General features: G+C 59.4%; 46 protein-coding genes (1 of these 46 running past the window's edge). 26 read left to right on the forward strand and 20 right to left on the reverse strand.

Annotation, left to right across the window (positions count from 1 at the left end; translation table 11 throughout):
* Positions 1–155: 155 nt before the first annotated feature.
* The 4 genes from ACUNV4_RS13575 to ACUNV4_RS13590 form a co-directional block, all read right to left on the reverse strand.
* Complete coding sequence (locus ACUNV4_RS13575) at positions 156–584, reverse strand: VOC family protein (RefSeq protein ID WP_430879103.1); 429 nt, start codon at positions 582–584, stop codon at positions 156–158.
* Positions 585–640: 56 nt separating this feature from the next.
* On the reverse strand, positions 641–1,705 hold the full coding sequence (ltaE, locus tag ACUNV4_RS13580; RefSeq protein ID WP_430879104.1) for a low-specificity L-threonine aldolase: 1,065 nt from the start codon (positions 1,703–1,705) through the stop codon (positions 641–643).
* A 75-nt stretch (positions 1,706–1,780) separates the two neighbouring features.
* Positions 1,781–2,503 carry a thiamine diphosphokinase gene (locus ACUNV4_RS13585; RefSeq protein ID WP_430879105.1) on the reverse strand — a complete coding sequence of 241 codons (723 nt, stop codon included), beginning with the start codon at positions 2,501–2,503 and terminating at the stop codon, positions 1,781–1,783.
* A 2-nt stretch (positions 2,504–2,505) separates the two neighbouring features.
* Positions 2,506–3,765 (reverse strand): lysozyme inhibitor LprI family protein, encoded by a 1,260-nt coding sequence (locus ACUNV4_RS13590; RefSeq protein ID WP_430879106.1) that lies wholly within the window; start codon positions 3,763–3,765, stop codon positions 2,506–2,508.
* A 168-nt stretch (positions 3,766–3,933) separates the two neighbouring features.
* Here ACUNV4_RS13590 and ACUNV4_RS13595 point away from each other — a divergent pair, with 168 nt between their 5' ends.
* The 6 genes from ACUNV4_RS13595 (at position 3,934) to ACUNV4_RS13620 (ending at position 12,268) form a co-directional block, all read left to right on the forward strand.
* Positions 3,934–5,988, forward strand: a complete 2,055-nt coding sequence (locus tag ACUNV4_RS13595) for an OmpA family protein (RefSeq protein WP_430879107.1) — start codon at positions 3,934–3,936, stop codon at positions 5,986–5,988.
* 20 nt (positions 5,989–6,008) lie between these two features.
* Positions 6,009–6,725 carry a hypothetical protein gene (locus ACUNV4_RS13600; RefSeq protein ID WP_430879108.1) on the forward strand — a complete coding sequence of 239 codons (717 nt, stop codon included), beginning with the start codon at positions 6,009–6,011 and terminating at the stop codon, positions 6,723–6,725.
* A 25-nt stretch (positions 6,726–6,750) separates the two neighbouring features.
* Positions 6,751–7,377: a DsbA family protein gene (locus tag ACUNV4_RS13605; protein ID WP_430879109.1), complete on the forward strand. Its 627-nt coding sequence runs from the start codon at positions 6,751–6,753 to the stop codon at positions 7,375–7,377.
* A 110-nt stretch (positions 7,378–7,487) separates the two neighbouring features.
* Complete coding sequence (locus tag ACUNV4_RS13610) at positions 7,488–9,161, forward strand: DUF1800 domain-containing protein (protein WP_430879110.1); 1,674 nt, start codon at positions 7,488–7,490, stop codon at positions 9,159–9,161.
* Between the two features lie 55 nt (positions 9,162–9,216).
* Complete coding sequence (locus ACUNV4_RS13615) at positions 9,217–10,578, forward strand: DUF1501 domain-containing protein (RefSeq protein ID WP_430879111.1); 1,362 nt, start codon at positions 9,217–9,219, stop codon at positions 10,576–10,578.
* A gap of 901 nt (positions 10,579–11,479) precedes the next feature.
* Positions 11,480–12,268 (forward strand): hypothetical protein, encoded by a 789-nt coding sequence (locus tag ACUNV4_RS13620; RefSeq protein WP_430879112.1) that lies wholly within the window; start codon positions 11,480–11,482, stop codon positions 12,266–12,268.
* Positions 12,269–12,288: 20 nt separating this feature from the next.
* Here ACUNV4_RS13620 and ACUNV4_RS13625 read toward each other — a convergent pair whose 3' ends face one another.
* Positions 12,289–12,627 (reverse strand): tRNA-binding protein, encoded by a 339-nt coding sequence (locus ACUNV4_RS13625; RefSeq protein WP_430879113.1) that lies wholly within the window; start codon positions 12,625–12,627, stop codon positions 12,289–12,291.
* A gap of 316 nt (positions 12,628–12,943) precedes the next feature.
* On the opposite strand from ACUNV4_RS13625, the gene ACUNV4_RS13630 reads away from it, so the two are divergent.
* Complete coding sequence (locus ACUNV4_RS13630; protein WP_430879114.1) at positions 12,944–13,630, forward strand: OmpA family protein; 687 nt, start codon at positions 12,944–12,946, stop codon at positions 13,628–13,630.
* Between the two features lie 325 nt (positions 13,631–13,955).
* Here the strand turns inward: ACUNV4_RS13630 and ACUNV4_RS13635 are convergent, their stop codons facing one another.
* Positions 13,956–15,740 carry an SLC13 family permease gene (locus tag ACUNV4_RS13635; RefSeq protein WP_430879115.1) on the reverse strand — a complete coding sequence of 595 codons (1,785 nt, stop codon included), beginning with the start codon at positions 15,738–15,740 and terminating at the stop codon, positions 13,956–13,958.
* Between the two features lie 109 nt (positions 15,741–15,849).
* Between ACUNV4_RS13635 and ACUNV4_RS13640 the strand changes: the two genes are divergently transcribed.
* From ACUNV4_RS13640 to ACUNV4_RS13660, 5 genes are all read left to right on the forward strand, one after another.
* The gene (locus tag ACUNV4_RS13640) at positions 15,850–16,935 is read left to right on the forward strand and encodes a hypothetical protein (RefSeq protein ID WP_430879116.1); all 1,086 of its coding nucleotides are present in this window, start codon (positions 15,850–15,852) and stop codon (positions 16,933–16,935) included.
* Positions 16,936–17,040: 105 nt separating this feature from the next.
* Positions 17,041–17,907: a glycosyltransferase family 2 protein gene (locus ACUNV4_RS13645; RefSeq protein ID WP_430879117.1), complete on the forward strand. Its 867-nt coding sequence runs from the start codon at positions 17,041–17,043 to the stop codon at positions 17,905–17,907.
* A 74-nt stretch (positions 17,908–17,981) separates the two neighbouring features.
* Positions 17,982–18,356: a DUF6164 family protein gene (locus ACUNV4_RS13650; protein ID WP_430879118.1), complete on the forward strand. Its 375-nt coding sequence runs from the start codon at positions 17,982–17,984 to the stop codon at positions 18,354–18,356.
* 431 nt (positions 18,357–18,787) lie between these two features.
* Entirely contained in the window at positions 18,788–20,236 is a 1,449-nt protein-coding gene (locus tag ACUNV4_RS13655) for a family 16 glycosylhydrolase (RefSeq protein ID WP_430879119.1), read from the forward strand.
* A gap of 342 nt (positions 20,237–20,578) precedes the next feature.
* On the forward strand, positions 20,579–22,126 hold the full coding sequence (locus tag ACUNV4_RS13660) for a hypothetical protein (RefSeq protein ID WP_430879120.1): 1,548 nt from the start codon (positions 20,579–20,581) through the stop codon (positions 22,124–22,126).
* An 18-nt stretch (positions 22,127–22,144) separates the two neighbouring features.
* Here ACUNV4_RS13660 and ACUNV4_RS13665 read toward each other — a convergent pair whose 3' ends face one another.
* Together ACUNV4_RS13665 and ACUNV4_RS13670 are read right to left on the reverse strand one after the other, a co-directional pair.
* On the reverse strand, positions 22,145–22,735 hold the full coding sequence (locus tag ACUNV4_RS13665; protein WP_430879121.1) for an HNH endonuclease: 591 nt from the start codon (positions 22,733–22,735) through the stop codon (positions 22,145–22,147).
* Between the two features lie 272 nt (positions 22,736–23,007).
* Entirely contained in the window at positions 23,008–24,846 is a 1,839-nt protein-coding gene (locus tag ACUNV4_RS13670) for an ABC transporter ATP-binding protein (protein ID WP_430879122.1), read from the reverse strand.
* A 248-nt stretch (positions 24,847–25,094) separates the two neighbouring features.
* On the opposite strand from ACUNV4_RS13670, the gene ACUNV4_RS13675 reads away from it, so the two are divergent.
* A complete protein-coding gene (locus tag ACUNV4_RS13675; protein ID WP_430879123.1) occupies positions 25,095–26,000 on the forward strand; it encodes a LysR family transcriptional regulator in 906 nt (301 codons plus the stop codon).
* Positions 26,001–26,132: 132 nt separating this feature from the next.
* Here ACUNV4_RS13675 and ACUNV4_RS13680 read toward each other — a convergent pair whose 3' ends face one another.
* The 3 genes from ACUNV4_RS13680 to ACUNV4_RS13690 all read right to left on the reverse strand — a co-directional run bounded on the left by ACUNV4_RS13680 (position 26,133) and on the right by ACUNV4_RS13690 (position 30,839).
* Positions 26,133–26,471 (reverse strand): P-II family nitrogen regulator, encoded by a 339-nt coding sequence (locus ACUNV4_RS13680; RefSeq protein ID WP_430879124.1) that lies wholly within the window; start codon positions 26,469–26,471, stop codon positions 26,133–26,135.
* 216 nt (positions 26,472–26,687) lie between these two features.
* Positions 26,688–27,899 (reverse strand): EAL domain-containing protein, encoded by a 1,212-nt coding sequence (locus ACUNV4_RS13685; RefSeq protein ID WP_430879125.1) that lies wholly within the window; start codon positions 27,897–27,899, stop codon positions 26,688–26,690.
* Positions 27,900–27,947: 48 nt separating this feature from the next.
* The gene (locus ACUNV4_RS13690) at positions 27,948–30,839 is read right to left on the reverse strand and encodes a DUF349 domain-containing protein (protein WP_430879126.1); all 2,892 of its coding nucleotides are present in this window, start codon (positions 30,837–30,839) and stop codon (positions 27,948–27,950) included.
* A gap of 389 nt (positions 30,840–31,228) precedes the next feature.
* Between ACUNV4_RS13690 and ACUNV4_RS13695 the strand changes: the two genes are divergently transcribed.
* The 3 genes from ACUNV4_RS13695 to ACUNV4_RS13705 are packed head-to-tail and all read left to right on the forward strand — an operon-like array spanning position 31,229 to position 35,341.
* A complete protein-coding gene (locus tag ACUNV4_RS13695; protein WP_430879224.1) occupies positions 31,229–32,122 on the forward strand; it encodes an AAA family ATPase in 894 nt (297 codons plus the stop codon).
* Between the two features lie 13 nt (positions 32,123–32,135).
* Positions 32,136–33,107 carry a DUF58 domain-containing protein gene (locus ACUNV4_RS13700; RefSeq protein WP_430879127.1) on the forward strand — a complete coding sequence of 324 codons (972 nt, stop codon included), beginning with the start codon at positions 32,136–32,138 and terminating at the stop codon, positions 33,105–33,107.
* The gene (locus tag ACUNV4_RS13705) at positions 33,104–35,341 is read left to right on the forward strand and encodes a transglutaminase TgpA family protein (RefSeq protein WP_430879128.1); all 2,238 of its coding nucleotides are present in this window, start codon (positions 33,104–33,106) and stop codon (positions 35,339–35,341) included. The genes ACUNV4_RS13700 and ACUNV4_RS13705 overlap by 4 nt, the downstream gene beginning before the upstream one ends.
* Before the next feature lie 156 nt (positions 35,342–35,497).
* On the opposite strand, the gene ACUNV4_RS13710 is transcribed toward ACUNV4_RS13705, so the two are convergent.
* The 5 genes from ACUNV4_RS13710 to ACUNV4_RS13730 all read right to left on the reverse strand — a co-directional run bounded on the left by ACUNV4_RS13710 (position 35,498) and on the right by ACUNV4_RS13730 (position 41,913).
* Positions 35,498–36,727: a DUF1513 domain-containing protein gene (locus tag ACUNV4_RS13710; protein ID WP_430879129.1), complete on the reverse strand. Its 1,230-nt coding sequence runs from the start codon at positions 36,725–36,727 to the stop codon at positions 35,498–35,500.
* Between the two features lie 2 nt (positions 36,728–36,729).
* Entirely contained in the window at positions 36,730–37,860 is a 1,131-nt protein-coding gene (locus tag ACUNV4_RS13715) for an imelysin family protein (RefSeq protein WP_430879225.1), read from the reverse strand.
* A gap of 14 nt (positions 37,861–37,874) precedes the next feature.
* Positions 37,875–39,449, reverse strand: a complete 1,575-nt coding sequence (locus ACUNV4_RS13720; RefSeq protein WP_430879130.1) for a di-heme oxidoreductase family protein — start codon at positions 39,447–39,449, stop codon at positions 37,875–37,877.
* Positions 39,450–39,472: 23 nt separating this feature from the next.
* The gene (locus tag ACUNV4_RS13725) at positions 39,473–40,741 is read right to left on the reverse strand and encodes an imelysin family protein (RefSeq protein WP_430879132.1); all 1,269 of its coding nucleotides are present in this window, start codon (positions 40,739–40,741) and stop codon (positions 39,473–39,475) included.
* 173 nt (positions 40,742–40,914) lie between these two features.
* Positions 40,915–41,913 (reverse strand): threonine ammonia-lyase, encoded by a 999-nt coding sequence (locus ACUNV4_RS13730; protein ID WP_430879133.1) that lies wholly within the window; start codon positions 41,911–41,913, stop codon positions 40,915–40,917.
* 158 nt (positions 41,914–42,071) lie between these two features.
* On the opposite strand from ACUNV4_RS13730, the gene ACUNV4_RS13735 reads away from it, so the two are divergent.
* The 4 genes from ACUNV4_RS13735 (at position 42,072) to ACUNV4_RS13750 (ending at position 46,930) form a co-directional block, all read left to right on the forward strand.
* Entirely contained in the window at positions 42,072–43,967 is a 1,896-nt protein-coding gene (locus tag ACUNV4_RS13735; RefSeq protein WP_430879134.1) for a CHASE domain-containing protein, read from the forward strand.
* 7 nt (positions 43,968–43,974) lie between these two features.
* On the forward strand, positions 43,975–44,382 hold the full coding sequence (locus tag ACUNV4_RS13740) for a response regulator (RefSeq protein ID WP_430879135.1): 408 nt from the start codon (positions 43,975–43,977) through the stop codon (positions 44,380–44,382).
* A 156-nt stretch (positions 44,383–44,538) separates the two neighbouring features.
* Positions 44,539–45,798, forward strand: coding sequence for a hypothetical protein (locus ACUNV4_RS13745; RefSeq protein WP_430879136.1), 1,260 nt, complete (start codon positions 44,539–44,541; stop codon positions 45,796–45,798).
* 55 nt (positions 45,799–45,853) lie between these two features.
* Positions 45,854–46,930 (forward strand): endonuclease/exonuclease/phosphatase family protein, encoded by a 1,077-nt coding sequence (locus ACUNV4_RS13750; protein ID WP_430879137.1) that lies wholly within the window; start codon positions 45,854–45,856, stop codon positions 46,928–46,930.
* 53 nt (positions 46,931–46,983) lie between these two features.
* On the opposite strand, the gene ACUNV4_RS13755 is transcribed toward ACUNV4_RS13750, so the two are convergent.
* Positions 46,984–47,961 (reverse strand): MipA/OmpV family protein, encoded by a 978-nt coding sequence (locus ACUNV4_RS13755; protein WP_430879139.1) that lies wholly within the window; start codon positions 47,959–47,961, stop codon positions 46,984–46,986.
* Positions 47,962–48,112: 151 nt separating this feature from the next.
* Here ACUNV4_RS13755 and nudC point away from each other — a divergent pair, with 151 nt between their 5' ends.
* Entirely contained in the window at positions 48,113–49,075 is a 963-nt protein-coding gene (gene nudC / locus ACUNV4_RS13760; RefSeq protein ID WP_430879140.1) for an NAD(+) diphosphatase, read from the forward strand.
* 25 nt (positions 49,076–49,100) lie between these two features.
* Here nudC and ACUNV4_RS13765 read toward each other — a convergent pair whose 3' ends face one another.
* From ACUNV4_RS13765 to ACUNV4_RS13775, 3 genes are read right to left on the reverse strand one after another with little or no spacing between them, the layout of a single operon-like run.
* On the reverse strand, positions 49,101–49,967 hold the full coding sequence (locus ACUNV4_RS13765) for a M48 family metalloprotease (RefSeq protein ID WP_430879141.1): 867 nt from the start codon (positions 49,965–49,967) through the stop codon (positions 49,101–49,103).
* On the reverse strand, positions 49,957–50,433 hold the full coding sequence (locus ACUNV4_RS13770; protein ID WP_430879142.1) for a YbjQ family protein: 477 nt from the start codon (positions 50,431–50,433) through the stop codon (positions 49,957–49,959). The genes ACUNV4_RS13765 and ACUNV4_RS13770 overlap by 11 nt, the downstream gene beginning before the upstream one ends.
* Positions 50,426–50,746, reverse strand: coding sequence for a YbjQ family protein (locus ACUNV4_RS13775; RefSeq protein ID WP_430879143.1), 321 nt, complete (start codon positions 50,744–50,746; stop codon positions 50,426–50,428). Before ACUNV4_RS13775 ends, ACUNV4_RS13770 begins: the two co-directional genes overlap by 8 nt.
* A gap of 174 nt (positions 50,747–50,920) precedes the next feature.
* Between ACUNV4_RS13775 and ACUNV4_RS13780 the strand changes: the two genes are divergently transcribed.
* The 5 genes from ACUNV4_RS13780 to ACUNV4_RS13800 form a co-directional block, all read left to right on the forward strand.
* Positions 50,921–51,739: a 5'-methylthioadenosine/S-adenosylhomocysteine nucleosidase family protein gene (locus ACUNV4_RS13780; protein WP_430879144.1), complete on the forward strand. Its 819-nt coding sequence runs from the start codon at positions 50,921–50,923 to the stop codon at positions 51,737–51,739.
* Between the two features lie 7 nt (positions 51,740–51,746).
* Entirely contained in the window at positions 51,747–52,730 is a 984-nt protein-coding gene (locus tag ACUNV4_RS13785; protein ID WP_430879145.1) for an SPL family radical SAM protein, read from the forward strand.
* A 126-nt stretch (positions 52,731–52,856) separates the two neighbouring features.
* Positions 52,857–53,561, forward strand: a complete 705-nt coding sequence (locus tag ACUNV4_RS13790) for an SDR family oxidoreductase (protein WP_430879146.1) — start codon at positions 52,857–52,859, stop codon at positions 53,559–53,561.
* Positions 53,562–53,905: 344 nt separating this feature from the next.
* Positions 53,906–56,548 carry a glycosyltransferase gene (locus ACUNV4_RS13795; protein WP_430879147.1) on the forward strand — a complete coding sequence of 881 codons (2,643 nt, stop codon included), beginning with the start codon at positions 53,906–53,908 and terminating at the stop codon, positions 56,546–56,548.
* 17 nt (positions 56,549–56,565) lie between these two features.
* Positions 56,566–57,671, forward strand: the 5' portion of a protein-coding gene (locus tag ACUNV4_RS13800; RefSeq protein WP_430879148.1) for an LTA synthase family protein. It continues 808 nt past the right edge of the window; only the first 1,106 of its 1,914 coding nucleotides appear in the window; the start codon lies at positions 56,566–56,568; the stop codon falls past the right edge of the window.

A 57,671-nucleotide genomic window follows, 5' to 3' on the forward strand; every position in this document is an offset into this window, starting at 1 on the left:
CCTCACGCCTCACGCCTCACGCCTCACGCCTCACGCCTCACGCCTCACGCCTCACGCCTCACGCCTCACGCCTCACGCCTCACGCTTCACGCTTCACGCTTCACGCTTCACGCGCCTGCAGATCATTCATTGCAACGCAACGTCAACACAAGAGATCAGGCAGCAAACAACTGCGAGTCATCTGCAAATGCCTTGAACTCCAGTGCATTTCCGGACGGGTCGAGCAAAAACATCGTGCGTTGCTCACCGACCTCTCCTGCAAACCGGACCCGAGGCTTGATGACCCAGCGTGTGTCCTCTCTGGATTCCAGCCGAGCCCGCAATTCATCAAACTGTTGCAAGGTCAGTACGACGCCGAAATGCGGTACCGGCACGGCATCTCCATCGACTGCATTGTTGATCCTGCCACCGGCAGCACGGGACTCATCCAGGTGTGCCACGATCTGATGGCCGTAAAGGTTGTAGTCGATCCAGTGGGTGTCTTCTCGCCCTTGTGGACACGCCAGAACCTCGCCGTAGAAAGCGCGGGCGGCTTCCAGATCATGCACGGGAAAAGCCAGGTGAAACGGTCTGATTGCACTCATCGATTGTTACCTCTCATCAAATGCCAATGATACTGCATCGCTGAAGAAAGCAGCCTTCAATCCACTGCCTTGGCACGAGGATGAGCCACACTCTCCCGCGCAGGGAATTGTCGGATGACTTCCACCACCCGATCAAGATCTTCTCGGTCGACATCACAATGAGTCACCAGGCGACAGACGCGTCCGTAGGCGGACAGGCGAACACCAGAATCCCTGGCCCAGGCGGTCAAGTCCGCACCGCAATCCTGATCGAAGTCCAGCCAGACCATATTGGTCTGAGTCCAACCTTCCCTGATCGTGATGCCCGAGAGCCCGGTCAGACGTGCAGCCAGGTACTGTGCATTGTCATGATCCTCGTGCAGCCTGGCCAGCCCGTCGGTGAGGGCTATCTGCCCGGCAGCCGCCAGCATTCCGACCTGGCGCATACCACCGCCGGTGACCTTGCGCCAACGCCGAGCCTCTTCAATGAAAGCCTGATCACCCAGCAACAGGGACCCGACTGGCGCACCCAGCCCCTTGGACAGACACAGGGAAACGCTGTCAAAGCACTGCGCAATCTCTCTCAGCGAGACCCCGAGACGCACCGCGGCATTTCCTATCCTGGCACCGTCCAGGTGCAACTTCAATCCATGCTCCCTGGCGAAGCTTGCAGCGGCACGCATACTGTCCACCGTCTGCACACGTCCGTGCTGCGTGTTCTCCAGGCACAGCAAACGACTTCTTGCAAAGTGAATATCGTTCTCTTTCAGTACCGACGCCACATCATCCAGATCGATACCACCGTTCTCGCCGAAGGGCACAGTCTGCGGTTGTATGCCACCCAGCGCCGCTGCACCACCACCTTCATACTTGTAGGTATGAGCATCCGCGCCAACGATGTACTCATCGCCTCGCTGACAATGAGTCAACAAGGCGACCAGATTGGACTGCGTACCGGTTGGCATGAACAGGGCAGCCTCGTGACCGAGCAGCTCCGCGGCAAATTCCTGCAAGGCATTGACAGTCGGATCATCCCCGTAAACATCGTCACCGACCTCCGCATTGGCAATGGCCGCCCGCATCCTTGCACCGGGCCTTGTCACAGTATCGCTTCGCACATCGATCATCTTGCTGGCGTTCATTCTCGGTCTCTGGTTTTCTGTCTCGACACAAATGCGCTTGCGCACGACTCATGGATTGTCACTCACCGCGACCTGTCAGTCTTCGATGAACGCCGAATCCCTGTTGATCAAGACCAGCAAGGTACCACTGGAAATACTGACTCGCACCTGCTCGCCATCAATCTCATTGCTCAAACCCAGCGTACTGCCGATCTCCAGTGTCGCATCTTCCAGTGCATATCGAAGGCCCTGCGTAGTAACTCCGGTGGAACGCGCCTTGGCCAGCAGGCTGAGAGTCTGGCCTCGACGGGTCTCCAGCTGGCATTCATCCCGCCCCTGAAGTACATGACAGCAAGTCGTGCCATCGAGAAGCACCAGCCTGAACGGCCATTGACGTAATGCCGGTAACGACCAGTTGAACAGCATGTGATCAGTCCGCCCACCCGAGACTCCGAGAATGTTCACCTCCGACAGCGACTCTTCCGCCAGCAACTGCAGAGCAAGCTCCAGATCACTGGCAGCCTTGCTCGCTGGATAGACGTGTCGTGGAATATCTGCAAGCCTGGATTGGTTCAGCGTTTTTTCGTCGACACTATCGAAATCACCGATCAGCAGTGAAGGCTCCAGACCGGCGGCCAGACAATGCTCCAACCCGCGATCGACACAGATGATGCGGTCATGAGCACCGGGGGCAAATACCGGCAAATGCTCTGTTGAAAATTCACCACCGGCGAACACCCAGGCACGTGCCACATCGCGGGCCTGTTCCTCGATGACCCTGTCGCAATCGTTGTACTCCGGCATTGCATTATCAGACAAGATCACAGCCCGCCATTGCGAATGAAATCATCGGCAAAGGTAATGGCCTTGGTTACGCCAAGCAGCGAACCGCTATAGCGATCACCCACTTCATCGTCCAGTGACGCCAGCACTTCCACGCTCAGCTCCGTCCCCTTGATCATCGTCGGCAATATCTGCTCATCGAGAAAGGGGCTGGCCGGCACCAGCTGACGTGTACCGGTCTGATCAACCCGAATCTCCGAGCCGACGATATCACCGAACTTCATGCTGTCAACCGACCAGAGAATACGTGCGGGCTGATCGATCTCGCGTTCGCTGAAGAATACCTCAAGCGTCGTTGCCTGTTCTTTCTGTCGAATCATGGACAATGATGCAACAGGCAACGCCTGTCCACCATCGAGGTCCACCTTCAGACGACATCCACGGATGCCGCCCGAATCAGCGCAGTCGACCAGCCAGTCACCAAAATAGGCAATCAACTGCTCCTCGGTATCGTCGGGTGCTGCCGGGGGCAACTGCACCGGCAGATCACTGGCTGTCGACACGGTTGCAGCGGGGGCAGGCTCCGCTGCAGTCTGCCGCAGAGCCTCGCCAGGCAGCTGGCAATCGGACTCGGTAGGAACACGCAGATCGACAACCGCCTCGAGCTCGAACACGCCCTGATGACCTTCAGGGCCCTGAGCCTCTTCATCCATGGTTCCTGCAAACGTGGCATACAACACCTGCAAGTCACTACTGGCAACCGACAGGTATTGTTGCTGTGCCAGCCCCACCTGATTGTCATCACCTTCCAACCAGTATCGACTGGCTGACCCACAAGGCTGAAAGGAGTTGCGCTCGGCCCCGTAAACATAGAATCCGTTGACGATCGGCTGCTGCCCATCATTGCTTCGCAGCAGCGCCTGCAGCTCCGACAATCGCTGCTGAGACATGTTGGACAGGCAGTTCTTTGCGATCTGTTCCGCCTCGGCACGAGGCGAGGAGAACTCCAGATACCACAGACAATTCTGCCGCCGGTATTCAACGAAGGCTGCCTGCGAAGTCTCCAGTCCGGCTCGTGCCTCCCCATCCAGCGAGCTGGCAACATACTCCGTTATGTTTCTCAGACTGCTGTCCATCAGGTCGAGGTAATTGTCCATGCAATTGTGGATGTCGTCATAACGGGGCGACAGGGCAATGCACTCTTCCAAGGCATTGTATTCCTGTGCCCGCGATTCACTGCCACCAGCGAGCACCAGCAGGGGGATGCTCAGAGCGACAAACAGTCCTCGGTAAAGCATGGGCGTCTCGACTATGGCCTGTGAAAGGTTCGATCCTACCGAATCGCAAGACGGAATGCCTCACCGGCACACGGGTGTGACGAAAAACAGGCACTGTCATGCCATATGCAGTCTGTATAATCATTTGTCTCGATAACCTGATACTCGACCTGGATCGGCTCTGAACTCGTGATCAACCGGACACATCTGAGAGCCCAGCACGGCTCGACAATCGCCTGGGTCATATTCTGGCTGGCAGGAATGTCCGCTATTGTCTGGGGCAGTGCAACCATCGCCTTGCCGCGCTTCGAGCACAAGGTTCAGGGCAATGTGGAGCGCTCCATCGCCGCATTGGATGCCTCCGCGGTCTCGGTCAAGGTTACCGGACGGCAAGCCAGCCTGAGCGGGACGGTGAACGATGCCGAAACCAGAGAAGCCCTGCTGCACGCGGCCGCTGAATCCCCTGGCGTCAACTCGGTCAATGATCTGCTGACCGCGCCTGCCGACAACGGATCGTCGCAGCCTGCAACCAAGCCTCTCGCCCCCGATGCAGACAGACTGGCGCTCATGCTGCCACCGGAAGATGTGGGTGATGATTCAGACAACGTACAGCATGAGCGGGCTGATCTGCCAGGTGAAGAACCAGAGAACCTGAGCAGCGACACCTCTGCCCCAGTGGAAGTCATCGCAATGAATGCCAGTGACGACGCAGCAACTCCGGACTTGCTGTCACCATCCTCGGCGGAACCCGACAGCCTGCCTTCCATGACCCTGCGAGTCGCCGGGAACATCCTGGCGGTCAATGGCACCATGTCGACCAGTGACAACCTCACGGAGCTGGTACGCCAGGCCATGGACGCCTTCGATCTGGATGTTGTCAGCAACAGCATAGAAACCAGTCCATCGGTCGGCAAGGCCGAATGGGTCGATTCCATCTTGCGTGTTGCCCCACTGATGCGGGTGGTGGACAATCCGCAGATCGAGGTGCTGGAACGACAGATCACGCTCTCCGGCACGGCCCATAACCGTCAGGATCACGACGCCATCATCAGTGAAGCGCTGGCATCACTGGGACAGTTTTCGTTGGTTGAACGAATTCGTATCGATGAAAGCAAAAGCACGGAAACAGTAGCATCCGCGGAAACGTCGCCAATCGACCCACCTGCTGCGTCAAATCCGGTAGAACCCGAAGTCCCCGCTGAGCCTGAAGCCCCACCGGTGCCTGAAGCCCCACCGGTGCCTGAAGCCCCGGCAGAGCCCGACGCCCCGCCAACGCCTGACGCCCCGGCAGCGCCTGAAGCCCCGGCAGCGCCTGAAGCCCCGGCAGCGCCTGAAGCCCCGGCAGCGCCTGAAGCCCCGGCAGAGCCTGAAGCCCCGGCAGAGCCTGAAGCCCCGGCAGAGCCTGAAGCCCCGGCAGAGCCTGAAGCCCCGCCAGCGCCTGAAGCCCCGGCAGCGCCTGAAGCCCCGGCAGAGCCTGAAGCCCCGGCAGAGCCTGAAGCCCCGGCAGAGCCTGAAGCCCCGGCAGAGCCTGAAACCCCGCCAGCGCCTGAAGCCCCGGCAGAGCCTGAAGCCCCGGCAGCGCCTGAAGCCCCGGCAGCGCCTGAAGCCCCGCCAGTGCCTGAAGCTCCGCCAGTGCCTGAAGCTCCGCCAGTGCCTGAAGCTCCGCCAGTGCCAGAAACCCCGGCTGAGCCAGAAACCCCGCCAGCGCCTGACGCCCCGGCAGCGCCTGAAACCCCGGCTGAGCCTGAAACCCCGGCTGAGCCTGAAGCCCCGGCTGAGCCTGAAGTCCCGGCAGAGCCTGAAGCCCCGGCAGCGCCTGAAGCCCCGGCAGCGCCTGAAACCCCGACAGAGCCTGACGCCCCGGCAGAGCCTGATCCCGCCAGTTCCGATGACAACTTGCAGCAGGCTATGGCGGCCTTGCCCAGCCTGCGCATCCTGTTCGAGTCACAATCCAATATCCTGACACCAGACAGCCGCGTGGTGCTGGATCAGATTGCGGCCACTCTCATCCGCTTCCCCGACAGCCAGGTGACCATCGAAGGACATACGGACGCCACCGGCGACAACGAAGACAATCTTCGCCTGAGTCTGCTTCGCGCCACCACGGTTCGCGACTATCTTATCGATAGAGGCGTCTCGGTCTACAATCTGCGCGCAATGGGCTTCGGAGAAGAACTTCCGATTGCTGACAACAGTACAGCCGAAGGTCGAGCCGCCAACCGCCGAATCGACTTTACCTTCTGATGCAACCGATATCGATACTCATGAATCAGATCCTGCCCCTGCTCAACCTGTATTCGGAATTCATCGCTTGTCTGGTTGCAGCTGGCGTATTGAGTCTGTTCAGCGGCTGGATGATGCACAGATCGCGAGCCTCGAAGAAGCTTGCATCCACAAACGACTCCTGGGAAAAGCGCTATCGTGCGCTGGAAGAAGTCTCGCGGGTGGATTCGGAGAATCTGGAAGAACAGCTGCAGAGCCTCGCCGGTGAGACTCGTACCCTGCAGGCGGACAAGAAGCTGCTTGCGGAATCGCTGAAGAAGAATGAAAGCAGCATTCAGAAATTTCGCGCTGAAACCATCGAATTGAATCGGCAACATGCAGAAACACAGGAACGTCTGCAGCGAATCATTCAACAGAAGGATCGTGAACTTCTGGAACTGGGGAACCGCCTCAATCAGTCGCGGACCACAAGCAGTCGGCAGCAAGGCAGAACCCCGGATAGCGGTGAACTGACTTACGCCGATACGGTTGCCATCAACAGTATCGACATGTTCGATGCCACCGTGCAGATACCGGCAGAGGACATGCTGGGAAAACGCGACAAGCCCACCTCCAGCTGGAAACCCGGCCGCGGACGCCTTGCGGAATTCGAGCACGAGTCCGACGCCACCCAGTCGCTTGACATGGAAGAGTCCACCGTCGCCCTCGATGAGGAGGCATTGGCGTTCGCCCGACGATCAAGCAAATCCGGTCACTGAAGCAACAACAACCATCAAGCAGACCATGAGCAGCACTCTATATTATGTTCACGATCCCATGTGCAGCTGGTGCTGGGGCTTCAAACCTGCGCTGGATGAACTGTTGAAGGGCCTGCCCGACTCGGTACGGGTGCAACGCATACTCGGTGGACTTGCCCCGGATAGCGACCAGCCAATGCCGGAAGCCATGCAGCAGATGCTGCAACAGACCTGGCAGCAGATTCAGTCGGTGATTCCGGGAACGTCATTCAACTACGACTTCTGGACCAGAAACCAGCCACGACGTTCAACCTGGCCCTCTTGCCGAGCCGTACTGGCAGCACGTCGGCAGAATGAGGCATTCGAAGTGCCAATGATCCTTGCGATACAGCGCGCTTACTATCTGGATGCACGCAACCCCTCGGACACGCAGACACTGATCGACATTGCCACTGAAATCGGTTGTGACGCTGATGGTTTCTCCGAGTATCTGCACAGCGAAGCAGCTCACCGGGAACTGGAAACCGAGCGGAACATGGCTCAGCAACTGCAGGTCCAGGGATTTCCCAGCCTGATCTACAGGAATGATCGCAATCAGTTGTACCGCATCCCGGTAAACTACAACCAGGCAGCCCAGATGCTGGAACAGATCACACAGGCAAACGCTGCCTGAGTCACATCACGGCTGCAACTTGGCCAAACACTTCACAGCGCTGCCATACATGATCAGCGATTTCCTCTGCCCTGCCGCTAGTAACATCGTAACTGGTGTAGACCGCGGGCATGAGAATAACAAGAAAAGGCGTCCTACTCGTCAGCAGCCTGTTTCTGCTGACTGGCTGCGGAGGTGGCAGCGGTACTGAGGCACTGTACAGCAAGGAGCCGGCGAGCGCGCCAGCACTTCCTGCCAGTGAAGTGGCCAATGCCGTGGCAGATGGCCCGCTGAGTCCCACCGAAGCCTTTCGTTTGCTGGAACAAGGCACATTCGGGCCACAGCTGGATGACATCATGACAGCCGGTGAAGAAGGTCCGGAATCGTGGATCAACCGACAGATGCAGATGCCCGCCACCTTTCTCGGCGACGGACTGCGCAAGGCCAATAGCGACCGCTGGAACGAATACGTCAACGTCTGGTGGCGACATGCGATCCAGGCCGACGATCAATTGCGGCAACGAGTTGCATTTGCACTGAGTCAGATACTGGTGGTATCAGCCCACGATGGCCTCAGTGAAGAGCAGTTCGGACTGGCGAACTATTACGACATTCTGCTGCGACATGCCTTTGGCAACTACCGTGACCTGCTCGAGGAAGTCACCTTGAACCCCGTCATGGGTGAGTATCTGAGCATGAAGGGAAATCGCAAGCCCGACACTGCCGAGAATATTCATCCTGACGAAAACTACGCCAGGGAGCTACTACAGCTGTTCAGTATCGGGCAGGTGCTGCTGAACAACGATGGCAGCGCACAACTCGATGCCGATGGCGTCCCCTTGCCAGCCTATGACCAGCACACCATCGAGGAATTCGCGCGAGTCTTCACTGGCTGGCATTTCGCCAATGCGGAAGACTTCCGCTGGCCGAAGAACAAGGACTATCTCTCTCCCATGGTGGCCTGGCCCGACTACCACGACACCGACCCCAAGACTCTGCTCAACGGCGTCACCCTGCCAGCTGGCCAGAGTGCACGGCAGGATCTCGACGGCGCGCTGGACAATATCTTCAGTCATCCCAATGTTGCCCCCTTCATTTCTCGTCAACTGATACAACGCCTTGTCACCAGTAACCCCAGTCCCGGCTACGTCCGGGATGTCGCCGCGGTATTCAACCGTAATGCAGCCGGGGAACGCGGGTCGCTTGGCAGTGTCGTCAAGGCCATCCTGATGCACAGGGAAGCCAGAGAAGGGCATCTGGACAACCCTGCGACCTTCGGCAAGCTCAAGGAGCCGCTGCTGCGCGTAACACAATTGTGGAGAGCATTCGAACCCGACACCATTCACTATGACTTCAACTACGGGTGGGTCGGCAATGAACTGGGGCAGTCTCCACTGAATTCCCCGTCGGTCTTCAATTTCTTCCGGCCGGATTTCAGCCAACCGGGGGAGATCAGGAATCTGGGCATGGTATCTCCCGAATTCGAGATACTGGATGAATCCTCGATCATCACGGCAACCAATCGCCTGCTGGCCAACACGCTCTGGTCACACAACTACAAGAACGATGCTGATGCAACCCGTATCGCCATCGACATCAGTCGGGAAATGGTTCTGGAAGTGGACTTCGACCTGCTGTTGGACCATCTGGATCTGCTGTTGCTCGGCGGCAGAATGACTGACGAGCTACGCTCGGAAACCGTGCAACTGATGAATCAGCGGAATTACAACGGCGCTGCATCGCAACGCGTTGTGGAGGCCATTTTCCTGATTGCCTCATCACCGGAAGCGGCCATCCAGCAATGAGACAACAAGACAAGGCGTACACCCTGCCAACTACTCGGGAGCTTTTCCAGCAGCCATGAACCACTATTCTCGCAGACGATTTCTCAAGCTGGGCTCGCAGACACTGGCTGGGGCCGGCCTGGCTCTGGGTGCTCATCCGGCCCTGACACTGGCCAAGGCTGCCGATTCCGGTGCGCAACCATACGAGGATTATCGCGCACTGGTCTGCGTCTATCTGGAAGGGGGCTGCGACGGCTTCAGTCTCATGGTTCCAACGGGCTCCCATGAACATCAGGAGTATGCGGCATCACGCGGTCAGCTTGCCATACCTCGCAACCAGCTTCTCGAGCTGCAGGGTGGTCAATCCGCTCTCGGCCTGCATCCGGCTGCCGAACGACTGCAAGCATTATTCGACGATGAGAAGCTGGCAATGATTGCCAATGTTGGCACTCTGGTTGAACCGACATCCAGAGAACAGTATATGAACAATGAAGTCGATGTGCCGGCCCAGTTGTTTTCTCACAGTGATCAATCCATACAGTGGCAACAACTGCAAGGCCGTGACCGATCCACCGAAGGCTGGGGTGCAAAGTCTGCGGAGTACCTGTCCGGTTCGCAAGAACGCGACTATCTGACCTCGATCTCTCTGGCAGGGTCGAACTACTGGCAATCCGGCGCTGGCCAGCGCCCCTTTTCGCTCACCGAATCCGGCGTGCTGCAATACCAGGGCATGGACGGCAGCAACGACTGGCAGCAACCTCGACGCGACGCGTTCGAGCGAGTGATGAACATTCCAAGGCATCATGTCTTCACGAAAGCCTACGCGGACTTGCAGAAACGCGCGATGAGTATCACGACCGAACTTGGCCAGGTGCTGGACGGAAATGCCGGTCTTTTCAGTGATCAGCCTGCAGACAACACACTGGCACAGAAGCTGAACATGGTGGCACAGCTGATTGCGGCACAAGACCAGCTTGGCCTGCGACGGCAGATATTCTATGTCAGCATGCGTGGCTTTGATGTTCACGATAATCAGAGTCTCGAGCAGCCCAGGCTGTTCTCGGAGCTGACTGAGGCTTTGTCATTTTTCCAGAACAAGATCGACATGCTCGGCATGGGCCAGCACGTCACTACATTCACGGCTTCGGATTTCGGCAGATCACTGCTGTCCAATGGCGATGGTACAGACCATGGTTGGGGTAACCATCTGATGGTCATGGGAGGTGCCGTGAAGGGCGGTTCCATCTACGGTCAACTGCCCAGCCTGGAACTTAACGGTCCCGACACAGTGCATAATGGCCGTATTCTGCCCTCCACCTCGGCAACTCAGTATGCAGCCACGCTGCTCCGCTGGATCGGCCTCGATGATGCCGCCAGGCATGAAGTGTTGCCCACACTGAGAAATTTCTCCGAACACGATCTGGGGTTCTTCGCCTGACGTCTGACAGGCTGTGTGACGTCGACAACCGACAGCCCTTTCGCCGACCAGTCGTGATTCGAGAGTCATGCCGTAATGGCGTCGATCTGCATTCACGGGTTTGCTGGTGTCGGCTGATGTGTTCTTTCTGACCTGCACTTTCTATCCTGCACTGTCTAACCTGCACTGTCCGACCTGCACTGTCCGACCTGCACAGTCCGACCTGCGCTGTCCGACCTGCACTGTCTGACCTGCACTGTCTGACCTGTTCTGTCTGACCTGTTCTGTCTGACCTGTTCTGTCCAACCTGCACTGTCCAACCTGCACTGTCCAACCTGCACTGTCCAACCTGTTCTATCTGACGTGTTCAGGCTGACCATGCCTGGCGACCGCCCTGCACTCGACAACTCTGCGCTCCAGCCAGCAGTGCTGAATCGCCCGCCGGAGTTGCAATGTCAAGATCAGGCAGGCCGGCCTTGACTCTGTCTGCCAAACATTTGACTCCCGTTGGGTTCGCCAGTCCGTTTGATCCAATCTTCGCCATTTGAATCGGTTTTCCCAGCCAGACAGTGCGAAGGAGCTTTGCCTGTGTGGATACGTTACATCGCATGGCATCCCGGACAGTGACGTGACAGAGTGTTACATGGAACCGACTGTACCCTTGGATGTCAAAGGTCATGCTGTCGGCGAAAATCGGTAACATGATCTGGCTGCAGGATAACGCGCGAGCCTGACCTTAGGAACAGGAATGCCCGGAAGTTCCACATCCCCGGACGACTGGATTTACAATACAGAGGGTCCGCAAGCGTTTCCGCACCTCACCGGGTTCGGATGCACCAGGATCGGATCCCGGCTTCGGCAAGTCAATCGGAAGAACAAACCTGACAATTCAGACGCAATGACGAACACAACCAGGCAGACAATGAAACGACCAATGCGCCAGACCTGGCATGCAATGGCCGTAGTCTGTCTGCTGGTATCCAGCCTTGTTCCGGCAAGCGTTCATGCTCTGGAATTCCAGTGCGAACTCAATGGCGACATCCGCTACCTGAGGGTCGACATCCCCGGCGAAAATCACCTGTGCGAAGTCAGCGTCAAATACGAATACACCGGCGAACGCAAGGTGATGTGGAACGCCCAGAACGACTCTCTCTTCTGTTCGGCCAGAGCCTATGAACTGAGTGAGAAGTACCAGAATCAGTGGGGTTTCAATTGCGCGAAGTGGCCGGACCATGACGGTATCGACAACCTCTCTCCCTCGCAGCGGGCCATTGTCGACGTTCAGTTGAAACAGCTCATCAGTGAAGGCGAGAATGCCGAGGAGCCCTTCACGGTAACGGCGGTCAAGGCTGTAACCAGCACACTGCTGGATCAGGTACCGGGCACTCTGGCGCTGCAGTACTTCCTGTCCGATGGCAGTGACAGGACTCAGGTAATCGCCGATGACAAGAGCCAATGGACCGTGTTCGCCACCATCGACGATCTGGCTGCACACATTACAGGGAGTGCGACAATCGACAATGCGCTGATTTCATCCATCAGCGATAGCGGGGCGCTGGAAGTCCTGACCACAGTCGCCACCAGCACACCGGGTCAGACTTGTCATGGCAAGCAGATTCTGATGACCAGCAACACGGGCACACTGGAGCCTCGTTCAACTCACCGGTTTGTCTGCAAGGCAGATACAGTGAGCCTCAACCAGAACGACTGACACCTTCGCACACGACAGACTCAGCTGAGTCGCGTGCCATTGGGGACTGCCTGCTCAGGTGAAACCAGAACAATGGCTCCATCTTCTCGTGCCATGCCGGTCACCAGACATTCCGACATGAAGGGGCCGATCTGCTTTACCGGAAAATTGACGACTGCCATGATCTGCTTGCCAAGCAGAGATTCGCGATCGTAAAGCTCGGTGATCTGTGCACTCGAACGCCGAGTGCCGATCTCGTCACCGAAGTCGATTGTCAGCTTCCACGCAGGGCGCCGTGCTTCCGGAAACGCCTGTACGTCGATGATGGTGCCGGCACACAGCTGCACCCGTTCAAAATCACCCCACTGAATCTGTTCCATCTCTCCATCAATCTCATTGCCGTGCGCAACGCACATCACAAGACAGATGATAGCAAGCGCACGCTGTGCTCACGTAGTGCAGAGCAGCTCAAGTTTTCCTTCAACAGCCGGGCTGCAGGGCTCGACTTCACCTTCCCTGTGCCGACATAACCCCTGTACACCGAAGAACAGCGCCCTCTCTCCAGGCACCGCGATCTGGTAGATCCGGACGGACTCCGAACTGGAAGTTCCGAGGCTACCCGGCCCGCCTGGCAGGCTCCAGCGCATGCTCGATTGTCGATCTCCACAAGAACACGAATATCACGAGATAACGCACATGAAACCATTCAACGCCACACTTGTCGCAGCGACAGCATCCATCCTGTTGATCAGCGGCTGCGCTACCGATGATCCAAATCGCCGTGCCAAGGCAGGTGCAGCCATAGGTGCTGTTGCGGGTGGTGTACTGGGCCACCAGGTCAATGACAAGAATGGACGCTACGCCGGAGCCGTCGTTGGCGCGCTCACCGGGGCTGCAGTAGGCAACTACATGGACAAGCAACAGCGCAAGCTGGAAGAGAGCCTGGAACAGGAGCGTCGCAACAAGCAGATCGAAGTCACTCGCATCGACGAAGACACACTCAAGCTGGAAGTACGTAGCGAAGCCTCGTTCGACGTCAACAGTGCCCGGGTCAACGACAAGTTCCGCAGCAGCCTGGAGGCCATGGCCGATGTCATCGGCGAGTATGACAAGACAGCCGTCCACGTCATTGGCCACACCGACAGCACAGGAACCGAAAGCTACAACCAGTCGCTGTCGGAAAAGCGCGCAACATCGGTCAGCCGCCTGTTCAGCGCCAACGGTGTGGATCGTTCGCGAATGCGCTTTTCCGGTCGTGGGGAAACCCTGCCTGTGGCAACCAACAGCACCAGCTCGGGCCGCAGCATGAATCGCCGGGTCGAGGTCTACCTGAAGCCGATCGTCGAAGGTCGGGAAGACGACGCGTTTCGTTCCCCCATCTGAGTCTCCACAGTGATCTGATTATCCCGACGCGTCGTCTGTCGGGTCGACGGGATGAATCACGGTGACCGGCATTCGCTGATGAGTCAGTCAGTGAATGCCGGTCATCGGCCTGCTCGTTCCTTGGCGAATCATTCGGCGAATACCGGTGATCGATCTACTCATTTCCTGAAGAAACACTCGGCGAATGCCGGTGATCGCTCTACTCATGTCCTGACAAATCGGTCAACGAATAGCGATCATCGGCTCGAAACCCGGCTGTCAGGACGGACACCGATGAGATTCCGGATTCCAACCTGGCACGCGAGGAATGCGCTGTGCAGTCTGCTCAACCGTGCAAGGGCCAGGCCCACAGAATGGCAGGCACGCTGATGACGGTGATCAGAATTTCCAGCGGTAGCCCCATGCGCCAGTAATCACTGAACTTGTAGCCACCGGGCCCCATCACGAGCGTATTGCATTGATGCCCGATGGGGGTCAGAAAAGCGCAGGAAGCCCCCACGGCCACGGCCATCAGAAAAGGGTCGGCATTGACACCCAGCGTGTTGGCCATGGCAATACCCAGCGGCGCCATGACAAGTGCCGTAGCTGCATTGTTGATGACATCCGACAACAACATGGTGACTACCAGTAGCAAGGTCAGAATCAACGGGATCGACAAGCCTTCGGTTACCTGGATGAGACTGTCCGCAACCAGCTGTGTCGTTCCCGACGTGGTCAGCGCATTGCCAACCGGAATCATGGCGGCAAGCAGAACGATGACAGGCCAGTCGATGTCATCATAGATCTGACGAGTCGTGAGAATACCGGTCAGCACATAGGCGCCGACGGCGAGTATGAAGGCGATCGGCAGCGTCACCACGCCGGCGATGCCCAGACCAATCGCCAGGGCGAAAATGCCACTGGCCAGGGCTATCTTGCGAGTACGATTCAGGTTGATCGGTCGTCGCATCAGCGGCCAGAGCCCGAGGCTGCCGAATTGCTGATCAACCGACTCACTATCGCCATGCAGCAGCAATACATCACCGGCCCGAAAGATCTGCTGCCGCAGCCGCTGTGTGACCGGACGACCTTGCCGGGCCAGCCCCACCAGAGCCAGCGTCCGCCCCGTCTGACGACGAATGAATTCCACACCCCGTCCGATCAGTGGCGAGTCATTGCGTACGACCCCTTCAGCCATGATCTCGTTATCCGGACTGGGCTGGATGAATGTCGGGGTTGCCGTGCTGCGAAGTTCCAGCCCATGCTGGTCCAGAAAGGCCTTGAGGTCGTCCGATCGGGCTCTCAGGATCAGGATGTCCTCTTCGGCTATCTGGTAACCGGCACGCACGGCTCGGGCAAAACGACGCTTGCCGGCAACCCCAATGACCTCCACATTGTCCTCATCCAGGCCGTCGACCTCTCCCAGCGTCTTGCCCAGCAAGGGCGAGCTGGCCGGCACCTGGGCCTCGGTGAGATAGACTCCGGCTGCCAGAGCACTGGCATCCTCCTTGTATTCCAGCCGCGCACGGGGGATGAGTCGCCAGCCCAGCAAGGTGATGAAGGCAAAACCGATGATGGCCACTGGCAGTCCGACCGGCGAAAAATCGAACATGCTGAAAGGTTCGCCGGACTCCTGAGCCCGGATACTGGCCACGATGATATTCGGGGGCGTACCAATCAGCGTCATCATCCCGCCGAGCAGACTGCCGAAGGCGAGCGGCATCAGTATCAGCGCCGGGGAGCGCTCGCGTTCCTGAGCCGTGGACAGGGCAATGGGCAGCATCAACGCCAACGCACCGACATTGTTCATGAACGCAGAGGCCACCGTCACAACCCCGGTCAAGGCGGCAATGTGCAGCACTGGCGTTTCGGTCAAATGGCTGATGCGGCTTGCCACCTCATCCACCACACCGGCGTTGCGCAATGCGCTACTGATGATCAGGACCGCCGCTACGGTCACGACGGCCGGATGACCGAACCCCTGAAAGGCCTCATCGGGCGACACGATGCCTGCCAGCACGGATGACATCAGGGCGAACATGGCAACAAGATCATAGCGCCAGCGGCCCCAGACAAAGGCCAGAAGCGTTACCAGCAGAATGCCGCTGATCAGGTATTGCTGACTGCTCATACGAAGAACTCGTTATTCAAGAAGATCAGATAGCACAGCTTTTGCATCATTCACTAATCGCGCCGGTTACTTGCGATTTGTTCCATAGAGTAAACCAGGTTCACACCCAATGACCCAAACAAACACGACCCTGCACGCCAGCGAGCTCGATGTAGATCTTTCAGACACCCATATCTTCGCCGGCCCCGCCCTCCTCGGGGTATTGGACACCCATATGACGCTCGACCCGAGCCAGCCGGGCAAACAGCATGGCCATCTGGTGCTGCCGTACTCCGTTGGCGCGGGGCTCGATCACCTGCGCCTGCCGGTGTGTTCGATTCGTGGCACGCGGCCAGGTCCGACCATCACGCTCATCGGCGGTGTGCACGGCGACGAATATGAAGGTGCACTGACACTGCAGCGTCTGGCGCGGGATCTGACGCCGGAATCGGTACATGGGTGTCTGCTGATCGTACCGGCACTCAATGGCGCTGGAATGGCAAGCGCTACGCGCTCGCTGCCCCAGACGGGGGAGGATCTGGATCTGTGTTTCCCCGGCGATCACCAAGGCACGTTGGGCGAGCGTCTGGCCAGGGAGGTCTTCGAGCGACTGATCCGGCCCGCCGAACTGGTCCTGGATCTGAGATCCGGCGGTCAGCGCCTGCAATTCGCGGCCTCTGCCGCAGTACGATCCATGGGTGTCCCAAACGGCAGCGGTGACGGGATCGGCGAAGCTGCCATGATTGCCTTCGGCGCCCCCAACAGCGTGAGGCTGCCAGCCAGCGCCGGGCGTGGCTGCCTTCAGGCCACGGTGGAAGCGGCTGGCAAGGCCTATGTGCAGAGCGAGCTCGGTGGTGGTGGTGGCTGCACTCGGCAGGCGCTGGAGATTGCCAGTGTCGGTTGCCGGAATGTGCTCCGCCATATGGGTGTCTTGAATGAAGAGGTGCAGCTGCGGGCCTCTCGCATGCTGGAGGTGCGTGATCATTCATTTTTCGTACATGCGCCGGTGGGTGGCCTGCTGGAGCCATTCACCCAGCCGGGCGGTGATGTCTGGCAGGGTGATACCCTGGCCTGCCTGGTGAATCTGGAGCAGTCAGCCGACGAACCCTGCCGCATTGCAGTTCCTCGAAACGGTGTCTTGCTGGCACTGCACCACGGCGGTCCAGTCCGGGCCGGCGAATTGATCGGCATTCTGGCTGACGAAGTCCAGCGCTGAACCGCCCCTGCTCGACCGGCATTCCACCCACGACCGGTCAGAATTGGCGGCAGATCCGCAGGAGGCCGTACACTAGCCCCCTTCCGCCATAACCCCGTTCTCCTCATGCCATCAGTCGCGACTACGCCCTCTTCGCGAAGCGTTTCGGTCATCATCCCTACCCACAATCGCTGGGAAAGCTTGCCGACGGCCATCGACTCTGTGCTGGCGCAGAGTGATCCGGTGCATGAACTGTTCGTGGTCGATGACGGTTCCACCGATGGCACCGCCGACAAGGTGAGGCAACACTACCCGACCGTGAAATTGATCTGTCAGCGCAATCACGGTGTGTCGCATGCGCGTAACCGGGCCATCGAACAGGCCAGCGGAGCCTGGATCGCATTGCTCGACTCGGATGATCGCTGGTACGCCGACAAGATAGCGCGTCAGCTGGATGCCTTGCAGGACTCTCCCCAACTGCGCCTGTGTCATTGTGACGAACACTGGTTGCGCAATGGCAAGCGAATCAATCCACGCCACAAACATCGCAAGCGCGGTGGTGAGATATTCGAACATTGCCTGCCTCTGTGCTGCATTTCGCCCTCGGCGGTACTGATTCATCGTAGCCTGTTTGCCGAGGTCGGGCTGTTCGATGAGGACTTGCCGGCGTGTGAGGACTATGATCTGTGGCTGCGCATCTGTGCCCGCGAGCCCGTACTCTACGTGGATGAGGCGCTGCTGGAGAAGACCGGTGGTCATGCCGACCAGCTGTCACAGCGCTACCCTGCAATGGACCAATACCGTCTGCAAGCACTGGCCAGTCTGCTTCGCAGTGCCCCACTGACACAGAATCAGAGACAGCAGGCGCAAGACATGTTCGAGCAGAAGCTGCGAATATTCTGCAACGGGGCACGCAAGCGTGGACGCGATGAAGCGGTCGCGTCCATGCTGCACATCTATACCGATCTGCTGGACCCAGCGCAGTTATACTGACCCCTGGTGAGCACCGTATTCGCCACAGGACTCATTGCAACCCTCCACGCTTCCATCAATCCACCCCATCGCCCATGTCAGCTCTTGTATTCCGTCTGCGCAATGTCCCCGAAGATGAAGCCGATGAGGTGCGCGCGCTTCTCAGTGAGCACGCTATCGACTGGTACGAAACCTCGGCGGGAAACTGGGGCATTGCCATGCCGGGTCTGTGGGTCAATGATGATTCGGACCTGCCTCGTGCCCGAGAGCTGATCAGTACCTATCAACGCGAACGCACTGAAACGCAGCGCCGCAACCATGAACTGGCAAAGCGCAATGGCGATGAGACCACACTGATACAACGCATCACCGAGCAACCGTTGAAGGTCGCCGGCATCGTTCTGTTCTGCCTGTTCATTCTGTACATCTCGATCAATCCGTTCCTGCGACTGATCGGCTACGGACTGTAGTTTCACTTTAATGAGCGCCCAGGCTTCGCCACACTCGGTACTTCCGACGGTCCCCGTGTAACCTCCGGGCGGCGCCCTTTCGGCGCTGTAATACAGGTCGACAACACCTTATCGCAAGTCCTGCTCTGCATTGATGAATGCCCCACACCGTATGGCTCCCGGCCCGGTGGAGCAAGGATGGAGGGTACCCACTGACAATCCCGATGAACGACGGCGAGCAGCCTCAGCGCATCCGGATGCGCGGTTTTTTAAGGTTCGATTCAGCTTTCCCCGACTAGTCTGGCCCCGCTTCTGCAACGCGCAGCTGCAGCTCCGGCCATCGGGAATCCTCTCTGATTGTTCCACCTGTCCGGAGACAGGGACGACGCAGCGGTGCCAGGACAGCCCCTCCTCGCCATCATCACGTTCACCAGCAACCATCAAGAATGCCCATGAGAATTCCGTCCCTGGCTCTAGCGCTTCTCGGAGCGCTCAGCACGTTTGCCCATGCCGACAATCAGCGCCCCTCGACGGTCAGTAACGTCCAGGCCGGTGCAGTATCGACAACAGCCATCAGACTCACCTGGAACACTCCCTGGGACAACGTGGGCGTTGACGGATTCAACATCTATCGCAACGGCGACTACTACAACACGATATTCAACGCGACCAATTTCATCGATACGAATCTGTCGCCAGGCACCCGTTACGAATACTCCGTGGTGGCCTTCGACAAGGCCAGAAACTATTCCACCCTGTCCTTGCCTTCCGCGGCAACCACCAGCAGCACCGGCAGCAATACCAGTCTGGCCACTGGCGCAGCGCCCCCTGCCAGCGCACGGGAAACCGGGAATGGTACACCTGCTGCACCTGCCAACCTGCGGGCCGAGGTGCAGGGCTCTGACAGCGTCAGACTGGAATGGAGCGCCCCTGGGGGCAGCGTTTCCGGATACAACCTCTACCGTGACGGGCGCTACCACAAGACTGTCAGAGGACGTACCGACTATGTGGATTCCGCGCTGAGCCCGGGGCGTGAATATCGTTGGCGGGTGGTGGCATTCCTGGGGCAACGCTTTTCCCTGAAGTCGAATGAAGTGCGGGCCAGCACCGAGAGTGAATCCGCCGTCGTGGCGGTCGCAGCCACGGCAGCCGAAGCCCATTCCGGCGTGCCTGCCGGTTATCAGCTGGTGTTCAATGACGAGTTTCGTGGTAACAAGCTGGACGACTCGAAGTGGTCAAGTCGTTATCGATGGGGACCGTCGCACACCATCAACAACGAGCTGCAGTACTACGTCGACTCACAGAGTGACTCGGGTTTCGGGTACTCGCCCTTCACCTTCGATGGCGAGAACCTCATCATCAGCGCCATACGAACTCCGTCCCATCTGAAGAGCAAGGCCAACAACAAGAGCTACCTGTCCGGCGCCATGACAACCTACGGCAAATTCAGGATGCGTTATGGCTACGTCGAAATGCGCGCCCGTCTGCCAAGGGGCCAGGGTCTGTGGCCTGCCTTCTGGCTGCTGCACAACCATGACAACGGCATTCGTCCCGAGATTGATGTCGTCGAGATGCTGGGAGATCAACCGGCTGTCGTGTACCAGACTTACCATCACTACAACAATCGCAACCTGCGATCCACACCCAGCCATGAGGTCTGGGGTACGGATTTTTCCGCCGGCTTTCATACTTATGGCATGCGCTGGGAGCCGGGACGCATCACCTGGTATGTCGACGGTGAAGCCCGTAATGCCTATGCCAACAACAACGTCTCGGCCGAGGACATGTACCTGCTGGTCAATCTGGCCATCGGTGGAGCCTGGGCAGGCAGCCCGGATGCCAATACGCCTTTTCCTGCCAGGCTCACCATCGACTACATTCGGGCCTACAGTGGCGACTGAGCTCCTGTAGCCAGACGGACCGGGGGGAAGCTGAAACAACCGAGGGACTGACGCAGGCCCGGCGAGCGGTCACAACCGAAGGACTGGGGGCTCGAAAATTGGAAGCAATGGAGCACCGATGCAAACCGAGAGTCCAGTGAGGGATGGCCGCTGACACGGACCGGATGAGGAGAGGCAACCGGAGGGCTGACGCAGGCGGGGTGCGCCGCAAGGATTGACGAACTGACCTGGACAAAGCCCGGCATGAAACGCGCAAGTCAGGCACGATACTTCTGATCTGTGACATCGATTCAGAAGTTAAGGTACGGTAGCGATACACTGCAAAGAAAAAAGACCCTCAACATGTCGTTGCTGCCTTTGCGTCTGTTTCAACCAATACCGGTCCTCACCCCGGCCTGCCTGTTGCCGGCTGCGGCCCCTGCCCGGCGACATCAGTCGAACAGGCTGATTCTCTCTGTGTGCGCAGCCCTGTTACTGGCCGGTTGTCAGAGCGCCCGGCAGCCTGGAACCCCTGGCGACATCTCCATCGACCGAACCAGCAGAGATGCCTTCGCAAGCTCGGCGTCCGATACTGCCTTTCATCATTCAGGACAGGTTGACCAGCAGACGGCCCTGTTGCCCTGGACGGATACCATTCATCCCTTGTATCTGAAAGCCCGGGCACTGGTAGAACGCGAGCTGGATGCCGATCTGCGCAATGTGCAGTTGTTGCTGGTGGACGATGCACCGATCAATGCAGAGGTCAATCGGGAAACTCGCCGACTGGTGAACGAGCAGTTCGGCACCTCCACCTTTGCCGATCACTTTCTCAGTCGTGTCATGGACACACAATCGGGTACCTACGCTGCCCTGTTCACGGCTCGATTGAAGGCTGTCATGGTGAGCCGCAGCATGCTCGCCAGCTATGAGAAATCACTGCCAGAGGATGCTCGAATTCGCCAGGCGGCTCTGCTGACATTGCTGATACATGAACTGGTCCATGCTGCCGATGACCAGCGTTACCGCATTCACGAAAACCGGGCCCTCAATTTCAGAGCCTCCTTTGCGCAATCCGCCACCTTCGAAGGTCACGCTCAGTGGGTCACTCGAAGGATCTGCTCGTACAGCGACTGTCTGCAAGGGCTCGAAGCGCTGGACAACTTCATGTTCAGTCGCGTCGAGCAATCCAATCAGCTGACGCAGCCGGTCGAGGCCATCAGTCGCAATGTGCTCGAGTATTCCTATGTCGAGGGCGAACGCTTCATCACCAGGCTGGCCGAGCGCGAAGATGGTCATCGTCTGATTGATGCCTTGCTGAGCAAGCCGCCCTACGACCCCATCCAGATTCTGGCGCCGGAAACCTACCCCGATCTGCTGCGCCAGCAACGTAACAGTCGCCTGATACGAGCCAGCCTCGACGTCGACCACCCCTGGGTGAGGGATCAATGGATCGGCGTGGAGACATCACCTCTGAAGGGCGTCAATCTGCGCGCCGACCCTTCTCGCCGACAAGCAGCCGTTGACGGTTTCACGCGCCTCATAGAAGCCATGGTAGCCATGCAGCTGTACGATCGTGGTCGTCCGGACTCCAGCCCCATGGAGGTCACCTTGCTGCAGGCAGAATCCGCCAATACGGCACGGCTGTTTGCCCGCACCCTGCACGAGAACAGTCAGCTGGCGGGCACCCATATCGAAGAGGAGCCCTTGCGCATCAATACCGGCGCAGGGAATGTGCAGTCACAGATGAGCATGCATGTCTTTCGCACCACGGTAGACAGCGACAGACCATTTCGAACAACGATTGGTGTCTCCGGCAACTATGTGGTTCAGATCGCGGGCGTGGCAACGCATTCAGAGCCCCTGGATGACTATGCCATCCGCGTGTTGCTGAACCTGCAATTACCGCGTTGACGACCTTTCATTGCCGAATCAGGTACGGCGGCGCAATTTTCCCGGTTCGATATCGCCAGCAAAGGCACTGCCATTTGCCGAGAACCTGGCCTTGAGAAACTCCATCTGGTCAGCCAGTACATCCCTGTTGGACAGATAGAAGTATTCATGCCGGTTGGGGGCGAAGGGCACAGCCAGCAACTGCATGTTGGCCTGCTCGGGCGTCAGGTCTCCCTTGCGGTTATTGCAGCGTCGACAAGCCGTCACACAGTTTGTCCAGAGGTCCCTGCCACCTTTCGACGTCGGTATGACGTGATCCCTGGACAGCTCCCTGGCAGGAAACTCGACACCGCAGTACATGCACATCATCTGATCGCGGGCGAACAGCAGACCATTGCTCAGTGCAGGTGTGAACTGGTGATTGTCCACCTTGCCATCGCAGGCAATGATGCTTGGCAATTCCAGACTCGAGCGAATTCCGGACTTGTTATACCCCCCTCGGACAGTGTGAATGGTTGCTCCGATACTCCAGATAACCTGTTCCTTTACAAGCAGTGTGGCAGTCTCCTGCCAGCTGAGCCAGGCAATGGGAGTACCGGCCTTGTTCAGGCGCAGTACTTTGCTGTTCATGGTCAGTTCGTCGTGGCCGTCGTCCTCCTGTTCGTCTTTGTATACCACAATCGTTGTTAACAGGCGATGACCAGCGAACCTGCTTCTGTACGTCGCTGAGTCCGGCATCAACGAGAGACAACGCCGTGGTGGCTGCATGAGGTGCCATCGCAAGTGGGTGTCTGGTGATGATCAGCGGGGACCGGATGTGGTGTCTGCTACCAGTGGCCGGATTGGTTCATGGGTGTCTGGTTGTGCCTGGTGGGAACCGAGATGTGGGTGTCTGCCAGGAATTACTGGTCGCCGAGGAAGCCGCCGGACTGGCGGTTCCAGAGGCGGGCGTAGAGGCCGTTCCGCGCGATCAGGTCGGTGTGGGTGCCGGTTTCGACGATGCGGCCGTGCTCCAGTACGATCAGCTTGTCGAGGGCGGCGATCGTCGACAGGCGGTGTGCCACGGCGAGTACGGTCTTGCCTGTCATCAGCTCGACCAGCTTTTCCTGGATGGCCGCTTCCACCTCGGAGTCCAGTGCCGAGGTGGCCTCGTCCAGTACCAGAATCGGCGCGTCCTTGAGCAGGACCCGCGCGATGGCGATACGCTGGCGCTGGCCTCCGGAGAGCTTGACGCCACGCTCACCGACGTAGGCATCCAGACCGCGACGCCCCTGTGGATCGGTCAGCCCCGGAATGAAGCTCATGGCCTCCGCCTGTTGCGCCGCCCGCACGATCTGCTCATCCGTGGCACCTGCCCGGCCATAACGGATATTGTCGCGAATCGAGCGATGCAGCAGGGAGGTATCCTGAGTCACGACGGCAATCGATTCACGCAAACTGTCCTGCGTGACCGTACGGATGTCCTGCCCGTCAATGAGAATCCGTCCGCTGTCCACGTCATGAAACCGCATCAGCAAATTCACCAGCGTCGACTTGCCTGCCCCTGAGCGACCGACCAGGCCGACCTTCTCTCCTGGCAGGATCTCGAAGTCGAGCCCCTCGACCACGGAAGCCTGTCGAGCCTCCGGTTCATAGGCGAAGTCAACCTTGTCGAACACGATACGACCCTGTGAGACCTGCAGTGAGACCGCATCGCTGGCGTCGGTCACTGCCAGAGGCTGCGATATCGTCGGAATGCCGTTCTGCACCGTACCGACGTTCTCGAACAGAGAGGTGATGGTGCGCAGTACCCGCCCCGACATCTGATTGAGTCGCAGCACCAGACCATTGGCCACGGCAATTTCGCCAACGCTGATCATCCCGTGCATCCACAAGGCGATCGATGCGATGGCCATGATGCCGATCAGCAGGGTGTTGAGCGTGGTCAGCGTGACGGTCATGGTCAGGATGGCCCGCATCAGAACCCGAAAGGCCAGGGTATGACGCTGCAGCCGTTCACCGGCATGTTCCGACTCCAGCGAATGGTGGGCGAACAGCTTGACGGACTGGATGTTGGTGTAACTGTCGACCACGCTGCCCATCAATGCCGCATTGGCTTCCGACAGGCGTGCCGACTTGCTGCGAACCGGCGGCACCATGAACACGACCACGGCACCGTAGGCCACCGACCACAGCAGCATCGGGATCAGCAGATAATGGTTGATGTCGGCAAACAGGATCAGGGTACCGGCCAGATAGATGAGCAGTGTCCAGGCGCCGTCCACGATGTTGACAACGGTCTCGCGCACCGCATGACCCGTCTGCATCACTTTCTGCGCCACTCGCCCGGAAAAGTCGTTCTGGAAGAAGGTCATGCTCTGCTTCAGAACGTAACGGTGGTTCTGCCAGCGCGTGGCGTTGGTGATACCCGGTGCCAGTGCCAGATTGATGATGGCGCGACTGCTCAACTGGGTGAGCGGACGCACCAGCAGGGCCACAATGGCCATCCATAGCAGAGCCGTGCCATGTGTGTCGAGAAAGGCCGAAGGCTCGGTACTCCCCATCCAGTCCAGAATGCGTCCCAGATAGATGTACACATACAGTTCACTGAGCGCCGCCACACCCGACAGTGCAAGTGTGGCCAGCAGCACATGACGCACGGGATACAGAAAGAAGCGGAAGAACGCCAGCGTTTCCTCGGGCGGACGCGATGCCTCCCGGGCTTGCAAGGGGTCAACCAGCGATTCGAAGAAGCGGAACACGGTGTCGATTCTGTCAGGGCAATGCAACAGGGTAACGCTACAGCTCTGCCTGCCGATACCCTTGTCAGGGTGTCATTCGAGAAAAAGCCACCCAATATTGCCCTTGGCAACCACGTTTATTCGTTCTTCTCTCATGTCTTGTGCCTGTGTCCGGTATGCTAGGGCAATAAGCGAGAATATTGGCTTGACGATCGGCCGCAATTCTTGATAAAAGACAGACAACTGTGAATATTTAGCACAAATCAAGTATGGATAAATACACTGAGATGTTGGTGTTCTCGAAAGCTGCCGATATGGGCAGCTTTTCTGCAGCCGCACGAGAGCTCGACTTGACCCCTTCCGCCGTCAGCAAGCTGATAACCCGGCTTGAGGATCGGCTTGGCGCACGCCTGTTCCAGCGCACGACCCGCAAATTGAGCATGACGGCCGAAGGCCATGCCTTCAACGACCGTTGCGGGGCCATTCTGGATGAAATCAAGCAGGCCGAAGATGCGGTCATGGCCTTGCATGACAAGGTCAGTGGCACCCTGCGCATCACCACTGTCTCGGCCTTCGCCAGATTGCAGATGATCAAGCTGATGCCCGAGTTCATGGCGCAGTTTCCGGATCTGCGCGTCGAACTGGAGTTGACCGAACGCGAAGTCGACCTGGTGGGAGAAGGTGTCGATGTGGCGCTGGTACTCAGCGATGGCCTCACCGATGAATCACTGGTTGCCCGGCGTCTGACAGTCAACAAACGCGTTATCTGTGCCTCTCCCGAATATCTGTCGAAGCATGGCACACCACAGACACCGGAAGACCTGTTGAACCACAACTGCCTGACTCACTCGGCCATTCATCACTTCAATGACTGGGAGTTCTCCACACCGGACGGCGTTCGCGTGCAGCGAGTGAAAGGCAACTTCCACACGAACAGTGCCTCGGCACTGCACGAAGCGGTCAAGGCCGGTATCGGTATTGCTCGCCTGGCCTCCTACGTGGTTCAGCCATCTCTGGAAAAGGGAGTGATCGTGCCCCTGCTGCAGGAACACACGGTCGACAGCTCGACCATCCAGCTGGTCTACCCGCACCGCCGTCACCTGAGCAACAAGGTTCGGGTCTTCACCGACTTCATGGTCGCCAAGTTCACACCCAATCCACCCTGGGAACGCTAGACCCTCACGTCAACACCACGAGCCCCGGAATGGAGTCCGGTGGCCGTGTCGCTCGGATCAGACCGACCTCTTCGCGCCTGTCACCGGACGCGGCAGTACAGACACCTGCCGCAGCCAGTACCGATTCACTGTCTACAGAGCCTGCTCGCCTTCCTCACCGGTGCGAATGCGGATCACTCGATCAACCGAATCGACGAATATCTTGCCATCGCCGATCTTGCCGGTATTGGCCGCCCGGATGATGCCTTCGATACAGGCATCCAGGATACTCTCCGCGACAACCACTTCGATCTTCATCTTGGGAATGAAGTCGATGACGTACTCAGCGCCCCGGTAGAGTTCCGTGTGACCCTTCTGCCGGCCGAACCCTTTGACCTCGGTGACGGTGATACCGGCTACCCCGGCCGCAGCCAGCTCTTCGCGCACGGCGTCCAGCTTGAATGGTTTGATGATTGCGGTAATTCTTTTCATGCCTTGGGCCTTCGTTGAAACAGAAGCGGACGTTGGTTCGGTTCGCCGGCAGTTGAGCAATCGCCACTCTCCTGTCTCGGCACCTCCGAATTCTTCACTCTAGCGATAGCGGATGTCAATGACCGCTCCGACGAGCGGCGCCACTGACAAACTAACGTGTACTCTCCCTCGGCGCTGCCAGTCTGTCGTGCCGAATCGATGCCAGCCGCTGCATGGCTAACGATTCTGCTTGCACGCCAGAATGGAGCGTTCCAGTGAATGCAGCAGGCTGATCAGGCGATTCACCTGCTGATCGATGTCAGCCAACTGCTGATCAAGCATGGCAACTGACCGATGCCGTTCAAGCTCTTCCAGAAACTTCAGACCACTGCCGTGAACCTTGCGCAATGGTTCTTCGATCTCGTTGAATACCGGGTGGGAAACCAGCCGCTGGCCAATGCCGAAATACCACAATCCGAGCCGTGTACTGACCACATCGGATTGCAGGCCGGGATCAGCCACCGACTGCAGGGCAACGCCTTCCCCGACTCGACTGCAGAAAGCGGCATCCACCAGTGTCTTGCGAAATCGCAGCAGGTTGAGACAGGCCTGGTGTACCCGACCGATCTGCGAGCCCTCGAAGTCGTGCTCGGTAGTCACGAAAGCCCTGAAATCGGCAAGCGACATCGGACGGCCCAGAAAATACCCCTGCCCTTCCTCGCAACCATGCGCGATCAGGAAATTGTAGACCGATTCGGACTCGATACCTTCGGCCACCGAGGTCATGCCCAGCTCTCTGGCCATCGAGATGGCAGAGCGCACGACATCGAGATTCTGCAGGGACGTGCCCATGCGCTTGACCATGCCCTGGTCAAGCTTCAAGGCATCGAAGGGCAATTGACTGAGCCGGTCGATCGAGGAATAGCCGGTCCCGAAGTCGTCCATCAGAACCTTGACTCCCAGGTCCTTGATCCTGACCAGATCATCATAGACAAGGTCGACATTGCTCATCACTGCACTTTCGGTGATCTCGATCTGCAGCTCGGCTGCCTTTATCGTACCGGCCTGCAACAGTGAGGCAATATGGTTGCTGATCGATCGTGATGCCAGGTCGTTGGGTGCAACATTGATGGACAGGGACAGTTCCGGTGGCAGCAAGCCGGTTGGCGCATTGCGTCTGATCGGCGCAGAGTCCCGCAGTTCGACAATGGCGCCTACCAACTGGTCCAGCAACTGCAACGTCAGGTCATGCAGCAGACCATTGCTTTCCACCATCGGCAGAAATTCGTCCGGAGACAGCACCGATGCGTCACCATGTGCCCACCGGACCAGCGCTTCTGCGCCGATGACCTCTCCGCTGAGCAGACACACCTTCGGCTGATAGAACAGCACCAGCTCGTCATTGTGCATGGCGCGCTCCAGCGCCTTGAGCGTGACCGGACTATTCATGGCGGACACCGGTCCGCGCCGTGACTGCACTGGCGAACCGGTGTCGCACTATCGTCGGTATGCCTTCAGATACCGGGATTGCAATGAACCCTGGACGCTCTGACTTGCGGGGCCGGCGGCCAACCACTTCTTTTCCAGCTTCTTCAGGACCTGTCGGCTGTCATCCAGACCGGCCGAGGTCATGCCTTCCTGCAGATGTTCCAGCTGGTACTGCATGCGCCTGGCCTTGTCCTCGGCCGGGGTATCCACGCCCGCAGCCACTTCCATCTTGATCAGCAGGTCACGTCGTTTTTCCTCGTTGGCCTGATAATCCGGCTTCGTGCCCTTGGTCAGATGCTTCAAGGCCGCATCGCGACGCTTCTGCAACACCGTGGCGACATCGGTCTGCACCTTCACATCGGTGGCCTCCCAGGCATGAGTCACATCATCGACCAGAGTGTCGCTGGCTCCATCCGGCTGCTCGACAGCCTGTTCCAGCTGTTCACACAGACCCAGCAGACGCAGTCGCTCTTCCTGTTCGGCCTGACTGCGGCGCTTGGCGGCATTGTCCTGTACACGTGAACAGGCCTCCAGCGCCTGTCGGTAGTCACGCAGCAGAAACTTCCTGTCGCGTTCCGGGAATTCTGCCAGGGCCTGGAACTCCATGCTCAGGGCTTGTACTTCGGCCTCATCGAGCGAGTCCCCGCGGGACAACTGCTTGAGACGCTTGATGATGTCCTTCGCCCGAAAGACGTGCTCGAGACCGGCGCGCTGCTTCTGACGTTCAACCTGATGCTGGTGCTTGAAGATCGTACCCAGGTGAGCGTTGAACACTTCCCACAATGCCTGGTCTTCCTTGCGTCGCATGATGCCGACGAGTTTCCAGGCACTGAGCAGGCTCTTTGCCTGATTGGCCGTATGCTGGGTGATTTCTCCTTCGGCCAGTGCCGCCACCTTCTCGACCAGCTCTTCCTTGGCCTTGACATTGTTGTCGTACTGTTCGGTCAGTGCCGTTTCGAACGGTTTCAGTGCTGCCGAGAAACGGGCTTCGAGCGCCTTGTCGGGTTTGCGATCCGGAACCCGGTTGCGAGACCATTCACGTTTGGCATTGTTTACCTGGCGAACGATGGCCTTCCAGTCCGGCTCGGCATCGGCATCGGGTGTCAGCAGGTTCTGCGCCGACTCCAGTTGTTCGCACAAGCGCGCCTTGGCATCGAGTTTTTCCTGCCGCTGCTGCTGCTTGGTCTCGAACCAGGCCTTGCAAGGCTGGTAGGCGATATCGCCGGCTGTCTTGAAGCGCGTCCAGAGGTCGTTCGAGGCACGACTGACACCCATGGCCTTCCAGGCGCTCTGCAGTTCACGCACCTCCTTGGCCAGTGCTTCGGGTGAGAGCTCCTTTGCTGGCAGGGCCTCCATGGATTCGCACAAGGCTTCCAGCTTGGGACGGGCCGCGAAGTCCTGCCAGTCGGCCATTTCCGCCAGCTGCTGTTCGGCTCTCGTCAGTTTATCGTCCAGACTGGAACGCTCTTCGGCTTCCATGGCGGAAAGCTTTTTCTGCAGACGGCGCAGCATGCTGTTTGCCGGGCCCCACTTGCCTTCCTTGATGATCGCGGACAGCGCGGCGAACTGCCGATGCGTGGCCTTGATGCGGTCGCTGGACTCCTGGCGAGCCTTGGTAATGCGATCGTTCAGTTGCGCAAGATGTGCCTGCAATTCGCCGACGTAGGCGTGTCCGGACAGATCGATACCCGGCAGCAGGCGCGGAATATCCAGTAAAGACGTCACTCGTTTGATGCGGGTCTGCAAGGCACCGGGGCGGGCCTTGTTGATGTCATAAGGCGGGTCGAACAGTACGGCGATGGACTGGCCATGTGCCAATACGCTCTTGACGTGATCCGAGCCCGACAGGGTTTCATCCTGCGATACCGCGCTCTGTGTGCTCTCGAGCGCGCCCGGCAGATCTGTCAGGGTCGCCGTCGCCAGCATCTCCTGTACGCGCGTCAGTGCCGGATCGTCTATGCGAGGCACCTCTTGCGCCGGGGTCGCACTTCCCGTCTCGTCCGTTGCGCCATCGCCCGCTGCGGGCGTGTTCTCTGCCGGCTCGCTGGCAGCATCCATGGGAGCATGCCCATGCTCGCCAGCAGCCGAGTCTGTTGCCTCGGAACTGTCCGCCGTTGCCTGCTGTGCCGCCGTGTAATCGGCAAGGCGTTGCTCTGCCATCGTCATCGCTTCCGTGAATTCCGTTTCATGTGACGCCCTGTCTTCGGGCTCCAGCTTGGCCCAGCGCTCTCTAGCAGCCTGCAACTTGCCACCATGCTGAGGAGTCCAGACACCTTCATTCAGACTGAGCACCTGCTTGAGCGTACTGGTGACAGCGTGCCGCCTGGCAATCAGGGCTGCCTCCTCTGCCGCCGCACTATCCAGCTTCTGTTGGAGCTGCTTGGCCACCACCTTGTCACGCGAGCGCACCGCAGCCAGCGCCGAGCGCATGGAATCATGCCGCGACAGCCGCATGGCGGCAGCCAGTCGTGCATCGTGCAGCCGCGATTGCTGCACCACGGTCACCAGTGTGGTTTCGTCGTCGATGGCCTGAAGGGCCAGTTCCCGCTGCTCGGCGCTCGAGCTGTGGGCCGCTATCGGCAACGCCAGACGAGAGGCATGGCTGCCCAGCAAGGCACGAATGGCGGTATCGCTGACATCGCCGGAACTGAACTTATCGACCAGTCTGGACTCTGCTGCAGTAGCGATGGCACCACCGTCGTCGCCGTTGGCATCGAGCAGCTCGCGCAGTATGTTCAGTTCGTCGAGCTTGCCGATCGCCGCGAGACGAACGGCAAGATCGACATCATTGCGGGCGAGCTCGGCAAGTGTTTCCTGCGACTCAGGTGTACTGGCATCTGCGTCATTGACGAAGCTGAGTCGGACCTGCGGGTCCTTGTGCTGGTGTGCAGCTGATTTCAAGAAATTTTTCACACTGGATACACGTAAACAACAATCGAAGCCGGATGGCTGGCACCAGTATAACAACTGCCTCGCACATTCCCGCACATGACACCATCCGACATCGATCATGATCGGATTGGCACCGTTAACGGCCAGACAATGAGCAGGATTTACAGAATGCAGCAACGCATTGCAACACCAACGCCCCCGATTAGTGTGGTTTCCAGCACAGATCGACCTGCCAGACCGGCCTCGCGGGGCAATTGACCGACCACTCACCCGCAGGCTTGTCGTACTGCGGCCGATAGCAACACTTTACGCACCCGTTGAGCACCATGAATCAGCCCGCAACGACGACCTCTCGTGAACCGTCCAGTCTCGGAATCGCATCCCTGGAGCGCATACCGATGGCCGAAATGCGGGACGTTCTCGCTCAGCTGGAACGTATCCTGATGGGCAAGCGCGAACAGACCACTCTGGCTCTGGCCTGTCTGCTGGCTCGCGGACACCTGCTGATCGAAGATGTACCCGGAGTCGGCAAGACCACATTGGCGCATGCACTGGGGGCCACGCTGGGGCTGGACTGGACTCGCGTGCAGTTCACCAGTGATCTGCTGCCGGCCGATATCGTCGGCGTCTCCATCTACAATACTCACGACCAGCAGTTCGAATTCAAGCCGGGACCGGTCTTCACCTCCATTCTGCTGGCCGACGAGATCAATCGCGCCCCGCCCAAGGCACAAAGCGCCTTGCTCGAGGCCATGGAAGAGCGACAGGTCAGTGTCGATGGTGTCAGCCATGCATTGGCCGAGGACTTCTTCGTCATCGCCACCCAGAACCCCGGCGACCAGCTCGGCGCCTTTCCCCTGCCCGAATCACAGCTGGACCGCTTTCTGGTTGGCCTCGAGATCGGCTACCCCGATCCGGCAACCGAGCGTGCCCTGCTGGAACACGGCGACATGCGCGCCGATGTCGCCAGCCTCGAAGCCCTGCTCGATAGTCGACAGATCCATCGCTGGCGCAAACAATGCGACAAAGTGCACCTGAGCCCACCGGTACTGGATTACATCCAGGCCTTGCTGCTGGCCAGTCGCACGGCAGGCACGGGATTGAGCCCGCGGGCCGGACTCAGCCTGGTGAAACTGTGCCGCGCTTTTGCCTTCATCGAGCAGCGTGATCATGTGCTGCCCGATGATGTACGCCACGTCTTTCCGGCGCTGGCCGGTCATCGGATGACAGGCCAGGTACGCAGCGGGCATCAGCACGCCCGCGAACTGCTGGCGCAGGTCAGCATGCCCTGAACGCCATCCGCTCATGAGACTTCTCAGCCCCCGGATTCGGCAGCGTCTGTTCCGAGTCCGACCGGAAGACAGACTGCCGCATCTGGTCAGTCACCAGCGAGTCTATATCGTGCCCACCGGCCGTGGCTGGGCGTTTCTGCTGGCGTTGCTGCTGATGCTGGTGGCCTCGGTCAACTACGCCCTGTCGCTTGGCTATGCCCTGTGCTTCCTGTTGACCGGACTGTTTGCGGCCACACTGCTGCACACCTATCGCAATCTGGCTGGTCTGCAGGTCTCCAGAATCAGCGGCGGCGAATGCTTCGCCGGTGAGTCCCTGCCCTTCGACATCACCCTGACAAACAATCGCTCGCAAGTCCGTCACGGACTACGACTGGCAACCACTGAGGCCTGCGTGTCGGGCATACGCCTCGAACCCGCCCGGGATACGCGCATGGTACTGCCGCTGCCCACCACGAGACGCGGTGTCCTGCCTCTGGGCAGACTGACCCTGCAGAGCGACTGGCCACTGGGCCTCTGGACCTGCTGGAGCTATCTGCATGTGCAGACACAGGGACTGGTTTTTCCACGGCCGGAAACGAACCCTCCCGCGCTGCCGCTGAGCGCCGGAGACGACGGTGACACGAACCCGCGGCCCGGTCTGCAGGGGGATGTCTCCGGGCTGCGCCACTATCAGCCTGGCGACAGCATCGGCAGCATTGCCTGGAAGTCGGCTGCACGCGGGCAAGGCCTGCTGGTGCGCAGTTTCGATAGCGATGAGGGCCTTGGCAAGACGGCATTGAGCCTGCACAGCACGGGACTGCACGCGCTTGAACAGCAACTGTCACGACTCTGTGCCTGGGTTCTGCTGGCAGAAAGCCGGCAGACGCCCTATGCCCTGCAACTGAGCACTCGGCAATTGCCCGCCGCGCAGGGCAGCGAGCAGCGAGTGCGCGCACTGCAGGCGCTGGCCTTGCACGACAGTGCAACGACGGGTCAGCCGACATGAGTTCGAGCTCATCAGTGAAGTCGGCGGCAAGGAATGCCGCGCGCCGGGCAGTCGGCAAGCAGCGCTGGCGCAGATGGCTTCCGGATCTGGGTCTGTCAGGAGACACGCCTGCACCGGCGCCCATGGATGCACGAACCCTGTACGCTCTTGCCATCCTGTTACTGCTGGTGCAGCTGCCTCATCTGCTGCACCTGCCATTGTGGGTCAGCCTGAGCGGCGCCACCCTGATCGGCCTGCGACTCTCTCTGCTGAGGCGCCCCGGACAGAAGCTGCTGGGCAGGCTGCTGTCACCGGCCGGCGTCACCCTGCTGGCCATTGCCTGCGCCTTGCTGATCAAGCTGGACTACGGCTATTTCATCGGTCGGGACCCCTGCGTCGCCTTTCTGTTCATACTGGTGGCCGCCAAGTTTGCCGAAGTGCGACGTCCCGGCGATGCCACCATGCTGCTGTGTCTGGCGGCGTTTCTGCTGTTGACCCAGTATTTCTACTCACAGACGATCCTCGCAGCCCTGGTGACACTGCCTGCCGTGATAGCGCTGGCGCACGCCCTGGCTGTACTGCGTGATCCGGAAAACCCGGCCCAAACCCGGGAACAGCTGAAGCTGGTACTCACCCTGTTGTTGCAGGGCTTGCCGCTGGCAGCATTGCTGTTCATCGTGTTTCCACGCCTGCCCGGCCCCCTGTGGTCGTTGCCGGAGGATGCCTCGGCCACTACCGGTCTGTCCGATTCCATGTCGCCCGGCTCGATCGGGCAGCTGTCGCAATCCGATGCGGTTGCCTTTCGAGTGGAATTCGATGGTGCCATTCCCCCTCCGCGTGATCGCTACTGGCGCGGCCCCGTGCTCAGCGAATTCGATGGTCGTCGCTGGAGTGTCAGCCCGCGCCTGCTACAGGCCCGTTCAAGCTATCAGGGCCCGGCAGCAGACATCATCGATTACACGGTGACGCTGCAGCCTCATCACCAACGCTGGCTCTTTGCACTGGATGCGGCGGTCTCCCTGCCAAGACCGGACCTTCGATCCAACCGGCCGATCGACGCCACCGACGCCGCGAGTGACACTCAAGACAATACAGCTCAGACACCGGACCGCAGCAGGGATGACAGCCTGCGAATCCGACACGGAAAGCCTCTGGGGCGTCTGATGAGTGATGGTCAGATGCTGGCAGGCAACTCGGTTACCCAGCTACTGCGTTACCGCCAGAGCTCGGTCCTGCTGGACACTCGCTTCGCCTCACGCCAACCTCCAGACAACACTCTGTTCCTGCCGGGCGTCAACCAGCGAAGCAGTCGCTTTGCAAGGGAATTGCGCGATAGCGTGCAAAGCGACACCGCCTATGCGCAGGCCATTCTGCACCACTTCAATCAGCAGGCCTACCACTACACACTGCAACCCCAGCTACTGGGGGATGCCCCGGTTGATGAATTCCTGTTCGACACCATGGCAGGCTTCTGCGAGCATTATGCGGCCGCCTTCGTGGTTCTCATGCGCAGTGCCGGTATTCCTGCACGGGTCGTCACGGGATATCTGGGCGGGGAAATGAATGACGATTACATGATCGTACGCCAATCGGATGCACATGCCTGGGCAGAAGCCTTCATTGATGGCGCCTGGCGCCGCTACGACCCCACCGGTGCAGTAGCACCATCCAGGGTCGAACAGGGCCTCTCGGCCGCATTGCCCGGTGACGCTGCCGTGCCACGACTGGCACGACTGGACAAGGGCTGGTCCAGCAACCTGCAGCTGCGTTGGGATGCACTGAACCATCAGTGGCAACGACTGATCGTCGACTTCGACAATGACACCCAGGACGGATTATGGGAACGTCTGGGTCTGCCTAAGCCCGAGCTGTGGCAGATTACCGTCATCGTTCTGGCATTGACCGGACTGTGGTGTACGCTGGTGCTGGGCGTGCCGCGTCTGACAAGCAGGCAGGGCTCGCCCGATGAACGCCTGTGGCAGCAACTCTGCGAGCTGCTGCGCAGGCGCCAGCTGCTACGCGAACCCGCCGAGACACCCGCAGAATTCCTGCAACGCGCCACGCAGGCCTGGCCTGCCCAGGCCCGGCGTCTGCATTTGCTGCAGGGGCATTTTTCAAGTCTGCGCTTCCGCGCACTGTCCGAGACGGAGCAGAATCGTCGTCGGAGCGAGGTCAGGCAACTGCTGAGACGGCTGCGCTGGTCGCTGCCTCGCGGCGCGTGGCAGGCAGCAGGCGACGAGAGCGAAGTCACCTGAGCGATCGGCAGCCACCTTGCTGCAGCCTGGAAATTTGCCGGCAATGGGCAGTATCCGTTTTCTCCAGCGCTCTGTCTGAACCCAGGCAGTATCCGGATTGTCCAGCGCCTTGTCTGACTCACGGCAAGCCTGGACACGCCTGAATTGCGGACGCGGCTAGATGGCGTATACGTGGTTGTCCCACTGCACTCGATGGATGGCCAGGCTCATGGCTCCATCCTCGGACAAGGCCATGATCTCTCCCGTGCCACTGGTCAGCAGCGCCGTGGCTGACGGCATATCCATCAGGTCATTCGCCAGGGTGCTGGAGCGCTGCTCATTGGATGCCGCAACGGCGTCCGTATCCGCCGGAATGACGCTCACACCACTGCAGTCTCGCACCGATAGGGTCTCGAGCAACTGGGCGCTGACCCGATCCACACTGAACATCAGTCCGCCCTTCGAAGACGTGAACAGAACATGATCACCGGCCACGGCGACCGATGACAGGTAATGAGACGTTCGCTGTTGCAGGTCGGCAGGCAGCTCGACCAGTGACAAGCCCTGGCTCGATCGGCCCCGCTGGAAACTGCGCAGACTCCTGTCGACCGACATGACGCCGGCCAGACCGCCAATGACCGCCTCGGCACCCTCGTACTGCCCGGCGAACCAGACATTGCCCTCGACATCAACTGCCAGATGACGCAGCGACACCTGATGCCATTCGGCGGGCAGAACATGCCTTGCCAGCAAATCGCCATTGCGGGAGTCCACCACCGTCAGGCTCGGCGCCATCGAGTCGATATTGAGCTTCTCTCTGCCCGTGTCGGGATGCGTATGGATGCCTCCATTGGCGACGATCAGCAGCGCTGATCCCGGTATGCGCACCACCTCGTGAGGCCCTGTGCCACCGGTATCCATTTCACCCAGACGCTGATAGCCGGCAGCCGTGTCATAGATGCCGAGCACCCCTCGTTGCGCGTCGAAGTCGTTCTCGGTCGCAAACAGCAGACGTCCATCTGCCGAGTAACTGCCGTGGCCATAGAAGTGACGCCCTGCAACCGGCGCCACGGTCAGATGCCTCTCCGGATCACGACGATCGAAGGCATGCAGATACAGGCCCGGACGCCTGGCAAACAGACAGGCCTGGTGAGAGGCCCTGTGACTGGCAGCTCCGTGGGCTCGAGCACTCAGTGGAATCGATGCAATGCGACGCGCCTGCTCGTCGAACACGACGGCGACATGCTCATCGGGCCCTCGCCGCGCACCACTGATGAACAGATTGCCCGACTGTGTGCCGTCGTCAGGCAGTTGCTGCCCTGCCGTTGCCGTTGCCGTTGCCGGCAGAAGTGTCGTCAATGCCAGTTGCAACAGGGCCCGTCTCGATAGCGAGGCAGCGGCTTGCATGCTCAGTCGCCGTCTTCGCTGTTGAAACCGGGACTGATACCCAGTGTGGCAACAAAGCGATCATTGAGGGTGTAGCGGATGCCGCCAACCACTGCCATCACGGCGCGCAGCAGCGACTCGGCTTCAGCCGTGAAGTCACCGCTGTCGTCGGTGAGGGCCGGAAGTGCCTGCAATTGCTGCAGCATGCCATCCGCGCTTCGAAACTCGAAAGCCAGTTCGTTTTCCAGACCGCTCGCCTCTGCCAGTCCGGTATCGATGGTCAGCGCTCGCAGCGATTCCAGGTTGCCGCGGATCATCAGCAGGCCGAGACCACTGCGCCACAGGGGCGCTGTCCTGATATCAGCCTGTTCACCGCTCAGGGTCGAGAGTTTGCGATCCTCGATCACATCGGCACCGACCAGAATCTGCGTTACCAGACCGCGCAGCACTTCCTCCTCGGTACGATAGAACTCCGAGTCCGACGCCGGTGATCTCATGCTCATGACGTGTGGCGCTTCATCCTGCCAGCCCTTTTCAATGGCCTTGGCCATGGCATCGATGTTTCCGATAATGGCCATTGCCACCTGACAATCCGGCGTCTCGCTGCCTTCGGAAAAATGCAAGGGTGTGCGTTCGCCATGAAGCAGGCGTTCCAGCGCGGGAAAACCCTGCAATGCAACGCTCTTGTCGGCGATATCATCGGCTGTCAGGCTGGGCGCAGCCGCGTCTGCCAATAATGCTCGCATCTGTCGTTCGCCAACGCGTCGCTTGTCCGGCCAGTAGAACAGTCGGTTCTGGCGATTGTCTTCCAGCAAGGGTCCCGTTCGATAGAGCTCCAGCAATGAAAAGGCTGCAACGGCCCGTTCATGCGCCGCAAGCAAGCTGTCCAGCGCCTCGGGGCTCCGTGTCTCGCAACTGTTTTCCGCCGCTTCCAGCAGCTCTGCGGTGGTCCGGGAGAATCGCACGGCTGCCGGTTGATACACCTGCTGCACGGCCCGATCGGCAAAGTCATTGTCGCCTGGTACTGCAGCTCGGGCACGCCCGCTCAGTGACAATGAGAGTGTCACTGCCAGCATGGCGGTGACGGCATGCACGGACTTGCCGCGCCAGCGAACGAATCGGTACCTGACCGGCGCGGCTTCGCCATTCTTCACAAGCAAGCTGAGTATCACAGGGACTCCAGAAAAGTAACGAGGGCTGCTCGCTCATCCTTGTTCATGTCCAGCACATCATCCAGTGATGCCTGAGCCTCTCCGCCATGCCACAGCACGGCATCGAGCAGCGTCTTTGCGCGACCATCGTGCAGAAAGCTGGTATTCGGGTTCACCGTCTTTGCCAGACCGATTCCCCACAGCGGCGCCGTCCGCCATTCACGCCCATTGGCATCGGCTTCATCCGCATGGTCTGCCAGGTCTTCTCCCATATCGTGCAGCAACAAGTCGGTATAGGGCCAGATCAGCTGAAACTGCATTTCCTTCTGCGGTGCATCGCGCGCGGTGACATGCTTGGGGACATGGCAGGCCTGGCAGCCACTGTCGTAGAACAACTGCTTGCCCATCAGGACCTCGGGGTCATCGACATTGCGTCGGGCAGGCAGTGCCAGATTGCGCGTATAGAATGTGATCAGGTCGACCACATCATCCGGCGCTTCCCCCTTGCCAAGGCGCGCCTGTTCACCATGGGCCAGTGATTTGCACACCTCCTGTGCCGGCATGCAGTCTCCCTGTGGGTTGCTCATCGACGCACCCGAACTGGACAAACCCATATCGCTGAACATGGCATGCACGTTCTGCTCTCTGACAGTGGACATGGCCGCCTTGTGGGCAAACCGGCCCAGCACCCGTTGACCATTGTCCAGTACCTGCCAGTTGGGGCGACCCGATATGCCGTCACCATCGGCATCATCCGGATCGGCATACGCCAGAATGTCATCAGCGGCAATGGCTTCCAGCATGCCCAGCCCGGGCATGGCGGGTGCGATTCTGGGAGAGAGCCTGGTACCGGGATGCATCTCGCCATAGGCCAGGTCCAGCAGCGTGTAAACCGGCTTCTGCAGAACGTGGCGCGTGCCGTCGCTGAATTCCCGAATCAGCGGTTCGGTGCTGATGCGTACCTGCCCTTCGGCGCGCACGCCGGGTACTGCCGAGGCGTGAAACTGCCCGCCGTAGACCGGGTCCGGTCCCCAACGACCATCCAGATGGTTCTTCAACTGGATGAGCAGCGATGCGGTCTTCTCGCCGGCGACCGGCAGCTGCCCACGGCCATCCTTGATATGACAGGATTGACAGGCACGTGCATTGAAAAAGGGACCGAGACCATCAGAGGCCTGGGTCGAGGAGGGTGACGCCACCCACAACTTGTTGAACAAGGCATTGCCGAGCTTGAAAGTCTGCAGGTGCTCGAAGTCGAGCGTGGATGTCTCCTGCGAATAGGCATTGCGGTCGGTATTGGTGGTCTGGGTTCCGGCCCCCCCTTGCATGACTTCGAAGGGTTCCGCCTTGCTGAAATCGCGGGTGGGCTCAAGTACCTGGCGAACCCGCGCATTGTCCCGCCAGATGTCAGCCGGCAGACTCGGGGCGCTGGCCGGCACAGTCACAACGCTTGCAGGTTTCCCTGCAGCAGTGTCGACAGACAGCGTGCCGGCCTCCACGATCGAAAAAGCCGGAAAGCCGGTACTCAGGCATGCCATGCAGGCAAGCAGTACCGGCTTCATGCGGAAACTGTCAGGGAAACCGGACTTCATCGATACCTGCTTGAATGGTGACTCTACTGGAAGACGGAGTTGGGATCGTCCAGGCTATCGGACCCTTCGAATTCTATACCCGTTACGTCCAGTGCTGTGACAGCGCGATTGATATTGCGAGTCTGTCCGACCAGAGAATCGACCGCCGCCTGTACCAGGGCGTTGCCGACATCATTACCTTCGGCGATCAACTGGTCATAGGCCTGACCATCACGCTGGCTGACCAGCAGAACATCCAGTGCATCGACACTGGCCTGCAGGTCGGTGGCCAGTTCTTCGGCCAGTGCAGCATCCTTTTCGCGCAGCAGGTCGATCAGCGCAGGACCGGATACCGTTTCGCCATCGACACGCTGGTAATGACCCATGTAGACGTTCTGGATGCCCAGGCCATCGTAGTAGTGCGAAGCCGAGGTATTGTCGGAAAAGCAGTCATGCTCCTCTTCCGGATCGTGCAGCATCAGACCCAACTGCATGCGTTCACCAGCCAGCTCGCCATAACTCAGGGATCCCATGCCGGTCAGCATTGCCGCCACGGCACCTGTCTCGCCCATGGATTCCAGCGCTTCACGCGCCTCGCCACCGTCGGCCCAGGCCTCCGCCATGTAGGTCAGGTCGGAAATCAGCAGATCCGTGACAGCCGTCAGATACTCGGCCCGTCGATCGCAGTTGCCATTGGTGCAGTTGTCCACATCGTAGTCCGTGTAACTGCGATTGCCTGCGCCGGCCTCGCCGCCGTTCAGGTCCTGTCCCCACAGCAGGAACTCGATGGCGTGATAACCCGTCGCCACGTTGGACTCGATGCCACCGGCCTCGTGCAGCTCGCTGCCGAGCAGCTCCGGCGTGATGGTAGTGGCGTCGATGAGCTGACCGTTGATGTTCACTTCCGGATTGGCGATGATGTTTGCGGTGTAATACTCGTTGGCCTCGGATTCGTTGCCGTAACTCGCATCGACGTAATCGATCAGACCTTCATCCAGCGGCCAGGCGTTTACCTTGCCTTCCCAGTCATCCACCAGCGGATTGCCAAAGCGATAGACCTCGGTCTGCTGGTAGGGCACACGTGCCTCATGCCACGCCTGACGTGCGGCGGCCATGGCCTCTTCGGAAGGGGCTTCCGTGAGCTGAGTAACGGAATCGCGCAGCTTCATGGCCGTGGTCAAGGCATCTTCGTAACCTGCCTGGGCAATGTTGCCGTAGGTCTCGATAACCGAGTCCGGGCTGATCGTATCGGCCTGCGCCACGCTGGCCGCTGCCAGCAGAAATCCGGGAAGTACCTGTCGAGTGAAGGTCATGTGCATGTTCCTGACATCGAAGCAATAATAAGAATGATTCGTATTTCCATGATATCAGAATCGACTACGCCTGAAATGCCCGGCACCGAACATTCCTGTCAGGCAATGATCGGGAGCCCGTCAACGAATGACAGGCCCAGAACCACATACCAAGGCTGGCATGATCGATGGAGTCAGGTGAAACTTGCCGCTGCCGAAGCGATCAATGCCGGGTCCACATTGCCACCTGTGACCACGCAGATGACGGCCTCCCCTTCGACACTGGCTGGATCAAGCGCAGCGGCCAGGGCCACGGCACCTCCGGGTTCTACCACCAGTTTCAGGCGCATCAATGCCTGCCCCATCGCCGCCAGCACGGCCGAGTCATCCACACACAGACCGGGGCCTGCCAGCTGCTGCAAAACCGGGAAGGTCAATTCACCCGGCATTGGCGTCACGATGGCATCACAGAATGAATCCGGAATGCCTTCATTGGCCAGACGCTTGCCGGCGATCAGTGATCGGCAGGTATCGTCGGCCAGGGCCGGTTCCACGGGTCTGACCCGCAGGCCCGGTGCGACCGAATGCAGTGCGATGGCCGTACCGGAGGTCAGCCCGCCCCCACCACAGCACACCAGGACATCGGCCTGCGTCACACCCATCGCGGCCGCCTGCTCGGCAATCTCGAGTCCGACAGTCCCCTGGCCAGCCATGACCATGGGTTCATCATAAGGTCGTATCAGCGTCAAACCCCGCTCTCTGGCCAGCGATTCGCCGATGGCTTCACGCGATTCTCCTCCCGCTCTGTCATAGGTCACCACGGACGCCCCCAGCGCGCGGGTATTGGCCAGCTTCAGTGCCGGCGAATCAGCCGGCATGATGATGACGGCAGGAATCCCGTAAAGCGCCGCAGCCTGGGCGATGCCCTGTGCATGATTACCCGACGAGTAGGCAATGACCCCCGATTGCCTCACCGACTCATCCAGCGAACTGATTGCCGTCCACGCGCCGCGGAACTTGAACGAGCCGGTACGCTGCAGCACTTCTGCCTTGACCAGAACTCGCCGGCCGGCCAGTTCGTTCAGATACGGGCTTTCGAGCAACGGTGTTCGCACGGCTACCGGTGACAGGTAGTCGGCGGCCTGCCGAATCTCGGCAATACCGATGGGAAAGAGACTGGAATCAACAGACATGGTTACGTGAGCTTGAGAGCCTGGTTCGAGGACAAGCGGCATGATAGTACGAATGGCTTTTCCATATCCCCGGTCGGTTACCGACCACCCAGTAGGCAATTTCGAAAATGTTACGCCCTCGTGGTCAGCCATTGCCCTGAGCTGTCGATACAGTACCCATGAGAATCCCCTCAATCGAGCCACGACAGAGCGGCCAGCGGCGCACCATTGATCTGGAGCTGCTCAAGGCCCAGCAGAGCCGGCTGCGGCAGCATGCGCGCCTGCACTGGACCCATTGGTTCATCCTGTGCCTGTCGCTGGTCATCACGGTGTTTGCCTGGCAGACCTCCGAATCGGCTCTGATCAAGCGCGATCAGATTCGCTTCGAGCACGAGGCAGAACGCGCCATTGTCCAGATCAGGGAGCGACTCGGACATTATGAAGATGCCCTGCTGTCCGGTGTGGCCGCCATGCAATCACACGGCGGAGAGATGTCGCGGGAGCAGTGGCGGCGCTACAGCGAATTCCTGAATCTGAACGAGCGTTATCCGGGTATCAGTGGCATCGGAGTCATCCATTATGTCGAAACCGCTGACTTGCCGGATTATCTGGCCAGGGTCAGACAGTCGGCACCCGACTTCAGGATCTTTCCCGAACACGCCTATGACCTGTCCCTGCCAATCACCTATATAGAACCGGAAGAGAAGAATCGGTCTGCCCTGGGGCTGGATGTGGCTTTCGAGACCAACCGCAGAACCGCCGCGCTCTACGCTCGTGCAAGCGGCATTCCCCAGGTAAGCGGCCCCATCACATTGGTGCAGGATGCCGGCAAGACACCCGGCTTCCTGTTCTACGCACCCTTCTACGAAAAGGAAAACCCCTGGCACTATGCCTTCGACCCCGAAGCCCGTAAGAAGGCTTTTCGTGGACTGATCTACTCACCGCTGGTTGTCGCGGAACTGATCAATGGTGCACTGGGCGAGGAAAACCCCTTGCTTACTCTGTCACTGCGAGACGGGGATGACATTCTCTACGCTGGCACCGAAAGCGCGCAGTCACAGGATCCGGCGTTCAGGCTGGAAGAGAATATCGAGACCTACGGCAGACTGTGGACCTACACCATCAGCAGCACTCCGCTCTTCGAGAATGCCTCTGCCATCAACCAGCCCATCATGGTGCTGATCAGCGGGCTCTGTCTGGACGCCATGCTGTTCGCGCTGTTCTGGCTCATGAGTCGCTCCAATCGCAATGTACTGGAACTGGCAGAGGAAATGACCAACAGCCTGTCTTCGCAGGCGCAGCAGTTGAGTGAGAAGAACCATGACCTGGAGAGCTTTGCCCACATCGTGTCGCACGATCTCAAGACACCGTTGCGCAACATTCACAGCCTGTCCCAGATTCTGGAAGAAGATCTGGACTCCTATCTGGCCAGTAACGATCCCCGAGCCGAAATACAACCCTGTCTGAACAATCTGCAGGATCAGGTTACACGAAGCCAGAGTCTCATCTCAGGCATTCTCGAGTACTCCGTACAGGATGGAGCCGAACTGCCGACCAGTATCGTCGACACCAGAAACCTGATGATCAACATCATCAAGCAACTGGATCTGAAGCCGGAGAAAGTCAAGCTCGTAGGCACCTTTCCGGCACTGGATACCAACAAGACGCGATTGGAGCAGGTGTTCACGAACCTGATCCAGAATGCGTTCAAATACAACCCTGACAAGCACAATGCAACCGTCTGCATCTCTTCGGTCCGCAAGGGGGGCTTCTATCAGTTCTCGATCAGCGACAATGGCCCCGGCATAGAACCTCGCTTCCACGATCGCATATTCGAACCCTTCACGACCCTGGAGTCGGTGACCGATATCCACAGCAGCGGCATCGGCCTGTCGATCGTGCAACGCGCGATCGAGCGCCAGGGCGGACGGATCAGCGTCAGCTCGTCCTGCGCTGCCGACAACAACGCCGGAACCGACACGCCGACCGGCACGCCGACCGGCACGACCTTCACTTTCACATGGCCAGTTCAGAGTAGCCAGGCCATCGATGAGCCCAATCGAAAACATGCCTGAATCAAACATGAAGCTCCTGCTGGTGGAAGACAATGATCTTGATGTCTTCATGGTCCAGCGCATGATGAGAAAACTCTCTCTGGACTACCCGATCATCCATGCCAAGAATGGCGAGGAGGCACTGAAGATACTGCGCCCCGAAGGCAAGGACAGTTCGCTGGTGCCCCCCTTTGTCATGATTCTGGATATCAACATGCCGAGGATGGGTGGTTTCGAACTGCTTGACGAACTGGGCGATGACGAGATTCTCTCCCAGATTCCTGTCTACATGGTGTCCACATCCACACGCCAGAAAGACAAGGACAAGGCGATGACCTATCGCATACGCGGCTATGTCGTCAAACCCGTCACCCAGGCCGTACTGCTCGACATGCTGGAAGATGACACTCCGGACTCGGTTGCCAGTCATGGCTGAGCAGCATTTGATTTGACTTGACCTCGACAAGACATCAATCCACAACCGGAAATCGCCTTCGGCCGGGCGGCGCTCCGCTCGCACCCTACCGGCAGAAGCCCGGCATGTTCAGAAGGCGACCGCAGAGTGTACCCTTCTCCCTACACACCACATTGCATGCGCCTGATGCCGGTTCCCGATTCTCGCCCCCTGCCCGCCACCAGCCCCGACGAGCTGAGTGGACCGGGCCTGCCACTGGAAATAGGGCTGATTGTCGCTGGGCGCTTCAGCCTCTCCGAACGACGCATTCTGCAAGCCGTGGAGCTGCGCTTCAGGCAAAGGCTCGGCAGTCTGCTGCCACGATTCGATTGGCGGATTTCAGTCAGTCGACGGCGTGACATGGGGGAAGGCGGCCGCCTGGAATCCACCGAACTGTTGCACCAGGCCACCGAGGAACGTGACCTGTATCGATGGGATTACGCCATCGTACTGATCGACAAGGAACTGCTGGCTCACTATCGCTCATTCGCCCTGGCCGTGCTGAGCCGACCGCTGGATGCAGCCATCGTCTCGACCGCACGATTGATCCCCGATGAGGATGGCCCCGGCGCGGATCATGATCAGCCCGATGAAGACGAGATCGTGGAGCGCATCACGACATTGCTGCTGCGCAGCGTTGCGCATCTGGGCGGCCTGAAATCCAGCAAGGAGCCGGACCATCTGCTGTACCGACCCAACGCTCCTGCCGACCTGGCAAGCATGCAGATACTGTCGGACGACGAGCAGCAGGAGCTGGTGGAAAACCTGACCGAAATCGCCGATCTGCGGCTGGAAGAATCGTCCCCGGGCAGGGTCTCTCCCTGGCGCTTCCTGCTGCGTGCCAGTTTGATCAATCGCGAGCAGATACTGGAAACCATCATCGCGGCACGTCCCTGGCAATTTCCGCGCAGACTCAGTCGCCTGACCACAGCTGCAGTATCCACGGTGGCTCTGCTGCTGATGAGCGCCGAGAGCTGGGATCTGGCACTGACACAGAGCTGGGGCGCCATGGCCCTGATCAGTGTGCTGATACTGCTGCTGACCACGGTCTTCATCAGCTTTCGCCAACACCTGCTGCTCAGTCGCGGCAATCCGTATCGAGAGCAGATTGCCGTGACCCGTATTTCGGCCATTGGCATCGTTCTCAGCGGCCTGGCGCTGACCTGGCTGTTCATGTTCGTGCTGGCACTGCTGGCCAATTCCCTGCTGTTCCCGGTCGAGCTGATCGAGCACTGGGCCAGCTCGGAGCAGCCGGGCGGATCCCTCATCGGTCCGGCCAGCTACGGCAAGATGGCAACCTTCTGCGCCTCGGTCGGGCTGTTGATCGGTGCGCTGGGAGCCAGCTTCGAAGAGCAGACTCATTTCCAGCATGTGATCTTCGTCGACGAGGAGCTGTGATACTTTCGTGGACACAGTAGAATACCCGTGCAACTCCTTACCTGATTGACTAACAGTGACCCTCATTCTGTCTCTACTGGCCGTGGTGCTCGTACTGGCAACGATCCTGCCGCTCTCTGTTCGACGCGACTGGTGGATCCGAGCACTGGATTTCCCACGCTTGCAGATTGCCATCGCGGCCTGTGTCTGGCTGCTGCTCTGGCTGACCCTGGCTGCCGACAACAGCCTGTGGCTGTCGCTGCTGGCCCTGTGCGTGCTGGCCGTTCTGGCCTATCAGGCCTACTGGATTGCACCCAATACCGAAATGCACCGCCAGGAAGTCGAGCGATACGATTCCCTGATCGATGGCAATTGCCCGACCCTGCGCATGATCAGCAGCAATGTGCTGATGCACAACCGCAACAGCGGCCCGCTGCTGTCTCTGATTCGCCAGCACCAGCCTGACATCGTGATCACCCTGGAATCCGACCAGTGGTGGCAGGACGAACTGGACGGGGTGCAGGACTACCCCCACCGCATTGCCTGCCCGCTCGACAATCTCTACGGCATGCATGTGTATTCCCGCCTGCCGCTGAGCAACACCGCCATCGATTTTCTGGTGGAAGATGACAAACCCTCCATGAGAGCAACCGTGGAAGTGGCCCCGGGAACCACGGTGCAACTACACGTCGTGCACCCGGCGCCACCGGCACCGGGTGAAAATGACGAGTCCACCGAGCGCGATGTCGAACTGCTGATGCTGGCCAGGGCCATCAGCAACAGGAATCAACGGCTCATCGTCGCTGGTGACCTGAACGATGTGGCCTGGTCGGCCACCACCCGACTGTTTCGACAGATCAGCGGCCTGCTCGATCTGCGCATCGGACGCGGCCTGTACAACACCTTCAGCGCCGATCACTGGTACGCGCGCTGGCCGCTCGATCACTTCTTCGTCAGCCAGCACTTCAAGGTCGTGGACATTCAGCGGCTGCGTAATATCGGCTCAGATCACTTTCCGCTGCTGGTCGAACTGGCCATCACCGACGGCCAGCAACAGAACAGCGCCGTCGAGAACGAAGAAGTGGACCGGGAGCGACTCGACAGCATCATGAACACCCGGGTCGCGCGCAATGCCCAGACGCCGCTGAGCTGAGCGTCGGAGGTACGGGCATCCCGGCAACATCTGCTTGCCAGGTTCGTGATTCGCTAACTGTTGCTGCCCAGCTCCACCACATCCACCATGCGCCGGCTCTTCTTCAGGGTCCACACCAGCCCCACCGCAAACCCGGTGGATGTCTCGGTTTCGAACAATGGACTGTCCTCATTGCGCGCACCGTCGAACCAGCCGGAGAAGACACCCATGAACAGACGCAGATTCCGGTGTGGTGTCAGCCCGATACCGGCGAACAGTCCTGACTCCAGATAGCCCCCTTGCGCATCGAATCGCGGTCGTGCCTCGGTGGCATGAACGGGAGCCACTTCATAGAAGTAGTCCTGCAGACGCTCACTGGCATAGGTGGACTGCAAAGCGGCCAACAGATCGATGCCGGATTGCCTGAAGTTGCGATAGTTGACACCGAAGCCCGCCTCCAGCACCACGCCACGCCCGTCCATTCGGCGAAAATCCGTCGACATCACCGCACGCAATTCCGCGCTGAAACGCAGCTGTACCCGCCCTCCTGACGGCATGGTCCGATCGAGCAGGCCCACTTCCAGTTGCGGCCCGATCTCGAACAGGAAGTCCAGATCCGGCATGCCTTCACGGGCACTGTTGCCCTGGGAATTGGCATTCAGAGAGCCCCCCATGGACAAGTCAAGCTTGATCCGCGGCTGTTCGATGGCGACCGCGCGAATACCACCTCCGCCAAACCGCCACTGCGGTCCCCGGTAGACGAAAAACGGCAGGGCGATGCCACGACGATTGCTGTCACTGGACGCCGGGTAATCGAATCCGGAAAAATACCCGCCACCGATTCCGAACTCCCAGACCGGTCGGCGTTGCACCGTCGAGGCGGTCTCCGGGATCGCATCCGCTGCCGCGACGGGGTCAGGCGTGCCGTCCGCCGTGTGCCCGGCATCGGACATCGTGGCCTGCGAGCCATCGCCATCGAGCGGCGTTGCCGAGGCGTGAGCCACGCCACCTCCTGCCAGGCACAGCATCAGCATCAGGATCGGCAACGTCATGGCCCGGGAGCGCTTCCTGCAACGCCCACCGGCAGGCACGATCGCATTCCCGATGCCAGGGTTGCTTCTGCGATGTCGACGGTCGGCACAAGGCAGGACCTTGACTCGACAGAGACGTATACTGCGCAGCAACCGCACAAGACAAACCATCATGTTCTATACCCAAAGCACGCTGGACCGTGCCGATCATCTGCGCAAAGACGAGCTGAAGATTCAGGCTCTCCGACAACAGCCTGATGCACAACTGGTGCCGCTGTGGCATTGCCAGTCTCTGGTCAGCGACCCGACAGCGGATAGTGCACCACAGGCGATCATTCTGCCTCATGATCACGACGTGCCCGACGGTCAGTCGATCTTTCTCGGCCTGCAGGACAACAAACCCCTGTTTGCGGTGGATGTCTCCTCTCTCGATGAGCAACAACGCGACCGCCTGGGACATCAGGGCACCGCCCGCGACGGCACGCCGCAGCCAGGCAGGTTCACCGACCTGCGCATGGTCGGCCCCACGCTGCCGGGCACCGACGGATCACTGCTGGCCTATGCCAGAGGCCTCATGTACTGGAATGGCATTACCCGATACTGCGTCAATTGCGGTCGGCCGCTGGTATCCGCCAACGCCGGCCATACACGTGAATGCAGCAATGAGGATTGCAGCCATGTCGATTTTCCTCGCACCGATCCGGCTGTCATCATGCTGGTGAGCTACAGCCCACCCGATGGCAGTGAGCCCAAGTGCCTGCTCGGCAGAAGTCCTGCCTGGCCTGAAGGCGTATTCTCGACGCTGGCAGGGTTTGTCGAACCGGGTGAAAGTCTGGAGAACGCCGTTCGCCGCGAAGTGCTGGAAGAATCCTCGATTCACGTCGGTGACGTGCATTACGTTGCTTCACAGCCCTGGCCGTTTCCACGATCGATCATGCTGGGCTTCGAGGCAACGGCGACCAGCACCGACATCAGCATCGACCCGGTCGAGCTGGCCGATGCCCAGTGGTTTACCCGGACACAGCTTGCCGGATTTGGCAGCTGGGGTGATGACGGTGACAACTACAAATTGCCCCGCAAGGATTCGATAGCACGATTTCTGGTCGAACGCTGGATTCGCGAAGGAGCCCTGTAAGCGGGATCGCATCGTCAACCTCGCATCAGTCAACCGCCAGCCAGCGCCGAAAATCCGCGGGAAGTGGTGTCAGCTCACCCTCGCTGCGCCACTGCTGCTCCTGAACATGCTGCGATATGCGCCGAATGCGGTCCTCATCCAATGGGTGCGTGCTGAGGAAGCGTTCCAGCCATCGTGCCTGCCGTGTCGAGGACTGGCGACCGCGATTGGCGCTGAACAGTTCGAACAGCGTCGATGCGCCATTGACATGACCATACATTGCGTTGACGGCAGCCAGAGCGGCGTCATCGGCGGCAATTTCCATCGACCGGGTGAACTGTACGCCGGTGAGCATACCTGCCTGGCTCACGAGCTGCCCGGCCACCCCGGTGCCGGCATTGCCGGTCAGCCCGAGAAGTGCAATCGTGCTGGCGATACCCCCACCAACCGCTGCCACCGGATCGCGATGCAACACATGGGAAATTTCATGCGCCATGACCATGGCCAGGGTGTTCTCGTCAGGCATCCGTGACAGCAAGCCACGGTAGAACAGCAGATTGCCCCCCACCGTGGCAAAGGCATTGAAGACCTCTTCACTGTCATAGTGCACCGTGACCGACATGCCGTCGGGCAGCGGCAGATGCCGGCTGAGCCGCGCCGCCAGCTCATTGAGATAGGCTGTCATCTGCGGATGCCGCTGCGCCTCACCCAGCTCGATGTCCAGTCTCTCCATGACCCTCAGCTCATAGCTGAACGGGATACGTCTGGCAGCAAAGCTCCCCGCGTACTGCAACACGATCACCAATATCACGACCAGCACTACAGCCCCGACAGCCAGCTGCAGGAACTGACGCAGCGGATGCACCCGGCTGGTGTTGATACCTTCCGGAGGCAGACGATTCTCATACCTCATGTGATCTGTCCATGGCCGCCTTCGCAGGAATCATGGCAGTGCCATAGGCCAGCACCTCCATGGCCCCGACCTTGCCGGTGGCAATGCGCGTGGTATCGAACTTGATATTGAAGACATAGGCGGCATCCAGGTCCAATGCTTCCTGCTTCATCCGCAGAACCGCCTCACGGCGGGCCCGATCCAGCATCGATTCGAAGGGTGTGACCTGACCACCGAAGATATTGATCAGGCCGGCCAGAAATGCCTTGAAATAATCCGAGGCAATGACCACGCTGCCGCTGACCAGTTGCTGATGATAGTGTCTGTCCTCCGGAGGATAGCGGGACGCGACGACCGGCAAGGACTGCATCGTCGATTCCTGCTCGATGATCCTGCGATAGTGTCGTTTTTCCGCAAGGCGGCCGAACAGATAGCCGAGCACCAGCAAGGCGACAACGCTGCCTGCCTGAAGCAGCAGACTAGTCAATCTCCAGCTCCACCGCCGTGCCGTACACGAAGATCTCGGCGGCCCCGGCGGCGATGCTGGAAGTGCTGTAGCGCACGTTGAGCACGGCATTGGCACCCAGTGACTGCGCCTGTTCCAGCATCCGCTCGGTTGCCTCCTCTCGCGAATCGCTCAGCAGCTCCGTATAGCCACGCAGTTCCCCACCGAAGATGTTCTTCAGGGATGCAGCAATATCCCGCCCTACGTGCTTGGAGCGCACGGAACTGCCTTGCACCAGCCCCAGATGCCGAATCACCGTGCGGCCCGGCAGAAATTCCAGATTGGATACGAGCATGTAGCTTCCTGTGTCTGTTTCTCGGTTGCCAGTCTACTCCAGTGAACGTCAGGGTCGGCTCCACCAGCGCACAGGACGATCGAACGGTTTCCCTTGCCGGCGCCTGCGGTCGCAGGGGTCCGCAAAAAAGCCCGTGAGCAGTCAGCCGGCGCAGCGATCCAGTACACTAACAAGATGAGTCTTGTCTGCATTGTCACCGCCCTGCCAGCCGAATCCCGGGTCTTCATCGACGCACTGAAGCTGCGTCATGTTGCGCTGCGCGGAATGCGTCTGTATGCCGGCGAGCACTATCTGCTTCTGCAGACCGGCATCGGCAAACTCAATGCGGCGGCGGCCACGGCCGCACTGTTGCAGACACGTCCGGATATCTCGGCGGTGATCAATGCCGGCATCGCCGGCAGCGCTGCCGAGGTGGGATCGGTGCATCTGGCTCACCACGTGCTGGACGTTGCCAGCGGCAGGCAATGGTATCCGCATCTGCCACCGCAACGACACGTGGCGCAGCTGCCCACAGCCAGCGTGCACAGCGTCGACAAACCCGTCAGCACCTATACCAGTGGTGTGCTCTTCGACATGGAAGCTGCAGGCATCCTGACGGCAGCCTGCACGTATCTGTCCACTGACGCGGTACAGGCCGTGAAGGTGGTATCGGACAATGCCGAGCAGGGACTGGATGCCATCACGCCGGCGCTGGCTACCCGTCTGATGCAGGCCTGCCTGCCCGTCGTACAACAACTGAGCGACTGGCATCGTGCAAGCCTGCAGCCTGGCGCTGCAGACAGCACGCTCGAGCAATGTCACCAGGACATCACAGCGGTTGTTCGTCACAGTGTCAATGATGCCCATCAGCTGCGACGTCTGCTGCAACAGTACCAGAGTCTGACCGGTCAGACTCCTGACACAGCGATGCTGCAACAGCTGTCCACTGCCCGCGGCATCCGCAACCAACTGCAGGACGCCGTCACGGCAGCACCCTTGCACTACGAAGCCTGAAGCTGCCATGGATACGGTCTACATCGAGCGGGAAGTGCAATCGCATCCTCGCACACTGCGAATCTGTCAGCGCTACCCGAACGCCCGGCACATCCTCATCGACCGGCATGGCGATGTGTTCAACGCGCGCTCGCAGGATTTCCGACGACAGAAGTCCAACCCCGCCCTGATTCTCGCCTACAAGGCCGGTCGACGCGTGCATGCCACCCCACCGGGCTACCATATCGGTGGGCGTCACAACTACTATTTCTCGCACATGCTCAACTGCGTGTACGACTGCCGCTACTGCTTTCTGCAGGGCATGTATCAGTCGGCCAATCACGTGGTCTATGTCAACAGTGAAGACTTCATGCGTGACATCAGCGAGACCGCCGCGCAGCACGATACCGACAGCTGGTTCTTTTCCGGCTATGACTGCGACTCACTGGCACTCGACCCGGTCACACGTTTTGTCGATGATTGCCTGGACCACTTCGAACACCTGCCGCAGGCCTGGCTGGAACTGCGCACCAAGAGTACACAGATTCGGCCACTGCTTGCCCGTCCTGCCCTGCCCAATGTCGTGGTCGCCTACAGTCTCTCCCCTCAGGCCATCGTGGCCGCCGAAGAACACGGCACGCCGTCGCTGGCGAAGCGGCTCGACGCTCTGCAACGCTTGCAGGCTCACGGTTGGAAGATCGGGCTGCGCTTCGATCCGCTGCTGTATGCCGACAACTTCGAGGCACTCTACGGCGAACTGTTCGATACCGTCTTCGCCTCACTCGACATTGCTGCTGTGCACTCGGTCAGCCTGGGTGTTTTCCGTTTGCCCAAGGGTTTTCACAAGAAGCTGCTGCGGCTCTACCCCAAGGCAAGACTGCTGGCCGCCCCCATCGAAGCACGAGAGGGCATGATGACTTACCCGGAAGAGGTTGAAAACCGGATGCGCAGCTTCTGCCAGTCACGACTCGACAGGGCCGTTCGACAGGACCAGTTCTTTCCCTGCAGCTGATGACCGGAACCTTCTATCAGATGATCAGCCGGAACAGGGGAACCCGCATGAAACAGCGATGGCCTCGACCGCAGGAATGCCGCCGCAGATCACCATCATCCTGCCATCAAACCGAGTCTGCACCACATGAATGACAAGGGCTACCTGTTGGTCACCGGCGGCAGCCGCGGCATCGGACGTGCCTGCTGCGAGGCTCTGGGTGACGCAGGCTACCGGACCCTCTCTCTGTCGAGAACGGCACCGACCACACCGCTGAGCACTGATACCCATGTCAGCATCGATCTGTCCGACCTGGAGCACACCGCGACACTGCTCGGGACCCTGCTGAAGGAGCACGACATCACGGGTCTGATCTGCAATGCCGGTCGTGGTGACATCGGCTCTCTGGAGAATTTCTCGGCGCAACAGATCCAGCAGAGCATCACCTTCAACCTCATCAGCCCGCTGTGCATTGCACGCCTCTGCCTGCCGACACTGCGCCGGAAGCAGCGCAGCAACATTGTCTTTGTCGGCTCCACCAGCGCGCTGCAGGGGGCTCGTTACGGCAGTGTCTATAGTGCAGCGAAATTCGGCCTGCGCGGGGTTGCACAATCGCTGGCTCATGAAGTGGCCAATGCCAATTGTCACGTCGGCATTGTCCAGCCCGGTATGGTGCGTACCGGGTTCTTCGACGAACTCGATTTCGAACCCGGCCCGGATGCAGCCCATGCACTGCACGATGACGATGTCGCACGGGCCGTGCTGAGCATGGTGAGCTCACCGGATCACGCCGTCGTCAGCGAACTCATCGTACAGCCCCGTCAACACGTGGTACAGAAGCGCAAACGCTGATCTGTCCGGGCGTGCGTCAATCTGCAAGTCCGTCAGGCTGAACTGTTTCACACCCTGCAATTGTTTCAACAGTGTGAACTTGAGGCCGAGGCTACTTACTTGTAATCTACCTCGTCCCCAGCGTAAACCCCTGTATTCATGGGGGCTTTGGCCAGTTTTGTGACTTGCGCCAGCTGTCCGGACAAAGAATGTTTCCAACGATTCATTGAAAGAATTGTCTGTATACGTCAGCTTGTAACATCCGAGCACAGCACTGATTGCCAATGCTCACTGGGCCGTGACGTACCCGACAGATTCGTCGGGATGCGGTCATTCGCCGAGTCACCACAGAGACCTCTATATAAGTGTTCAAGATCGACCGTGCATCATGGATTATCATCGGCCTTGTCGGCACACTTCTGCTGACGATGTGGGCGGTATTCAACCGTCCTGATCAAGCGCCACCCTGGCCAGAAACCATCAATGGTGTGTCGTTTTCACCATTTCGTGCCGGCCAGTCACCGCAGAGAACCGACTATCCGAACGACGAGGAAATCACTCGTGACCTGGCGCTGTTGTCGGACCGGGTGCGCAGCGTTCGCACCTATTCCATGGAAGAGACACTGAGCAGCATTCCTCGTCTGGCCTCCCCGCTGGGCATGAAGGTCATGGCCGGTCTATGGATTTCCGCCGACATCGATCGCAACTGGAAGGAAATTGCAACTCTGCGCAAGGTTCTGGCGGAAGGTACCGGCAATATAAGCGGCATCGTTGTCGGTAACGAGGTGCTGCTGCGCAACGAGATCACCGCGCGACAACTTGCCAGTTATGTGGATATCGTCAAGTCCATGGCCGGCGATATCCCAGTGACCGTGGCCGAGACCTGGGACGTCTGGATGAAGACCCCTGAACTGACCCGACATGTCGATTTCATCACAGCTCACGTACTGCCCTACTGGGAAGGCATACCGGCAAGCATTGCCCATACCTATGTATTCGAGCGCTATGACGGCCTGCGGCAGAGCTTTCCCGGCAAACCGCTGGTGCTGGGTGAGGTCGGCTGGCCCAGTGAAGGTCGCCAGCGCGGCGGCGCCATTCCATCCCTGCCCAATCAGGCCAAGTTCCTGCGCAAGTTCCTGCAGCAGGCAGATGCCCGGGGAGCAGACTACTTCGTGCTCGAGGCCTTCGATCAGATCTGGAAAACCGATGAAGGTGCGGTCGGACGCTACTGGGGAATATTCAATGCCCAGCGAGAACCGAAGTTCTCTTTCGCCGACCCGGTTCGCCCTGTTCCCGAGTGGCGCGCCATAGCCGGATTCTCTCTGGCATTCACCATTCTGCTGCTGGCCCTGCTGTTGCGGGACAGCCGCGGACTGGTTCACGGTGGCCGCGGTTTTCTGGTGCTGGTCTCGTATGCCATCTCCTTTGCCGTGGTCTGGATGGTCTACGATTATTCCCAGAAATACATGACCTGGGAACAGGTCATCGTGGGCGTCGGCCTGCTGCTGGCCGCCTTCTGCATCACCATCGTTCTATTGGCCGAGGCTCATGAATGGGCGGAATCCATCTGGAATCGCCGACACAATCTGCAGCGCTTCAAGACAGATGAGGTAGCCGGTCCCTCGCCCAAGGTCTCGGTTCATGTGCCGATTCACAACGAACCGCCCGACATGGTCATCGAGACTCTGGCGGCGCTGCGCAACCTGAACTACGACAACTACGAAGTCGTGGTGGTTGACAACAACACCAAGGATCCCGACTGCTGGATGCCGGTGCAGCAGTGGTGCGAGCGACAGGAAGGCAATTTCCATTTTCACCATGTCGACCCTCTGGACGGCTTCAAGGCCGGCGCGCTGAACTACGCAATGCGCCACACGGCCGACGATGCGGAACTGATCGCCGTCATCGACAGCGACTACGTCGTTCATCCTGACTGGCTGAAGGATTGTGCAACCGCTTTCGACGACAAGGAAATCGCGATTGTGCAGGCCCCTCAGGATTACCGCGATGCCGGCGACAGCCTCTTCAAGTCCATGATCTATGCGGAGTATGCCGGCTTCTTCGGCATCGGCATGGTCAACCGGGATGCACGCAACGCCATCATCCAGCACGGCACCATGACCATCGTTCGCCGCAGCGTACTGCAAGGCGTGAATGGCTGGTCCGAATGGTGTATCACCGAAGATGCCGAACTGGGACTGCGTATCCTCGAGGAAGGCCATCGCACGGCATATGTTCCGCGCTCCTATGGCCGCGGTGTCATGCCCGACAATTTCCTCGACTACAAGAAGCAGCGCTTTCGCTGGGCCTATGGCTCGGTACTGATCCTGCGTCACCACATGCGCTACTTCCTGTCGCTGTCACGCTCGAAACTCACCTCCGGTCAGCGCTATCACTTCGTTGCCGGCTGGCTGCCCTGGATGGCGGATGGACTGTGCCTGTTCTTCAACATCGTGGCTCTGGCCTATTCGGTTCTGATGGTCATGTTCCCCTATGTCTTCAATCCGCCTGAAGTCATCATGAGCCTGCTGCCAATCGGATTCTTCGTGTTCAAGCTGTCCAAGATGATGGTGCTGTACCGATGGCGTCTGCGAGCGAGCATCATGCAGAGTCTGGGCGCCGGTCTGGCCGGGCTCTCCGTCTCGCATACCATTGCCCGCGCCATGCTGGCTGGCCTGCACGACACGGGTATCGGTTTTTTCCGGACACCGAAGCTGGCGGAAGGCCACTCGGTCTGGCAGGCCATTCTCGATGTGCGTGAAGAAGCCCTGATCGGTCTTGCCCTGATTCTGGCCGCAGTGACCATCGGTGCCCGAGATGATGCCTATCTCAATGACACGAAACTCTGGATTGCCCTGTTGCTGATCCAGAGCGTGCCCTATATCTCTGCGGTCGCCATGTCGCTGATCAGTACCTTCGAGAAATTGCCGACCCGGCTGTTCAATGACAAACCGGAAGACTCTCTGCTGGGTCGCCTGCCGGAAGCTCTGGTCAAGGCCGAGCGCTAGGACAGGACATGCAGCACATGGAAAGTCATGACCAACCGGCGGCGGGCGACAATCCCGCAGCCGGTCTGCCTGGAATCACCCGGGGTCGCAGACTGCGCTCACTGTCGACGCAACTGCTATCGCTCGCCCTGTTCACTCTGCTGATTACCATCGGCTGTCGCCTGGCGCTGGAAACCCTGTTCGGTCTGGAGCTGTACGCCGATTTCTGGCTACGCGACTACCTGGGCAATCTGGTCGTTGCCCTGCTTGCGTTTGCGCTGGTGCAATCGCGCGGCAGAGCCATGTTGCTGACTGCCGTGCTGGTCATCGGTTTCCAGATGGCCAATGGCGGCAAGCTGTCGGTACTCGGCACACCGGTAAGCCCGGATGATCTGATGAACATCCAGAATCTGTTCTATCTGACTGAAGGCTGGCGTCGCGTGGTGTTGATGCTGATCGCGGCCCTGCCCCTGATTGCCCTGGTGGCACTGACGCCCTGGCGACGTAAATCCACCTGGGGCGTGGTAGCCACACTGGCAATGACGGCGCTGCTGATCAATCATTTCAGCGAACCCCTGCGAGTTCAGCTGGACAGTCGCTTCGGCAACTCGGTGTGGAATCAACCGGCCAATTTCAAGAATCGCGGACTGGCCCTGCATATCGCCCAGGAATCTGTCAGGACGCTGGCCAAGGTAGGCAAACACCCTGACCGGGCTGCGGTTCTGGCAGCCACCCAGTCACTGGACGGCTCGACGGCCCTGTTGCCCATGCCCGGCGCGTCCACACCGCTTGCCGCCAGCACCACGCCTGCCAGTCCGCAGCGCAATGTGCATGTGATGGTGCTCGAATCCTTCTTCGATCCGGTGACACTCGGCCCCGAGTGGGTGCCCGAGGATCCGTTTCCCGAAGACTTTCGCCAGCTGTGGGCCGAGACCGGAAACAGTCATGCCCTGTCACCCGTATTCGGGGGCTACACCGCCAATGCCGAGTTCGAGACACTCTGCGGCTTTCCGGTGACTGAAAACGCGGTGTTCTTCGAAGGCTGGCTGCGTCGCAAGGTGCCGTGCCTGCCAGCGGTTCTGGCCGACGCCGGTTACCAGACCATGGCTTCCCATCCCAATGTACCCGGCTTCTGGAACCGGAC

It is taken from the genome of Granulosicoccus sp. 3-233, from assembly GCF_052681095.1.

Coding starts and splice junctions, on each gene's coding strand:
- ACUNV4_RS13575 (WP_430879103.1), bottom strand. CDS start 584: ATGAGTGCAATCAGACCGTTTCACCTGGCTTTTCCCGTGCATGATCTG.
- ACUNV4_RS13740 (WP_430879135.1), top strand. CDS start 43,975: ATGAAGCTCCTGCTGGTGGAAGACAATGATCTTGATGTCTTCATGGTC.
- ACUNV4_RS13775 (WP_430879143.1), bottom strand. CDS start 50,746: ATGCTCGTATCCAATCTGGAATTTCTGCCGGGCCGCACGGTGATTCGG.
- ACUNV4_RS13780 (WP_430879144.1), top strand. CDS start 50,921: ATGAGTCTTGTCTGCATTGTCACCGCCCTGCCAGCCGAATCCCGGGTC.
- ACUNV4_RS13590 (WP_430879106.1), bottom strand. CDS start 3,765: ATGCTTTACCGAGGACTGTTTGTCGCTCTGAGCATCCCCCTGCTGGTG.
- ACUNV4_RS13605 (WP_430879109.1), top strand. CDS start 6,751: ATGAGCAGCACTCTATATTATGTTCACGATCCCATGTGCAGCTGGTGC.
- ACUNV4_RS13600 (WP_430879108.1), top strand. CDS start 6,009: ATGAATCAGATCCTGCCCCTGCTCAACCTGTATTCGGAATTCATCGCT.
- ACUNV4_RS13745 (WP_430879136.1), top strand. CDS start 44,539: ATGCGCCTGATGCCGGTTCCCGATTCTCGCCCCCTGCCCGCCACCAGC.
- ACUNV4_RS13615 (WP_430879111.1), top strand. CDS start 9,217: ATGAACCACTATTCTCGCAGACGATTTCTCAAGCTGGGCTCGCAGACA.
- ACUNV4_RS13730 (WP_430879133.1), bottom strand. CDS start 41,913: ATGTCTGTTGATTCCAGTCTCTTTCCCATCGGTATTGCCGAGATTCGG.
- ACUNV4_RS13700 (WP_430879127.1), top strand. CDS start 32,136: ATGAGACTTCTCAGCCCCCGGATTCGGCAGCGTCTGTTCCGAGTCCGA.
- ACUNV4_RS13635 (WP_430879115.1), bottom strand. CDS start 15,740: ATGAGCAGTCAGCAATACCTGATCAGCGGCATTCTGCTGGTAACGCTT.
- ACUNV4_RS13710 (WP_430879129.1), bottom strand. CDS start 36,727: ATGCAAGCCGCTGCCTCGCTATCGAGACGGGCCCTGTTGCAACTGGCA.
- ACUNV4_RS13705 (WP_430879128.1), top strand. CDS start 33,104: ATGAGTTCGAGCTCATCAGTGAAGTCGGCGGCAAGGAATGCCGCGCGC.
- ACUNV4_RS13645 (WP_430879117.1), top strand. CDS start 17,041: ATGCCATCAGTCGCGACTACGCCCTCTTCGCGAAGCGTTTCGGTCATC.
- ACUNV4_RS13790 (WP_430879146.1), top strand. CDS start 52,857: ATGAATGACAAGGGCTACCTGTTGGTCACCGGCGGCAGCCGCGGCATC.
- ACUNV4_RS13655 (WP_430879119.1), top strand. CDS start 18,788: ATGAGAATTCCGTCCCTGGCTCTAGCGCTTCTCGGAGCGCTCAGCACG.
- ACUNV4_RS13650 (WP_430879118.1), top strand. CDS start 17,982: ATGTCAGCTCTTGTATTCCGTCTGCGCAATGTCCCCGAAGATGAAGCC.
- ACUNV4_RS13630 (WP_430879114.1), top strand. CDS start 12,944: ATGAAACCATTCAACGCCACACTTGTCGCAGCGACAGCATCCATCCTG.
- ACUNV4_RS13675 (WP_430879123.1), top strand. CDS start 25,095: ATGGATAAATACACTGAGATGTTGGTGTTCTCGAAAGCTGCCGATATG.
- ACUNV4_RS13755 (WP_430879139.1), bottom strand. CDS start 47,961: ATGACGTTGCCGATCCTGATGCTGATGCTGTGCCTGGCAGGAGGTGGC.
- ACUNV4_RS13660 (WP_430879120.1), top strand. CDS start 20,579: ATGTCGTTGCTGCCTTTGCGTCTGTTTCAACCAATACCGGTCCTCACC.
- nudC (WP_430879140.1), top strand. CDS start 48,113: ATGTTCTATACCCAAAGCACGCTGGACCGTGCCGATCATCTGCGCAAA.
- ACUNV4_RS13620 (WP_430879112.1), top strand. CDS start 11,480: ATGAAACGACCAATGCGCCAGACCTGGCATGCAATGGCCGTAGTCTGT.
- ACUNV4_RS13720 (WP_430879130.1), bottom strand. CDS start 39,449: ATGAAGTCCGGTTTCCCTGACAGTTTCCGCATGAAGCCGGTACTGCTT.
- ACUNV4_RS13680 (WP_430879124.1), bottom strand. CDS start 26,471: ATGAAAAGAATTACCGCAATCATCAAACCATTCAAGCTGGACGCCGTG.
- ACUNV4_RS13785 (WP_430879145.1), top strand. CDS start 51,747: ATGGATACGGTCTACATCGAGCGGGAAGTGCAATCGCATCCTCGCACA.
- ACUNV4_RS13640 (WP_430879116.1), top strand. CDS start 15,850: ATGACCCAAACAAACACGACCCTGCACGCCAGCGAGCTCGATGTAGAT.
- ACUNV4_RS13610 (WP_430879110.1), top strand. CDS start 7,488: ATGAGAATAACAAGAAAAGGCGTCCTACTCGTCAGCAGCCTGTTTCTG.
- ACUNV4_RS13665 (WP_430879121.1), bottom strand. CDS start 22,735: ATGAACAGCAAAGTACTGCGCCTGAACAAGGCCGGTACTCCCATTGCC.
- ACUNV4_RS13625 (WP_430879113.1), bottom strand. CDS start 12,627: ATGGAACAGATTCAGTGGGGTGATTTTGAACGGGTGCAGCTGTGTGCC.
- ACUNV4_RS13685 (WP_430879125.1), bottom strand. CDS start 27,899: ATGAATAGTCCGGTCACGCTCAAGGCGCTGGAGCGCGCCATGCACAAT.
- ACUNV4_RS13725 (WP_430879132.1), bottom strand. CDS start 40,741: ATGACCTTCACTCGACAGGTACTTCCCGGATTTCTGCTGGCAGCGGCC.
- ACUNV4_RS13735 (WP_430879134.1), top strand. CDS start 42,072: ATGAGAATCCCCTCAATCGAGCCACGACAGAGCGGCCAGCGGCGCACC.
- ACUNV4_RS13765 (WP_430879141.1), bottom strand. CDS start 49,967: ATGAGGTATGAGAATCGTCTGCCTCCGGAAGGTATCAACACCAGCCGG.
- ACUNV4_RS13695 (WP_430879224.1), top strand. CDS start 31,229: ATGGCCGAAATGCGGGACGTTCTCGCTCAGCTGGAACGTATCCTGATG.
- ltaE (WP_430879104.1), bottom strand. CDS start 1,705: ATGAACGCCAGCAAGATGATCGATGTGCGAAGCGATACTGTGACAAGG.